Genomic DNA, 54,784 nt, shown 5'->3' with positions numbered 1-54,784 from the left:
CCAGTTCGCCGTCGCTCCCGGCGCGGGCCGGTTCGGCCCTGCCGTCCGCGAGCACCTCCGCGAGGTGGCCGTGGGCCAGCAGGTGGAGCCGGTCGTGCTCGCAGCTCGCCGCGACGGTCCCCGTCTCGGTGCTGCCGTAGGACACGTTCAATGCCCTGGCCCCCCACTGCTCGGCGAGGCGGGCGCGCAGCGGGGGCGTACTCACCTCTCCGAGCAGCAGCAGCGATTCGACCCCGGCGCTGACCTCGGCGAACCGTCCGCGCTGCTTGAGCAGCCGGGTCCACTGGAGCAGGACGCCGGGGGCGGCGAACACGTGCTGCGGCCGGTAGGCGGTGAACAGCGCCTCCATCCGGTCCCAGTCGGTGATGCCCTGGCTGAACGGGTAGCCGCGCAGCAGGGTGCAGCCCAGGTACTCGGAGACGCTCGCCACCAGGTCGCCGACCGGTGCGACGTCGGACGGCAGGAGCGACACCACGCGGTCCCCGGGCCGCAGCAGCCGGGACCACAGGGAGGCGACCGAGACGGTGTTCCACACCATGTCCTCGATCAGGCGCGGGGTCGGTGTCGGGACACCGGTCGACCCCGAGGTCTCGTAGTACTTGTGATACGGGCCGACGCCGGACTGGAGGAAGCCGGCGGGGTCCGCCTTCAGCTCGTCCTTCGCGGTGAGCGCCGCGTCGGTGAGGCTGCGCTCGGCGACTCCGGGCCGCCCCCGGTACCTCGGCACCCGCTCCAGCCGGTCCCACAGGCGGTCCAGCTTCTCGGCCCGGCTCCGCTCCAGCACGTCCGGGGCGAAGCCGCTCGCCTGCAGTTCGGTCCGTTCACGGTGGGCCTCATCGAAGGCCTTCACCGCGTGGTCGTTCACCAGCCACATGCCCTCATCGCTTTCGCTAGCTCGGTGTTCCCTGGGCGGCGCCCGGGGCGGGGAATCAACGTCCGCGCTCGGAACCGCCGTTGATCTGGATGATCTGCGCCGTGATGTGCCCGGCGGCCGGTGAGGCCAGCCAGCGGGCGGTCCGCGCCACGTCCTCGGGCCGGCCGGCCCTGCGGTTGTCGGTCTGGTCGATCAGCGTCCGCTCGCGCTCGGCGGACAGCGCCCCGCGGAAGAACTCGGTCTCCGCGATGTAGCCGGGGGCGATCACGTTGACGGTGATGCCCCGCGGGCCGAGTTCGGCCGACAGGTCGTAGGCGTAGGGGTGGAGCGCGGCCTTCGACGCGCCGTACGAACCGGTGCCGGAGCCCCGGTAGGCGGCGATCGAGCTGATCAGCAGGACCCGGCCGCCGGGTGCGGCCAGCCGGTCCTTCAGCGCTTCGGTGAGCAGGACGGCGGTCAGGGTGTTCGCCTTGAAGTTCTCCTGCCAGTGCCAGGCGGCTTCGGCCGTTCCCTCGGTACGCCCGGCGGGGGCGCCGAGGGCGGCGTTCCCGCCGGCGCTGTTCACCAGGACGTCCACCTGCTCGAAGCGCCCGCCGATCTCGCGGGCGACCCGGTCGGCCTCGCCGGGGTCGGACAGGTCGGCGGTCAGCGTGACCGGGGCGGGCGCCCGGTCGTGCTCGGCGGCCAGCCGGGCCGCCGCCTTCTCCAGCACCTCGGCGCGGCGCCCGATCAGCACCACCTGCTCGCCGTCGGCCGCGAAGGCCCCGGCCGCTCCGAAACCGATGCCGGTGCCGCCGCCGCTGATCACCACTACGCGTGCCATGTCGTTGTCTCTCGCTCTCTCGGTTCCTCGGCCGGCCGTCGGACCGGCCGGTTCCGCGCTCATTCTTCTGGGTCCCTGACCACCAGGGGCGTCTTGCCGGTCCGCGAGTTGGACCACAGCCGCGGGACGGCACGGACGGTGAACGCCCCTGGTACGGAACCGAGTTCGAACCCGATCCGGTACAGCCGGCCGATGACCTGCCGCCGCACGCGCTCCTCGGCGGCCGCGGCGTCCGCGCCCGGGGTGAGCAGGACTCGCAGCTCCAACCGCTCGCCCGGGGTGCCGGGTTCGAACAGCGCGAGCTGGACGTCCCGGACCTCGGGGTCCGAACCGGCCGCCTCGGCGACCTCCTCGGGGGTGAAGAGGATGCTGCGGAACTTGAGCTGCTGGTCGTCGCGGCCGAGCACGCGCAGCGCGGGGCCCGTCCTGCCGCACGGGCACGCGGTCAGCTCGCCGCGGTCGCCGAGCCGGTAGCGCAGGATCGGGTTGACGCAGTCCGGGTGGGTGTTGGTGACCAGGACCGCGCCGTCCTCGATCTCGATGTGCTGGTAGGGCAGCAGGTGAAAGGTGTCGAGGGGGCAGGAGGGGCCGTTGTGCCCGATCACCCAGGTCTCGGTGGAGCCGTACACGCCGTGGATCTCGGCTTCGGGGAGGACCCGCCGGGCGGCCTCGGCGGCGCGCCGGCTGTACGCCTCACCGGTCCAGATCAGCTTGCGGAAGCCGGGGCGGCGGCCGGTCGCCTCGTAGTGCTCCAGGACCTGGGCGAGGTGGCTGGGGGTGCCGCCGAGCGCGGTCGCGCCGCGTTCCTCCAGGAAGTCCAGCCAGCCGTCGAGCTGTTCGGGGTCGAGGGCGCCGAGCGGGATGACGACGGCTCCGGTCGCATGGCCCAGCTGGTTGTAGAAGGGGTACATCGAGCCGAGTTCGGCGCCGTTGTTGCAGTTGACGAGGACGTCGTCGGAGGTGAGCGGCCGCCAGTGCGCGGCGATCTCGGTGATGAAGAGGCTGCTGGGCATCAGGCTGAGCTTGGGCGCCGCGGTGGTGCCGCCGCTGCCGAAGACCACGGCCCCGCCGGGCACCGAACGGGCCCGGGCGAAGAGGTCGGGCAGCAGCGCGCGGAAGTCGTCCTTGGTGAGGACCGGCACGTCGGTCAGGGCGGGGGCGCCGTCCGCGAGGACCGCGCGGTAGCGGTCGGCGAGTCCGGGCAGTTCGGCGGCGCGCCGGACGAGGTCCCGCACCTCTTCGCCGGTCAGGGCCGGCTGGTGGGGGGCGGAGTCCGCCGGGACGGACTCGCGCAGGTCGATCGTGGTCATCGGATCTCCAGAGTCAGTGCCGGGCGGCGAGGCGGCGGGCGGTGTCGGTGTCCAGGCGGGGGTCCCAGCCGGCGAGTTCGCCGTGCAGCGCCCGCTCCCCGGCCCGGATGTCCGCGCGGGCCCGCTCGTCCCAGCGGGCGTCGAGCACGAGCCCCCAGAGCGGTTCGAGCCGGGCGCCGCGGCGGGCCTTGGTCTCGTACGAGTCGCAGCCGAGGTCCAGCCACCGGTGGCCCCGGGCCGCGGCGTGCTCGATCGCCCGGTAGTACGTCAGGTTGTAGTAGAGCGAGGCGGCGCGGCCCAGTTCGTCGTCGACTCCGTGGACCCGGCCGTACATCACGCCGTCCCAGACGAAGAACTGGGTGAATCCGACGATCCGGTCGCCCTGGCGGGCCACCAGCACCTGGCAGAGGTCGTCCAGCCGCTCGGCCTGGGCGGCGAACCGGTCCGTCTCGTCCTCGGCGCTGATCTGGTGCCCGTAGCGCCGGAGCACCTGGGAGGAGAGCTCGCCCAGCTGGTCGTGGCACTCGGACAGCCGCAGGACCTCGGTCCGGCAGCCCGCCGCCTCGTACTGGCGCATCTCCTTGCGCATCCGGGCGAACCGGTGCGAGCTGAACAGCTTCCGGTAGCCGTCCATGCCGGTCGGTTCCACCGGGATGCGGGCTCTCGCGTCGAGCAGCACCACGTGGTCGTCCGGCCCGAGCAGCGGCAGCAGCCGTTCCACGGACCGGTCGGTCAGGTAGAGCAGCGCTCCCAGGCCGGTTTCCTCGTCGCGCAGTCGCCGGAACCGGTCGAGCAGCAGTCGGACCGCGGCCGCGGCCACCTCGTCCGGGAGGCCGTCGGCGAGCAGAATCTCGCTGGTGTAGCCCTGGCGGGTGCCGCCGAGCAGCAACGGCCGGCGCGGCCCGTCGCCGTAGCCGGCGGCCGGGAAGAGGAACGCGGGGTCGTAGTAGCGCGGCACGTCACCGGTGAAGCGGAAGGTGGGCAGCGCGGCCACCGGGCGGCCCGCCCGGCGGACCACCAGGTGGCGGGGCTCGCAGTCGCCGTACCGCTCGGTGAAGCCGAGCCACGCGTGGCTGGAGTAGAACGAGGCGCCGGTGGTGAGCGCGTCCCAGTCGGCTCCGTCGACCTCGGTGACGCCGCGCGCCTCGTCCAGGGTCAGGGCGTACGTGTCCGTCGCGAGGGCCGTCATGACCGGCCGTCCCGTTCGGTCGCGGCCGCCTCGGCCTCCGTGAGACGCCGCTCCATGCCGTTGAGCACGGAGTACAGGTCAAAGAGCAGTTGGGTGTTGTCCGGCGCGGTGAGGAAGAGCATGCCCGCGCAGTTGGTGATGCCGCGGGCGGCGTCGTACGCCGGGATGCGGGTGCCGTCGGACACGGTGAGCCCGCGCACGGACTCGACGGTGCTGCGGGGGCCGACCAGCCGGCCGAGGTCCGCGGTCCGCGAGTCCCAGACCGGGGAGCCGCTCCACGGGTTGCCGCTCGCGTCGGTGCCTATCAGCGACGCCTCGGCCGCGGCGGTCGGCGCCGTCACCGGCATCCGCTCGGGGTAGTCGACCGGTTCGCCGAGCAGTTCCCGGGCGAGCATGGTCACCATGTCGATGCCGTGGACGGTCTCCACCACCGCGGTGATCGCCGAGCCGCCGAACCGTGCCGCGGACTCGATGACGGTGAGCCGGCCGTCGGGGCCGAGCTTGATCTCGGTGTGGGTGCCGCAGGTCTCCAGCCGGAGCGCGTCCACCGCCTGCCGCGCGACGTCCTCCACCCTGCGCTGGAGGTCCTCCCGCAGGGCGCACGGGGCATGGCTGCTGAGCTCGGTGTACGGCGGGATGGTGGGGATGCGCCCGGTGATCGCCAGCGGGTGGAACTCGCCCCGGGCGACGATGCCCTCGACGCTCAGGTAGTCGCCGTAGCCGTCCTCCTCGTACCAGCCCTCGGTGCCGCCCTCTATGATCTCCTCCACCAGCAGGTGGCGCGGCGCTTCGGTCTCGTAGTACTCCCCGAGCCCGTGGCTCGCCAGGGTCTCCAGCGCCCCGGTGATCGACTCCCAGGCGGGGCCGAGGTCCGCCTCGTCGCGCAGCACGGCCTGGCCCACCGAGCCGGCTCCCCAGGCGGGCTTGAGCAGCATCGGCGCGGTCAGCTCGGCGAAGGCGGCGCGCAGCCCGGCCTCCGAACCGACCCGCCGGAAGGCCGGGACGGGCACCTGGGCCTCGGCCCACTTCTCCCGCATCAGGCGCTTGTCGCGGGACCAGCGGGTGTTCGGCCCGGGGCCGGGCAGACCCAGCCGCTCGGCCGCCGTGGCCACGGCGAGCAGGACGTACTCGGAGAAGCCGATGACGGCGTCCGCGCCGAGTTGCTTGGCTTCGTCGACGATGAGGTCGACCAGCGGCTCGCCGACCGGGTGGCCGTCCCCGTACTCGCGGACGGTGGCGCAGCCGGGGCGCCACACCTCGGCGCCGACGGTGGGCAGCGGCGAGATCGCCAGCACGTGCAGTTCACCGACGGCGGCCAGGCGCGGGATCGCGTGCTCGACCGGCACACCGCCGCGGGCATGGACGAAGAGGATCTTCTTCTGAGCGGTCATCAGGACGGTGAACCCTTCTCGGCGAGGTGCGCATTCTGTGTCGTCCGGTGCCGGAGCCAGGCGGCACCGAGCAGGACGAGGACGGACAGGACGATCAGGCGGACGAACGGCCGCGACCCGATGGCCGCGCCGCCGAGCCCCATCAGGGCGGTGCCGAACGGAATGCTGGAGTAGACGGTGAGCCGGCGCAGGCTGAAGACCCTGGCCCGGACGGGGGCGGGCGTCCTCCTGAGCCAGACCGCACCGCCCACGGCGACCAGCACCGAGAACAGCGCTCCGGTCACCGCCATCGCACCGACCACCGCCCAGGGCCGGGTGGTCAGCGTGGCCGCGAGCAGGATGAGGCAGATCAGGCCCAGGCAGGAGGCCGCAAGGCCCAGCGCGCGGTCGCCGCCGACGTCCTTGCGGCCGCGGACCAGCAGGGCCGACCCGGCGAGCATGCCCAGTCCGTACGCGGTCGCCGCCCGGCCGTACCAGAGGGCGACGTCGGCGGGGCCGCCGGCGTAGTCCCCGAGGAAGGCCGGCAGCACCGCGTAGAAGGGGAAGACCACGAGGTTGCCGAGGACACCGAGCTGGATCAGGAACACCAGGTCGCGGTGGTCCCGGACCAGCCCGAGCGCCGCCCGGGCGCTCTGCCAGATGCCGTCACCGGCGGCGGCCGGACCGGCCGCGGCGGCCTCCGCACGGGCCCGGGCCGTCGCGGTGTCCAGGGGACGCCGGGCGCAGAACGCCACGGCCAGCATCGCCAGCACCAGCACCAGCGCCGCCAGCGGCACGGCGCGGATCTCGCCACCCGCCAGCAGGGCGCCCGCCGCGCTCGGCGCGACCACCCGTTCCACCTGGGAGTGGATCTGGGTGAGCAGGGCGGTCCGGCTCGGGGCCCACGATCCGGGGGCGAGGTCGATCGCGGTGGTCTCGGTGGTGGCCAGGTACAGGCTCTCGCCGGTGCTGACCGCCACGTAGCACAGCGCCGCGAGCAGCACCGTGGTCAGGTCGTGCGCGGGCCCGAGCACCACCAGCAGCAGAGCGATCGGGGCCGCGAGCAGCAGCAGGAGGCCGATGGTCGCCGTCCGGCGGTCGGCGCGGTCCAGCCGCCCGGACACCAGCGCGACCGTGGTCAGCGAGATCACGCTGGAGCCCCCGACGACCAGGCCGAGATCCGCGCCGCCGCGCGCCGACTGGCTGAGCCACCAGCTGAGGGAGAACAGGCACGCCCCGGACCCGATGATGACGACGACGCTCGGCAGCCAGACCGCGACGAAGGGCCATGCCCCGCGCCCGTCGGCTTCCGGGCCGCCGGGCCGGGAGGCCCGCTCCACGGCGGCCCCCGTCATCGCAACCGCCCCAAAACTCCCTCGGGGAGCGGCGGATCGGCCGGCGTGAACCGCACCCCGCCGGTGAGTTCGGTGACCCGGCGGGCGAGGTCGATCAGAGCGGCCTCGCTGTGTGCGGGGCCGATCGCCTGCAGGCAGATCGGCGCGTCGTGCTCGGCACTATGCCCGATCGGGAAGGTGATCGCGGGCAGCCCCGCGAAGCTGGCGACGGCCGCGTAGTTGACGTGCGGGGACTTGGCGGTCTCGGCCGGGTCGGGGATGGTCGAGGCCGGAGCCGGTTCGGTGTGGATGTTGCGCGGCAGGAGCGTGCCGGCCGGCATCAGCCACACGTCGGCCCCGTCCCGCGCGAAGCGCAGGGCGGCGAGTCCACGCTGCTCCCGGTGCAGGTCCAGGAGCTCCCGGTACCGGCCCTCACCGACCCGCGCGCCGGACTCCAGCGCCGCCAGCGTCGTCCCGGACAGTCGCTCCCCGACCGCCTCCCGGACCGGCAGGAAGTTGTCCCACGCCTCCCTCGCGCACAACTCGTAGGCAAGACCGCGCCGGTGGAACAACTCGTCCAGCCGGACGTCCACCAGGGTGTGGCCGGCCCGGGCGGCGCCCCGCAGCGCCTCGTCGAACGCGGCCGCCACCACCGGCTCGGTGTCGGGGTCGAGCCCTTCCCGGACCACCCCGATCCGGTAGCGGCTCCGCGGGCCGGGTGCGCCGCCGTCCTGTGCGCGGAGCCCGCCGTCGAGGGGCAGCCGCTCCCACAGGTGGGCGAGGTCGTCGACGGTGCGGGTGATCCACCCCGGCGCGTCGAGGTGGTCCGAGAGACCGAAGAGCCCGGACAGCAGCCGGCGGTCATGGGTGAGCCGCAGGCCCACCACCCCGCAGGCGCCCGCGGGCAGCCGCACCGAGGCGACCGTGTCCGTACCCATCGCGAGATCGCAGATCCCCGCGGCGACGGCCACCGCGCAGCCGGTGCTCGACCCGCCCGGATCCAGATGCGGGAAGTACGGGTTGAGGCAGCCGTGCTCCAGCCCGATGCTCAGCTCCGTGGTGACCAGCTTCGCGTTGACGGAGCCGTGCGGGAGGCCGGCGAGGACGGCGGCGGTGCGCTCCGGGTAGTGGCGGTAGCCGGGCAGGCCGAGCCGGGTGGCGAAGCCGGCCACGTCGACGGTGTCCTTGACACCGACACGCAGCCCGTCGCCGAAGGACGGGCGGAGTTCGGCGCAGGCGCGGTAGCGGGCGTCCGCCCGCTGCTCCCAGTCCGCGATCTCCGCGGCACCGCCCGCGGGCCCGTCCCTTCCGTCGGAGGGCGCCGCGGTCCTGGCGAGCCGTTCCGCGAGGGGGACGGCGAGGGTGGCCGGTAAGCCTGGAGCGAGGCCGCCGAGGGTGTGAGACACGATCTGGCATTCCCTTCGACACGAGTTGCCAGAAACCTAGGGATCACTTGCCTAGATTGTCAACGTGTTGCCAAACGGCTCGGGTGAAGCTACCTTCTTCTGGCAAGCCACTAGCGCGCCGCTTACTTGGGGGCATGATCACGTCATGAAGAAGATGCTCGTTGCCGTCACCGTCGCTCTGGCCGCCTGCGCGGCGATCGGTGGGTCGGCCGTTGCCGTGTCGAACCAGAACAGCGCCACACCGCAGCAGGTCGACACCGCCATGAACGCCGGAGCGACCCACGAGATCGACTGGCCCCAGCCCGACCGGTGACAGGCATTCTTCGGGGCAGCCGAATCTGACCGGCTGCCCCGGAACTTGCCAAGTCGCCCCCTGATCTGGGTCAATGCCAGCGCGTGATCCACATGTTCCAGATAGAAGAAGCGACGAACGGCCTATGCTTGAACAGCCGATGTTCGGCCGGCGCCTGCGGGCGCTCCGGCTCCAGCGTGGCCTCTCCCAGGCCGACCTGGCCGGCGATGCCCTCTCCACGGCCTACCTCTCCCGCCTGGAGTCCGGCGCTCGCCCACCCACCGCCAAGTCGGTGAAACACCTCGCCGCGCGACTCGGCGTCGCCGTCACGGAGCTGGAGGACGCGGGCTGCGACCCGCAGTCGGAACTCGTGGCGCGCGCCGTCTCCGCCGGCACCGCCGCCGAGACCGCCGAGCTCATCAGCGAGATCGGCGGCACCGACGCCGTCAAGGACCTCGCCCTGCGGTGGATCGCGCTCTGGACCCGGGCCGGGGTGAGCGGCGAACTCGGCCGCCCCCAGGAGCAGATCGAGGCGCTGGAGGCCCTCGAACCGCTCAGCCGGCGGATCGGCAGCCCGCAACTGGAGGTCCGCACCCTCACAGCCCTCGCCCGATGTCGCCGGAGGTCGGGTGACATCAGCGGAGCCGGTGTCGCCGCGAGCGCCGCGTACACCGTGGCCACCGAACACGGACTGGGCATCCAGGACACCGTGCGGGCCCTACTCGCCCTCATCTCCATCGAGACCGAGGCGGGCAGCCTCACAAGCGCTCGCGCGCACACCGAAGAGCTCGACCACCTCGCGTCCGACGCGCCCGGCACGCTGTCCGTCGAGGCCCTGTGGACCTCCGCGAACGTCCACGTACGCCAGGGCGATCACGCCACCGCCCGTACGCTCCTGGAACAAGCCCTCCAGCGGCTGGACAGCCACCAGGACGTCCACCTCTGGATGAGGCTCCGGCTCGCCGCCGCTTCCCTCTATCTCCAGATGACCCCCCGCCACCCCGACCTGGCCGCCACCTGTCTGGCCGAGGCCGAGCGGGCGCTCCAGCTGCTGGGCGCCGAGCAGCAGCACCAGGAATTCCTGCTGCTGAAAGGCAAGCTGGCCATCCATCGTCGCCACATCGACGAGGCGCGGGAACTCTACCGGCGGCTCGACGGCTCCGTCTCCCGCCTCAACTTCCGCGAGCAGATCCGTCTCGACGTGCTGCACTGCCAGATCCGCATCCTCACCGGCGACCGGGACGGCGGCATCGCCGAGATGGAGGATCTCGCGAAGCAGGCCCAGGACGCGGCCAACCTCGACCTCGCGACGGAGATCTGGCGCGCGCTCGCCGAAGCCCTGGCACACCCGTAGCCCCGCCGCGGAGCGCTTCTCCCCCCGGGGAGCGCTCCGCGGCGGGGCCGGCGGGTGCGTCAGGGCTTCGCCCCGGCCGCCGGTCAGCCATCGGTCAGTCCCGGCGGGCGCCGGTCATGCGCCGATCGGCCCCCTCAGCCGCCGGCCCCCGGCTCACCCACCGGCCGGCCGGTGGGGCGCCGGTCGGCCGCCTCGGGCGCAGGTCACGCGCCGGTCACCCGCCTCAGGCACTGGTCAAACGCCGGCCAACCGCTCAACGGCCTCCACCGTCCTGCCCGCACCGTCCTCCCCCGCCATGCGCTCGGCGCCCTGCGCGGCGGCCTTCGCGCAGTTCCCCTGCCGTACCACCCGGTCCAGAGCCTCGGCGAGCCGTTCGGCGGTGAGGGTACGGAAGGGGATCGGCTCGTCGGCGGCGCCGATGGCGGCGAGCCGGCCGGCCCAGAACGGCTGGTCGGCCGTCACCGGGACGGTCACCGCCGGGACACCGGCGCGCAGTGCGGCGGCCGAGGTGCCGGCCCCTGCGTGGTGGACCACGGCGGCCAGCCTCGGGAACAGCAGGGCGTGGGGTACGTCGCCGACGGTGAGCACGTCGTCGCCGTCGGCGGCGAGCCCGGCGCTGCCGGCCTGGAGGACGCCGCGCAGCCCGGCGCGGCGCAGTGCGCGCACGGCGAGCTCGCTCAGCCGTTCCCCCTCACCGGCCGCCATGCTGCCGAAGCCGATGAGGACGGGCGCGGGTCCGGCGCCCAGGAAGTCCTCCACTTCCCGGGGCAGTTGTTCCTCCGCGCCGTGGTGGGGCCACCAGTTGCCGACCACGTGCAGACCGGGGCGCCAGTCGGCGGGGCGGGGCACCAGGGCGGTGCTGAAGCCGTGCAGGACGGGCCAGTCGGCGCGCTCCTGCCGCCGGCGCGTGTCGGAGGGCGAGGCCGGGGGCAGCCCGAGCCGGTCGCGCAGCGCGGTCACCGCGGGGGCGTAGAGGCGGTCGGTCATCCGCAGGGCGAAGCGCCCGGCGAGACGATTGCCCGGGCGGCCCAGGGAGCGGGAGCCCGTGACGACGGGCGGGAAGTCGCCGGTGGGTGCGGTGGGCTGGAGGTACACGCCGAGGCTCGGGGTGCCCGTGGCTTCGGCGAGGTGCCAGCCCAGCGGGGCCGTCGTCGTCGAGAGCAGCAGCAGGTCCGCGCCGTCGGCCATCGCGTCGGCGAACCCCCGGCCCAGGTCGCCGATGAACGCGGCGGCGGCCCGCATGAGTTCCCGCTTGTCCCCGCCCCCGCCGCCGCCCTTGCGCGGGTCGGCGGGGAGCGCGCGGAACTCCAGCCCGGCCTCGCGGGCCAGGGGCGCGAAGGCGTCCGTGGTGGCGAGGGCGACGTCGTGTCCGGCGGCGCGGAGCGCGGCGCCCAGGCCCGTGTAGGGCGCGACGTCACCGCGCGACCCTGCTGCGGCGATCAGTATTCTCATCGGTCGTCCTCCTCGGCGTCGGTGCGGCGGGCGGCGTTGGCGTGGACGGCCTTGCACAGATAGGCGGCCAGGCCCGGGCGCTGCTGGGACGGCGGTACGACCAGGGCGAAGGCGCGCGGGTCTGCGGCGAAGTCGTCCGCGACGCGCCGGTGCATGCCGGGCGGACAGGCGGTGAACCAGCGCGAGATGTGCAGGCGGTGCTCCTCGGCGAGGTCCATCGCCCGCTCGCCGTCGCTCGCCTCCCCCTCGTCGAAGGCCGACAGCAGCTCGGCGCGCCAGGCCGTGGCCTCGCCCATGAGCTGCCGCCAGTCCTCCTTGGTGTGGGCGGCGGCACGGGCCATCGCCTCGCGCTGTCCCGGTGAGTCCGCCCACTTGAGCGCCGCCTCGGTGGCGTAACTCAGATCGGCGGTGATCTCCCCGAACACCTCGAAGCGCTCCCGCGGAGTCAGCTGGACCCCGGTCCGCTGCACCTCGATCGCCCGCTGGGCCACCTCGGACAGCCGTCGCAGCCTGTCGATCTCCGCCGTCAGCTGCTCCTGCCGGGCCCGCAGATGGTCCAGGGCGTTCGCCTGCGGGTCCTTGAAGATCTCGGCGATCTCGTCGAGCGGAAAACCCAGCTCCCGGTAGAAGAGGATCTGCTGGAGACGGACCAGGTCGGCTTCGCCGTACAGCCGGTACCCGGCCTGGCTGCGGCCGCTGGGCGAGAGCAGTCCCGCCTTGTCGTAGTGGTGCAGCGTGCGCACCGTCACTCCGGCGAAGGCCGCCACCTGCCCCACGGAATAACTCATCCACCTGCCCTTTCGTCGCGACCGATCATCAAGCCTGACGTAAGGGGAGGGTCAAGCCGGGCCGGCCGGTCCGGGCGTCCACCCGTTGAGCCCGGGGGTCCCGGATCGACGGCGAGCCGGCCTACGCCATCGCCGGCGGCTTGCCCGGCGCGAGTCCCCGACGGCGCGCCGGCGCGGGGAGGCCCCGCACTCGCCCCGGCGCCACCGGACGGTCCTTCCCGCGGCGGCCCGTGGCAAGGAGCGCCCGACCGGACCGCTCCGCATGCTGCCGGGGGCGCGGCACCGGACACTCGTACGAAGAGGCCTGCGTATGGCGCGCGGACCGCGGCTGAGGATGTCCGGTCATGCTTGAGGTGCCGCTCTGGTTGTGGGGGGCGTTCGGCGCGACGGTGATCGTGTCGCTGACGGTGGACCTGCTGGCGCACCGTACCGCGCATGTCATCCGGTTCAAGGAGGCCGCCGCTTGGAGCTGTCTCTGGGTGGGCCTCGCCCTGATCTTCGGCGCGGTGGTCTTCCTCGTTCTCGGTACCACCGCCGGCACCGAGTACACGACGGCCTGGCTGCTGGAGAAGAGCCTGTCGGTCGACAACCTCTTCGTCTTCGCGGTGATCTTCACCTACTTCAAGGTGCCTCGCGAATACCAGCACCGCGTGCTGTTCTTCGGCGTCATCGGCGCGCTCCTCTTCCGCGGGATATTCCTCTCCCTCGGCGTGGCCGTGGTCAGCCGCTTCACCGCCGTGCTCTTCGTGTTCGCGGCGGTCCTTTTCTACAGCAGCTACAAATTGCTCAGGGACCAGGAGGAGACCCCCGACCCGGGCAAGAGCTTCGCCGTACGACTGCTTCGCAGGATCATCCCGGTGCGGGAGGAGTACGCCGGGGCGAAGTTCTTCGTCAAGGAGGCCGGCAAAAGGGTGGCGACCCCGCTGCTCGCCGTGGTGGCCGCCATCGAGGCCGCCGACCTGATCTTCGCCGTGGACAGCGTCCCGGCGGTCCTCGCGGTCAGCGATGACGCCTTCATCGTCTACACCAGCAACGCGTTCGCCATTCTCGGCCTGCGGGCCCTGTATTTCATGCTCGCCGGGCTGCTGGACCGCTTCCAGTACCTGAACAAGGGGCTCGCGATCATTCTCGCCTTCATCGGCGTCAAGCTCGTTCTCCAGGCGGGCCACAAGATGATCAGCCCGAGCATTCCGGAAATACACTCGCCCATCAGTCTCGGCGTCATCGTCCTCGTCCTGGCAGGGGCCGTGCTGGCCAGCCTCAGAAAACCCGCCCCGGCGGGGCCCGGAATGCCGAGCGGCGAACAGGGGCACCCGTCCGAGCCCGCCGAGCGTCCCGGCACGGCGGATGAGGCGGATGAGGCGGATGAGGCGGATGAGGCGGATGAGGCGGATGAGGCGGATGAGGCGGATGAGGCGGATGACCGGTAACGAGGCAGTGCACTTCCCGGCACGCCAATATGGGCATACAGTAAAAATATGGTCAAAGTTAAAGGCGAACGAGAAACGTACACGTGTCCGACCTGCAAGCGGCCCGTCCCGACCGCGGTCCACCGCCACAAGAACCTCGGTGTGTTCGTCCCCGTCCGGGGCCCCGGCGCCTGCCAGAACCGCGAATGTCCCGACTTCCGCCTGGACCCCCACCACGAACACCCCGGTCCCCGGTAGCGGTCCGGGCCGGGCGCTGATCGGTGCGTAGGCGCCGGCCGGCGCGCAGCGGCCATGGCGCCGCAGGGGGCCGACGGCGCCGAGCCCATCGATCCGGACCGGCTCAGCGCCGGGGCAACTCTTCCGCCTCAGGGACTTCTCAGGGAGTTCCAGCGCCGCCGGAGGGACTTCGGAGGAACTCTGCGCTGCCTGATGTGGTGAGCCCCTGAAGCCCGGAAAGAACCTCCGCCGCAGGCAGGAGGCCTTTTCGCAGGCGAAGCCGCTGGTGGCGGCAGACGAGTCGGGCTGTACGCCGGGTTCTGTCGCCCGGGCGCCTCGCGGCGGCCGGGGAGACGGCCATCCATCTAGGACCGGCATTGCTGCCGGCCTCGTGCGGTCTACCCGCGAACTCGGGCGGGCAGCCCTCGAGCGTTCGCGCAGGGCCGTCTTGCGGCGGCCCCTCTTGACCTTGCTCCGGGTGGGGTTTACCTAGCCGCCTGGGTCGCCCCAGGCGCTGGTGGTCTCTTACACCACCGTTTCACCCTTACCGGGGACCGAGGTCCCCGGCGGTCTGTTTTCTGTGGCACTGTCCCGCGGGTCACCCCGGGTGGCCGTTAGCCATCACCCTGCCCTGTGGAGCCCGGACGTTCCTCGGGAGGATCCGAGGATCCCCACGCGGCCGTCCGCCCGGCTCGTCTGCCGTGCCGCCCATGCTACCCGGCCGGGCGGAACGCCCGGACAGGACGGGAGGGGCGAACCTGCCGTCGGGGAGGGCGGGGTTCTTCGGGCAGCCTCCGCCGCCTCCCGGCTTCAGACCGTTGTCCCGGAGAACCGCGTCTTTGGGCGGGAGCAAGTGATCACCTGCTCAAGGAGCAGGCGATGCGGTCCTCGTGATCCCCGTCCGGTGGCGGTGTCACGACGGTCTCCCCTCGACCGGCTCCTCCCGGAAGTCTTCCGGCGGTCACAGGCGGCCCGACGCCAGGGCGGTGATGCCCGCCGTCCAGGCTGTGGTGACGGCGTCGGGGGTGGGGAAGCGGCCGTTCAGTTCCATCATGACCATGCCGTGGGCGAAGGCCCAGGCCGCCCGGGCGGTGGCGTCGTCCGGGGCCAGCGCGCGGAAGAGCGGTGCGGTGGCGCGTTCCTCCAGATGCCGGGGGTGGGGGCGGGCGGTGGTGAGGCGGTAGAGGTGGGGGTGGGCCAGGGCGTGGGCGCGGTAGGCGGCGGCCAGGGCCGGGAAGGAGCCCGGGGCGACGGTCTCCGCTGCTTCCAGGGCCTCGGCGGTCTCCGTCAGCATCGCGTCGGCCAGGGCGTTCACCACGGACGACTTGTCCGGGAAGTGCTTGTAGAGGGAGGGGGCCGTGATGCCCAGCCGGCCCGCGAGCCGGCGCATGGTCAGCGCGTCGGGGCCGTCCTGCTCCAGGAGCATGCGGGCGGCGGCCAGGATCTGGTGCTGGCGGGCGCGGTCGGTCACGCCGGTCCTTCCGTCGTACGGGCGCGGGGGCCGAACTCGCGATCGTACGAGATGCCGTCAGGCCGGGACGAACAGGGCCTTCGCCGTGCCCGGGGCTGCCCGGGCGAGGCGGACCCGCAGGCGCTCGCCCAGGGGAAGGGGGGCGGTGCCCTCGAGGCGGGCGACGACCGCCGGATCGTCGATGTGGACGGTGCCGGTGGCCGGTTCGTCGTCCTTCACGTCCACCACGTACCCGTCGAAGACCGCGCCCACCTTGTCCTTGAGCAGCGCCGCCTCGACCAGGTCCACGGACTCCCGCTCCACGGTGTTGGCGCGCCGCGTGCCCTCCGCCATCTCCTTGGGCAGCGCGGGCAGGGCTGCCAGGACCCATTCGGGCGGGTCGCGGTCCTCGCACGCGGCGACGCACAGCTCGGAGGCGTACCGGTCCACGAGGCGGCGCAGGGGCGCCGTGCAGTGCGTGTAGAGGTCGGCCACCGCCGCGTGCACGGCCGGTGCGGGCAGGTCGCCGTGGTCGAAGACCGTGTAGCCCGCGCCGCGCAGCAGGGTGGTGCACTCCTGGAGGAACGCCGCGTGGTCGGCGCGCCCCGGGTCGAGCGAGCGGACGACCCGGGCGTACGGGACGTGGTGCGGCCAGTCGATGCGCAGGGCCTCGGCACAGCGGCGGAGCCGGGCCACCGCGCCGTCGGGCGCGACCGGCAGCGTGCGCAGGACGCCGGTGCCGCTCTCCGTCATCAGGCGGGCCGCCGCCATGCCGGTGAGCAGGGAGATCTGGGCGTTCCAGCCGTCGGCGGGAAGCGGAGCGCGGTATTCCAGGCCGTACGCGCCGTCGCGCTCGGTGATCTCCTGCTCGGGCACGCCGAGCGAGATGCCGCCCCTGGCCACCTCCTGCTCCTCGCGGAGTGTGCCGATGACCCTGAGGAGTGCGAGCGGTTCCTCGGCGGTGCCCGCGTCGATCCGCCGCTGCACACCCGCGTAGTCCAGCTTGGCGCGGCTGCGTACGAGTGCCCTGCGCACGCGGGTCGTCTCCGCCCGGCCCTCCGGGTCCAGGTCGATCTCCCACAGGACGGCGGGGCGGACCCGGCCGGGCAGCAGGCTGGCGGCGTCCTCGGAGAGGACCTCGGGGTGCAGCGGCACCTTGCCGTCGGGGAAGTACAGGGTCGTCGCCCTGCGGTGGGCTTCGGCGTCGAGCGCGCCGCCGGGGCGCACGAACGCGGCGACGTCCGCGATGGCGTAGTGCACGCGGTAGCCGTGGGCGCGGCGTTCCAGGTGCATCGCCTGGTCGAGGTCCGTGGACGTGGGCGGGTCGATCGTGAGGAACGGCATGTCCGTCGCGTCCGCGTGCCCGGCGAGTTCCGGGGTCCGCGCCGCGTCCGCCGCTTCGGCGAGCACGTCGGACGGGAAGTCGTCGGGCAGCGACAGCTCGCTGCGCAGTCCGCGCAGGGCCGCCCGCAGCGGGGTCTCGGCTGCGCCGGTCATGTGCAGATGGCGGCGGGGCATGGACCCGAGCGTAGGGCGGGGCGCGGGTCCCGGCATTCCGAGCGGGGCGGTCCGTGGCGCTCCGCGTGGCCCTGTACGCCTGGGGGCCGCCCCCTCTCTCCCGTTACGCCCGCGTCTTCCCGCCGGCCGGTTCCCGAGGCCCCCGTACGCTGGCCGCGGGGTGTCCGTACGGTCCGCGCGCCGTGCCGGGCCCCCTTTTCCCGTACGTATGAAGGAGATCCGCCGTGCTCGTGCTGTTGCCGCCCTCCGAAGGAAAGGCCGCCTCGGGGCGCGGGGCACCCCTGAAGCCCGAGTCGCTGTCGCTGCCCGGGCTCTCCGGGGCGCGGGCCGCCGTGCTGGACGCCCTGGTGGAGCTGTGCCTGGCCGACGAGGAGAAGGCACGGGAGGTGCTGGGGCTCAGCGAGGGGCTGCGGGGCGAGGTCGCGAAGAACGCGGAGTTGCGGACGGCGGGCACGCGGCCGGCCGGGGAGCTGTACACCGGTGTCCTGTACGACGCGCTCGGCCTCGGCTCCCTCGACGCGGCCGCCCGCCGCCTCGCCGGGAAGTCGCTGCTGGTGTTCTCCGGGTTGTGGGGCGCGGTGCGGGTGGGCGACCGGATTCCTCCCTACCGTTGCTCGATGGGCGTGAAGCTGCCCGGTACCGGTGCCCTCGGCGCGTTCTGGCGTACGCCGATGGCCGAGGTGATGCCCGAGGCGGCGGGGGACGGGCTCGTGCTGGACCTGCGCTCGTCCGCGTACGCGGCGGCGTGGAAGCCGAAGGGGGCGGTCGCGGAGCGCACGGCGAGTGTGCGGGTGCTGCAGTCGCAGATCGTGGACGGGGTGGAGAAGCGGTCGGTGGTCAGCCACTTCAACAAGGCCACCAAGGGCCGGATGGTGCGGGAGCTGCTGCTCGCGGGGGCCCGGCCGGCCGGTCCCGCCGAGCTGGTGGCGGTCCTGCGGGACCTCGGGTACGTCGTCGAGGCCGAGGCGCCCGCCCGTCCGGGGCGGCCGTGGCAGCTCGATGTGGTGGTCACGGAGATCCACTGAGGGCGCGTGGCCCTGTGCGCCGCCGAGGGGGTGCGGCTCACCCCACTCGCGCGGGCGTTGCAGCATATGCAACGCCCGTTGCGCAGTGCGCCTTGGGCGGGGCAGGATGAGCGCATGACCTCCTCCGTGCTGGATCTCGCCCCCGTCGTGCCCGTGGTCGTCCTGGAGGACGCGGCCGACGCGGTGCCGCTCGCCCGGGCCCTGGTCGGGGGCGGGCTTCCGGCGATCGAGGTGACCCTGCGCACCGCCGCCGCCCTGGACGCGATCCGGGCCGTCGCGGCGGAGGTCCCGGACGCGGTGGTCGGGGCCGGCACGGTGATCTCGGCACGCGATGTCGCGGACACCGTGGCGGCGGGGGCCCGGTTCCTGGTGAGTCCCGGGTGGACGGACGCGCTGCTGGACGCGATGAAGGGGTCCGGGCTGCCGTTCCTGCCGGGTGTCTCGACGGCGTCCGAGGTGGTCGCGCTGCTGGAGCGCGGGGTCACCGAGATGAAGTTCTTCCCGGCCGAGGCGGCGGGCGGCACGGCCTGTCTGAAGGCCCTCTCCGCCCCGCTCCCCCAGGCCCGGTTCTGCCCGACGGGCGGGATCTCGGCCGCCTCCGCGCCTTCGTACCTGGCGCTGCCCAACGTCGGCTGCGTGGGCGGGAGCTGGATGGTCCCCCCGGACGCGGTGGCCGGCCGGGACTGGGCGCGGGTGGAGCGTCTCGCCGCCGAGGCGGCGGCGCTGAGGGGCTGAGCGGGGCGGCGGGAGAACCCGTCGTACATCGCCGTGCATGCTCCCCGGCATTCGGGGCACGCCTCTTGTAGGGACGTGACCCGCATGCCGGGCGACCCGGGTTCCGGCCGGTATCCCCCGACCCGCCGGAACCGCCTCGGCCCCATCGGTCTTCCCCCCGACCGGTGGGGCCGAGTGCTGTCCCGGCGCCGTTACCGCAGGTGGGACGTGTCGTTCAGCAGGCGTACGGAGGCGTTGCCGTCCGCGTAGTACGCGACGGCCGAGACGGACGCCGCCGACAGTTCCATCCGGAACAGCGCCTCCCGCGGGGCGCCCAGGGCCAGCCGGACCAGTGTCTTGATCGGCGTGACGTGCGTGACGACGAGGACGGTGCGGCCGGCGTAGCGGGTGACGAGGCGGTCGCGGGCTACCGCCACCCGGCGGGCGACCTCCTCGAAGCTCTCGCCGCCGCCGGTGGGGGCCGCGTCCGGGGAGGCGAGCCAGGCGTCCAGGTCGGCTCCGTACCGCTCCCTGACCTCGGCGAACGTGAGCCCTTCCCAGACTCCGAAGTCCGTCTCGCGCAGCCCGTCCTCGATCCGCACCTCCAGGCCGAGCCGCTCCGCGACCGCGCCGGCCGTCTCGCGGCAGCGGCGCAGCGGTGAGCTGACGATCTCCTGCACCGTGCCCCGGGCGGCGAAGGCGGCCGCCGCCCGGTCGGCCTGTTCGCGGCCGGCGGCGGAGAGCTCGGGATCGGTGCCGCCGCTGCCGGAGAACCGCTTCTGCGGGGTGAGGGCCGTCTCGCCGTGCCGCAGCAGTACGAGTGTGGCGGGCGCGCCCAGGTCGGGGGCCGAACCCCAGCCCACCTGCGGGGTGACGGGGTCGGAGGGCGGCGGGGCGGGGGCGGAGACGGCGGCGGTCGGGGCCGGCGCGGACGGGCCGTGGGGCGCGCCCGGCGTACGGTTCAGCGCCGCCCTGGCCCGGGCCGCGCCGGCCGCCGCGTCGCCGGGCGGGCCCTCCGCCGGGGGCAGCGCGGCGGCCACCGAGGAGCGCGGGGTGTCCAGGGCGGCCGTGGAGGCGGACGGCTCCCACTGGGCCCCGCGCCCGCCGGCGTCCATCGCCTCGTTGGCCAGCCGGTCCGCGTGCTTGTTTTGCGCGCGCGGAATCCACTCGTACGTGACGGACGCCCCCGGCAGCACGCTCGCCGCCTCGGCCGCGAGCGGCTTCATGCCGGGGTGCTTGATCTTCCAGCGGCCCGACATCTGTTCCACGACCAGCTTGGAGTCCATCCGGACGTGCACCCGGACGCCGGCCTCGCCCGTACCGTCCGGGAGCAGCGCCTTCACCGCGCGGAGGCCGGCGACGAGGCCCTTGTACTCGGCGACGTTGTTGGTCGCGACCCCGATGTACTCGGCGGCCTCGGCCAGCGTCTCGCCGGTCTCCGGGTCGATGACGACCGCGCCGTAGCCGGCGGGGCCCGGGTTGCCCCGGGAGCCGCCGTCGGCCTCGACGACGAACCGGCGCGGCCGCTCCACTACAGGCCCGAGTCGGCCGTGCGGACCAGGATGCGGCGGCAGTTCTCGCAGCGCAGCACCGTGTCGGCGGACGCGGCCTTCACGTCGTTGATCTCGGTGATGTTGAGTTCGAGGCGGCAGCCCTCGCAGCGGCGCTGGTAGAGGCGGGCGGCGCCCACCCCGCCCTGCTGGGCGCGGAGCTTGTCGTACAGCTTCAGCAGGTCGGCGGGGACCGAACCGGCCACGACCTCGCGCTCCTTGGCGACCGTGGCGGCCTCCGCGTCGAGCTCCCGGGTCGCGGTGTCGCGGCGGGCGGTGGCGTCGTCGACCTTGGCCTGCACGGCGGTGACCCGGTCGGTCAGCTCGGCGACCCGCTCCTGCGCGGCCTCACGGCGCTCCATGACCTCCAGGACGATGTCCTCCAGGTCGCCCTGGCGCTTGGCGAGCGAGACGATCTCGCGCTGGAGGCTCTCCAGGTCCTTCGGCGAGGTGATCGCGCCGGAGTCCAGGCGCTGCTGGTCGCGGGCGGCACGCTGGCGGACCTGGTCGACGTCCTGCTCCGCCTTGGTCTGCTCGCGGGCGGTGTCGCTCTCCTCCGTCGTGGAGGCGACGAGCAGGTCGCGGAGCTGGGCGAGGTCGGCCGTCAGCGACTCGATCTCGGCGTGCTCGGGCAGGGACTTGCGGCGGTGCGCGAGCTGGGAGAGGCGCTGGTCGAGCGCCTGGACGTCGAGAAGTCGGATCTGGTCGGCGGGCGCGGCGTTCAGTTGGGGGCTCCAGAAGAGTGGTGGGCGGTCCAGGGGTCGGTGACCTGCTTCGAGACGTGGACCCGCAGGCCCCATCCGAGGCGGTCGGAAATCGCGTCGAGCTGTGCCGCGGCCTGCTCGCACCACGGCCACTCGGTGGCCCAGTGTGCGGCATCGACCAGGCCGAGCGGCGAGTGCTGGGTGGCCTCGGAGGCCGGGTGGTGGCGCAGGTCGGCGGTGAGGAAGGCGTCCACGCCGGCGGCGCGCACCGCGTCGAAGAGGCCGTCGCCCGATCCGCCGCTCACCGCGACGGTGCGCACGAGCGCGTCCGGGTCGCCCGCGAGGCGGATGCCCTGCGCGGTGACGGGCAGCCGGCCGGCGGCGCGGGCGGCGAACGCGTCGAGGGTCTCGGGGTGGTCGAGCACGCAGATCCGGCCGAGTCCGCGGCGCCCCGCCGGGTCCGTCGGGTCCGGCACGAGGGGGCGCTCGACGCGCAGGTCGAGGGCGGCGGCCAGGGCGTCGGAGACACCGGGGTCGGCGGTGTCGGCGTTGGTGTGGGCGACGTGCAGCGCGATGCCGTGCCGGATGAGCGTGTGCACGACGCGGCCCTTGAAGGTGTTCGCCGCGACCGTGGTCGTACCGCGCAGATAGAGCGGGTGGTGGGTCACGACCAGGTGCGCGCCCAGTTCCTTCGCCTCGTCGGCGATCTCCTGTACGGGGTCGACGGCGAAGAGCACCCGGTGGACCTCGGCGTCCGGATCACCGCAGACGGTGCCGACCGCGTCCCATCCTTCGGCCCGCTCGGGCGGCCAGAGGGCGTCGAGCTCGGAGATGACATCAGACAGACGGGGCACGGAGGAAAGGCTACCTGCCCGCCGCGCCCCCGGAAGCCCCGGGAACGGGCCGCCCGGCGGCGGTCCCTCGCGAAGCACACCCGCTCCCGGCACCACAGCGGAATCCGGCCATCACCATCCTTATGTGTGAAGTGCGGGGGGTCGTGTTGTCCGGCTGGAAGTGCGAAAACTAGCTTCGGTCGCCGGAGGTGATGAGTCGATGACTGCCTGTGCCATCGAGGACGGGGCCGCACTCGCGGACGGCTCCGCCCAGGGGGACGGCTCCGCCGGGGCGAGCGGAACCGGGGAATCGGCGGAACCGGAGCCCGAGCCGGAGTCAGGGCCGGGGCGTACGGAGCCGGGCGATCCCGTGCCGGCCGCGGCTGCCGCCGCCGCCCCGGAGACCACCCGCACGGAAGCGGCCCTCGCGGAGACCGTGCTCATGGAGCCCCTCGGAACGCAGACCGCCCGCACGGAAGCGGCCCTCGCGGAGACCGTGCTCATGGAGCCCGTAGGAGCGGAGACCCTCCGTACGGAGAGCGTCTCCGCTCCTGCCGAAACGGTCCTGCAGCCCTTCGCGCTCACCGCCGACGGCGCGTACGGCGCCCGGCTCACGGCCGCCCCGGTGACCGGCGGGACGGGCGGCGCCGGCACCGCCTGGTACGCCGAGCGCTGGACGCTCGACGGCCCCGAGCCGTACGCCGTGCCGCTGCCCACCGATCAGCCGGAGGAGGCGGAGGCGCAGGTGTCGCCGCTGGCCGACGGGCGGGTGCTGATCCGGCGCCGGGTCGCGGAGCTGCACACCTTCTCGCTGCTCTATCCGACCGGCCCCGGGACCGGCGAGCTGCTGCTCGGGGCCGTCGAGCGCGAGGCCCTGACCCTGCTGCCGCCCTCGCCGGACGGCGTGAGCGCGTACGCCCTGTCGCTCGGTGAGTACTCCACGGAGCTGTGGCGGGTGACGGGCGGGGCGGCCGGGCCCGAGCACATCGCGGACCTGCCGGGCCGCTGCTCCGGCGGAGTCTGGCTGGACCGGGCCGGCCGGCTGCTCGCCCTGGACCGGGAGCCGGCCGGGGGCGGGCCGGTGAAGACGGTCGTGGTGGACCTGGGGCGGGGCGCCGAGATGACGCCGCTGCTCCAGATCGCCCCGGACAGCGCCGACCGGCTGCTGCTCGCCGACCCGGACAGCGGGCTGCTGCTGATCCGCTCGGACGCGCCCGGGCACGACCGGCTCGGCTGGGGCGTGCTCGGCAGCTGCCTGCCGGTGCGCTTTCCGGAATGCCTGCGCCTGCCGGACCGCACGGTGGCACCGTTCGCCGTGCAGCCGGGGCAGACGCTGATGCCGGAGAGCTGCGCGGTGGCCCTGCGGATCGACGGAGCCGCGGGCAGCTGGGTCGGCCTCTGGCGCCCGTCGGGCCGCCGGCTGCATCAGCTCGCGGCGCCCGGGGGCTGGCTCGCGGGCAGCGGGGTCTGGTCCCGGGACGGGGTACTGAAACTTCCGTACGCGGACGGGGACACGGCGTGCGCGGTGGCCCTGCTGGAGATGCCGGAGGAGGTGGAACCGGCGGGCGGGGGAAGCGGTACGCAACCTTCCGCGGCCCCGGGGCCTCCTTCTGTGTGTACCCCGGTCCCTCTGGGGCAGGCGCCCCTCATGGGGCGCCCCGCCCCTGACTAAGCTGGGACGGGGCTCACGCGACCGTGCTTCCCGGTCACCGACCGTGGCCTTTCCCGGAGGGCGGCGGCGTGACGCCCCGGTCGGCACACACGTAAGCGATCACAACGGGGTGACTTCCCACATGTCTGAGGCCCACACCGACACGACCCGCACGTACCCGCCGGGGGCGGACGCGCAGCGGGCCGAAGCCGGCGGCTCCGGAAAGCACCGAGGGGGTGTGGCGACGGAGGACTCGGTGGACCGGCCGGCCGGCCGCCACCGCCGTCCCGTCGGGGAAAACGGCGCGGCGGCGGCCTGACCGCCGTCCGCCGGAAAATCGAGAAGGGGGAAGCGGTGCCCCCGCGGTCCGCGGCATGGTCGCGGACCGCGGGGGCACCGCTCTGTCCGGCGGTCGGCCGTGTCCCGGTCCGGGCGCCCCGTACGACGCGGCGCCCGGAAGCCGGCACGGAAGTCGAGGGAACGTCACTTCACCGGATTCTCCGGGCTGTTGCGGCATCCCGTCCGCGTAGGCGATGACAAATGTCATGGCGGACCGCGTACACATGCCTCTGCCGTGCCGCGCTCACGCTCCGTAACGTCGTAGGCATGACGCAGACAAGGGACGACGAGGCCGCGGTGGTGTTCACCGGGGCTGTGAAGACCTTCGGGCGGGCCGGGCGGAGCGTACGGGCCGTCGACGGGATCGACCTGAGGATCGGCCGCGGCGAGACCGTGGCCCTGCTCGGCCGCAACGGGGCGGGCAAGTCCTCCACCATCTCGCTGCTGCTCGGGCTGAACGAGCCGGACGAGGGCACCGTGCGGGTTCTGGGCCGCTCCCCCGGGCAGGCGGTACGGGCGGGCCTCGTCGGCGCCATGCTCCAGGAGGGGCAGCCGATACCCAGGGTGACCGTGCGGGAGCTGGTCTCCTTCGTCGCCTCCACCTACCCGCGGCCGCTGCCGGTCGCGGAGGCGCTGGTCCTGGCGGGGGTGACGGAGTACGCGGACCGGCGCGTCGACAAGCTCTCGGGCGGCCAGCTCCAGCGCGTACGGTTCGCCGTCGCGCTGGCCGGCAATCCCGAGCTGATCGTGCTGGACGAGCCGACCGCCGCGCTGGACGTGGCGGGGCGGCGCGCGTTCTGGGACTCCATGCGGGCCTACGCCCGGCGCGGCAACACCGTGCTCTTCTCCACGCACTACCTGGAGGAGGCCGACGAGAACGCCGACCGGATCGTCGTCATCGACCGGGGCCGGATCGTCGCGGACGGCAGCGGCGAGGAGGTCAAGGACGCGGCCGGGCACAGCCAGGTCTCCTTCGACCTCGCGGGCCGGTCCACCGAGGGCCTGGACCGGCTGCCCGGGGTCGTCACCGTCGAGGTGACCGGGGACCGCGCCCTGCTGCACACCGACGACTCGGACGCGACCGTCGTGGAGCTGGCCCGGCTCGGCCTGGTCCGCGGCCTCCAGGTCTCCCGGGCCACGCTGGAGACCGCCTTCCTCGCGCTCACCGCCCCCGGGGAGACCACGCTCCGCGACACCGCCCCCGGGGACGCGCCGCCCGGTGGCGGCGCACGCGGAAACGCCACGCCCAGGACCGAGAAGGAGACCGTCTGATGTTCCGTTACATCCTGCTCGAGATGCGCCGCACGCTGCGCGACGGCAGCTTCCTGATCTTCGGCACGGGGATGCCGGTGATGATGTATCTGATCTTCACCAACATCGGTTCCGACGACAGCGCCGACGGCTGGAAGACCGCGTCCATGGTCGGCATGGCCGCGTACGGGGCGCTCGGCTCGGCCATGTCGATCGGCATGGGCGTAGCATCCGACAAGTCCCTCGGCTGGCTCCAGCAGTTGAGGATCACCCCGCTCTCCCCCACGCACGCGGTGGTGGGCCGGGCCATCAGCGGTTCGGTGACCGTGCTGCCGGTGATCCTGACCGTGCTGTCGGCCGGCGCCCTGGTCAACGGGGTGCGGATGGCGGGCTGGCAGTGGGCGGTGCTGGTACTGCTGCTGTGGGCGGGCGCGTCGCCCTTCACCCTGCTCGGCCTGGGCAACGGATACCGGCTCACTCCGCAGGGCACCGGCGTCGTCAACCTCGCCTGCCTGATGGGCTTCGGCGTCCTCGGCGGGCTGTGGTTCCCGCTGGAGACGCTGCCCGAGTGGCTGCGCTCGGTCGGCCGGTTCACCCCCGCCAACCGGTTCGCCGACCTGGGGTGGGCGACGACCGGCGGGCACGCGCCGGGCGGGACGACGCTGGGCGTGCTCGCCGGGTGGCTCCTGCTGTTCGGCGCCTACGCGGTGATCTCGTACCGTCGGTCCGCCAGAACCGTGTGACAGGAGCGAACATGCCGCGGAACGGAGAAACGTCGCGCCGGGAACGCCGGCGGACGCGGAGGGAGCGCCGCAGGCCCGGCCCGCCGTCGCCCTACACCCTGCTGCCCTGGCTGCTGATGGGCCTGGGCTCCTTCTCGAACCTCTTCCAGGGCGAGACACCCAACCCCTGGATCGGTGGCCTCGGCCTGCTGGCCTTCAACTCGCTCTACATCTCGGTGGTGTTCCGCGGCTTCGTCAAGGAGAAGCGCGAGAGCCCGGTGACGTACGTGCTGCTGGGCTCGCTGGCCGTGGTCACCTTCGCCATGACCATCGGTTACGGCGACAGCTGGCTGCTGTTCTTCCCGCTGCTGTCGCTGGCCGCCGGCACGGTCCTGCGCCACCGCCTGCTGGTGGTCGGGCTGCTGGGACTCGCGGTGGCCGCGTGCGCGATCGCGCTCTGGCGCGGGGACAGCGCCTCGCCGCCGTGGACGCTGGGCTACGGGACGTTCATCTCCGGGGCGGTGACGTCGGCGATCCTCAGGCTGGCCGAGACCGTGACCGAACTGCACTCCACCCGGCAGGAGTTGGCCCGGGCCGCCGTCGATCGGGAGCGGCTGCGCTTCTCGCGCGACCTGCACGACCTGCTGGGCCACACGCTGTCGGTCGTGGTGGTGAAGTCGGAGGCCGCGCGCCGGCTCGCCCCGCACGACATGGACGCGGCGCTCTCCCAGGTCGCCGACATCGAGTCCGTCGGGCGCCAGGCGCTCACCGAGATCCGCGAGGCCGTCACCGGCTACCGCGAGGGGAGCCTCGCCACCGAGCTGGACCGGGCCAGGTCCGCGCTGACCGCCGCCGGGATCGAACCGGTCGTCCGGCGCTCCGGGCCGCCGCTCGCCCCGCAGGCCGAGGCGCTGCTGGGCTGGGTGGTGCGGGAGGCCGTCACCAACGTCGTACGCCACTCCACGGCGACGCGCTGCGTGTTCGAGGTCGACGGAACGGGCGAGAAGGTCCGGCTCACGGTGACCGACGACGGCCGGGACGGGCCGGCGGGCCCCGCGCCCACGCCGGGCATCGGCGGCACCGGCCTGAGGGGGCTCACCGAACGGCTTGCCGCGGCGGGCGGTTCCCTGGTGGCGGGCCCCGGCACGGAGAGCGGCTTCGTGGTCACCGCCGAACTCCCGGTGGACGTGGGCGGCGAGGAGGACGGCGACGCGGCGGCCCCGCCCGGCGCCGGGGCAGGCCCGGTCTGCTCGCCTACCCTGGGCCGGTGAACGAGATGCCACAGGAGCACCCTCCGGCCACGTCCGTACGCGTTCTGCTCGCCGAGGACCAGGGGATGATGCGCGGCGCGCTCGCCCTGCTGCTCGGACTCGAGCCGGACATCGAGGTGGTGGCCCAGGTCGGCGCGGGCGACGAGATCGTGGCGGCGGCGCTGAGGTCCCGGCCGGATGTGGCGCTGCTGGACATCGAACTGCCGGGGCGCAGCGGCCTGGACGCGGCCGCCGACCTGCGCGAGGAGGTCCCGGACTGCCGGGTGCTGATCCTGACCACCTTCGGGCGGCCCGGCTATCTGCGCCGGGCGATGGAGGCCGGGGCGGCGGGCTTCCTGGTGAAGGACGGCCCGGTCGAGGAACTGGCGGAGGCGATCCGCCGGGTGCTGGCCGGGGAGACGGTCGTCGATCCGGCGCTGGCCGCCGCCGCGCTGAGTGCCGGGCCGAGCCCGCTGACCGCGCGCGAGCGGGACGCGCTGGTGGCCTCGGCGGACGGGGCGACGGTCGCCGACATCGCGGCCAAGCTGCATCTGTCGGAATCGACGGTCCGCAACTACCTTTCGTCGGCGATCGGCAAGACGGGCACGCGCAACCGCATGGAGGCGGTCCGCGCGGCCCGGCAGCAGGGCTGGCTCTGACCGCACACCGCTTCGTCCGCACCGTCACCGGGAGCCGGCCCGGCCGGCTCCGCCGCGCCCCCGCCTCGACCCAACAGCGCAGGAAGGGCGCCAGGGTGACGCGTCGTCAGCCGGACGTCGTACGCGGGTGTCGCGCGCCCGCGCACGGCTGTGCGGGCGTCGACGAGGGCGGCCAGTGTGCCGGCGGGGTGTCGCGCGCCCGCGCACGGCCGTGCGCGGTTCGCACCCCGTGCACCGGAATACGCCGTAGCCGAAGAAGGTTCACCCTGCACAGACTTGGCGGTCGGCGCTGCCCGCGGCGCGGGCCGCGCGACCGCTCGCCCCACCCCTCACCGCTGCCCGGAGGCCGCACGCATGCCACAGACGACGCACGAAAAGCCCGCCGCGGAGCTTCCTGATCCGCGCGCGAGGGCGGGCCGGGGGATCGTCCCCGTGCTCGCCTTCGCGGGTATCACCGTCGCCGTGATGCAGACCCTGCTCGTCCCCGTCATCAAGGATCTGCCCACCCTTCTGCACACCTCCCCCTCCGACGCGACCTGGGTGATGACCGCCACCCTGCTCGCCGGAGCCGTCGCCACCCCGATCATGGGGCGGCTCGGAGACCTGTACGGCAAGCGCGGGATGCTGCTGGCCAGCCTCGCCGTCATGGTCGTCGGCTCCCTGGTATGCGCCTTCACCGACGACCTCGTGGTCATGATCGCGGGACGCGCCCTCCAGGGTTTCGCGATGGGGGCGATCCCGCTGGGCATCGGCATCATGCGGGACGAGCTGCCGCGCGAGAAGCTCGGTTCGGCGATGGCGCTGATGAGTTCGTCGATCGGGGTGGGCGGCGGACTCGCACTGCCGGCCGCCGCGCTCGTCGCCCAGCACACCGACTGGCACGCCCTCTTCCTCGGCTCGGCCGGGCTGGGCGTGCTGGCCATGGCGCTGACCGTGCTCGCGGTGCCCGAGACCACGCTGCGCGCCCCCGGCCGGTTCGACCTCGTCGGCGCGCTCGGCCTCTCGCTCGGTCTGGTGCTCCTGCTGCTGCCGATCACGAAGGGCTCCGACTGGGGCTGGACCTCGCCCACCACGCTCGGCCTGATCGCCGCCTCCCTCGTGGTGCTGGTGCTGTGGGGGCTGTTCGAGCTGCGCAGCGACGCCCCGCTGGTCGATCTGCGGACCTCGGCCCGCCGCGAGGTGCTGCTGACCAACCTGACCTCGATCATGGTCGGCGTCGCCTTCTACGCCGTCTCCCTCGTCCTGCCCCAGCTGCTCCAGCTGCCGGCCTCCACCGGGTACGGCCTCGGCCGGTCGATGGTGGTCGCCGGGCTCTGCGTGGCCCCGCTCGGCCTGACGATGATGTTCGTCGCCCCGCTGTACGCCCGGATCTCCGCCCGCAAGGGCCCGAAGGTCTCGCTGATGATCGGCATGCTGGTCATCGCGATCGGTTACGGGGCCGGGCTCGGCCTGATGAGTGCCGCCTGGCAGACCGTGGTGATCGCGGTCCTCCTCGGCGCCGGCATCGGGCTCGCCTACTCCTCCCTGCCCGCCCTGATCATCGGCGCCGTCGACGCCTCCGAGACCGGCGCCGCCAACGGGCTCAACACCCTGATGCGCTCCATCGGCACCTCGGTGTCGAGCGCGGTGATCGGCATGGTCCTGGCCCACACCTCGACCCGGATGGGCCCGGTCGCGGTGCCCACCATGAAGGGCTTCCGCATCTCGTTCCTCATCGCGACGGGCGCCGTGGTCGCCGGTCTCGTCCTGGCCTCGTTCCTGCCGTCCCGGCGCACGGCCACCGCGCCGGTACTGCTGGCGAGCAGCGCGGGCGACGAGGCGGCCCGGCGCGCCGCCGCCGAGGACGTCGAACCGCTCCCCCTGCCGGGCCGGGACGGCTTCCGCGGCCGGGTGCTGGACGCGGCCGGGGCGCCGGTCGCCGGGGCCAATGTGACCCTGATCGACCGGCAGGGCCGGCAGGCGGGGCTCACCACCACGGACGCGTGGGGCCGCTGGGCGCTCGCCGCCCCGGGGGCCGGCACCTTCGTGCTGGCGGCGTCGGCCGCGGGGCACGCGCCGCGCGCCTGCCCGGCGACCGGCGGGCCCCGGGTCACCGACCTCGTGCTGGGGAGTGTCAGCGCGCCGGAGCGTCGAACCGCGGTTCCGTCGTGAGCAGGTAGGACACGTCCGTCCCCGCCGCCAGCTCCCGGGGCTCCGCGCCCCGGGCGAACAGCCGCGCGGGGCGGGCGCCCTCGACCCGGGCCGCCTCGCCCTCGACCCGCAGCCAGGACCCCTCGCGCAGGCCGAGGACCGGGACGTCGTTCTCCTCCAGGAATTCGGTGAGCCGCTCCTCGCGGGTCTCGCCCTTGTGGGTGCTGGCCGGGTCCGGGTCCAGGTAGTGCGGGTTGATCTGGAACGGCACGAGGCCCAGCGTGCCGAAGGACGGCGGCTGCACGATGGGCATGTCGTTGGTGGTCCGCAGGGTGGGTGCCGCCATGTTGGTCCCGGCGCTGGCCCCCATGTACGGCAGGCCGGCGCGCACGGCCTCCGCCACGGCCTCCCGCAGCCCGGTCCGGTAGAGCGCGCTCAGCAGCCGGAAGGAGTTGCCGCCGCCGATGAACACGGCGTCGGCGGCGGCCAGCGCGGCGACCGGGTCGGCGTGCTCGTGGACGCCGTGCACGGCGATCCCGGCCGGTTCCAGGGCGCCGCGGACGCGCGCGGTGTACGTGTCGTGGTCGGCGAGCGCGTAGGGCACGAAGGCGAGCCGGGCACCGGCGGGCAGGAACGCGGTGACGGTGTCCAGGGCGTGTTCCAGGTAGCCGCGGCCGTACTGGGTGGAGTTGGAGAGCAGGAGCAGGTTCACGGGTACTTCCTCCAGGGGTTTCTCGGTCAGGCCGTGGGGGCGCGGCGGGTCCGGGGCTTCGGGCGCTGCGGCGGGTGGGTGAGGCGCTTCTCCAGGAGCCCGGCGGCGTGCCGCAGCGCTTCGAGGCGGTTCTCCGGTGCCCCCGCGAACCGCTCCTCCGCGCCGCCGAGGCTGAGGCTCCCGTACGGTTCGCGCCCCAGGAAGACGGGTACGGCGAGGGTCGCGATGCCGGTGTCGTACTCGCCGACCGTCCAGGCGTAGCCCTGGGCGCGGACCTTCAGGAACTCCTGCTCCAGCGCGTCCGGGTCGGTGACGGTCCGGTCGGTGAAGCGGGCCATCGGGCGGCCCCGGAAGAGCCGGTGGCGCTGCTCGTCGGGCAGGTGGGCGTAGAACGACTTACTGGTCGCTCCGGCGTGCGCCGGGTAGAGCTCGCCGACCAGCGGGTAGTAGCGCAGCGGTCCGGCCTCGCCCTCCTCGGCGGCCACGCACCGCATGTGGAAGCTGTCGGGCAGGCAGAACAGCACGGTGTCGCCGGTGACGCGGCGCAGCTCCTCCAGGACCGGCCCCGCCAGCAGTTCCAGGGAGCCCGAGCGTTCCCAGAGGCGGCCCAGGCGCAGCACGGCGGGGCCGATGCGGTAGCGGCGGGTGGCGGGGTCGGAGACCAGGAAGCCGCGCCCCGCGAGGGTGGCGAGCAGCCGCTGGGCCACCGACGTGTCCCAGCCGAACTCCGCCGCGACCTCGGTCACGCCCCAGTCGGGCCGGGTCCGCTCGAACGCGAGCAGCACGAGGAGTGCCCGGTCCACGGTCTGCAGGGCTCCGGCGGGGGTGCGCCGGTCCATTTCGAACTCCGCCATAGCCATCTCACCATTCAGACGCGAATTGCAGATAACGGGAAACCGTTGCGCTCAACGCTATCCGATCCCGACTCTGCTCTCAGCACCCCCGTTCGGCGCCCGGACTCCCTGCCGGGCTCCGGGCGGGTGCGACGGATGCGCGAGAAAGGCCCCCCATGTTGAAGTACGTACTGGACCTCGTCGAGCTGCTCGACGACCCCCAGGTCAATGGCAAGACGGTCGTCGAGTACCTGGACGCCGTGGCGGGGGCCGAGGGCTCGTCCGCACAGGTGACCACGGTCGCCGGCGAGCGGGGCTCGACGGACTTCGTGTCGGTCCGCATCCCCGGCTCCCGGGGGCGTACCGCCGGGGGCGACGCCCGCACCCTGGGCGTCGTCGGCCGGCTCGGCGGCATCGGCGCCCGGCCCGAGGTGACCGGCCTGGTCTCCGACGCCGACGGGGCGGTCTCGGCGCTGGCCGCCGCCGCCAAGCTGCTCGACATGCGCCGCCGGGGCGACGTGCTGCCCGGCGATGTGATCATCGCCACGCACATCTGCCCGAACGCGCCGACCGAGCCGCACGACCCGGTGCCGTTCATGGGCTCGCCGGTGGACATCGCCACGATGAACCGGCACGAGGTGACTGACGAGATGGAGGCCGTGCTCTCCATCGACACCACCAAGGGCAACCGCATCATCAACCACAAGGGGCTCGCCCTGTCGCCCACCGTCAAGGAGGGCTGGGTGCTCCGCGTCAGCGAGCAGCTGGGCGAGCTGCTGGCGGTGGTGACCGGTGAGCCGTTGGTCACATACCCCGTGACCACCCAGGACATCACCCCGTACGGTAACGGGGCACACCACATCAATTCGATCCTCCAGCCCTCCACCGCGACGGCCGCCCCCGTGATCGGCCTGGCCATCACCTCGGCCGCGGCGGTGCCGGGCTGTGGGACGGGCGCGAGTCACGAGAGCGACATCGCGTCCGCCGCCCGCTACGCCGTCGAGGTCGCCAAGGCCTACGGCGACGACCGGCTGGACTTCCACGACGCGGTGGAGTTCGACAACCTCGTCAGCCGCTACGGCTCGCTGACTCATCTGCAGACCTTCGGCCGTACCCCCCAGGAGTCCTGATGACAGCCGCCCCGCAGTCCGGTGCCGTGGCCCAAGAGCCCAAGAGCATCGGCAGCGACGACTACTCGCTCTCCCGCGTCCCGCGGGACAAGCGGTTCGGCTTCTGGTCGATGCTCCTCCAGTGGCTGGCCCAGTCCGGCTCGATCTCGCAGTTCACGCTCGGCGCCACCATCGGCGTCGGGATGACCTTCGGCGACGCGTTCCTGGCGTTCACGCTGGGCGCGGTGATCCTGGAGGTGGTGATCTTCGCGATCGGCCTGGCCGGGATGCGCGAGGGTCTGGCCACCCCGATGCTGACCCGCTGGGTGGGCTTCGGCCGCAACGGCTCGGCGCTGGTCAGCTTCGTGATCGCGGTCAGCCTGGTCGGCTGGTTCGGCGTCCAGAACAAGATCTTCGGCGACAGCGTCTCTGAGCTGGTCGGCGGCCCGTCCTGGATGTGGTGCGTGCTCGCGGGCATCGCCATCACCGTCCTGGTGCTCTTCGGCTTCAAGTACATGGCGAACTTCGCGAAGGTCGTCACGCCGCTGTTCTTCGCCATGGTCGCCTTCTCCGTGATCCGGACCCTGAACGACCACTCCTTCAGCGACCTGGTCAACTCGCCGCCGCCGGGCGAAACGATTCCGCTGGCCGTCGCCGCCACCGCCATCGCGGGCGGCTACATGACGGGGGCGATCGTCTCCCCGGAGATGACCCGCTACAACCGCAAGGGCTCGCACGTCTTCCTGCAGAGCGCCTCGTCGATGATCCTCTCCGAGTACATCGTCGGCCTGACCGGTGTGCTCCTCGGCCACCTGGTCAAGAGCAACGAGGTCTCGCACATCGTGCTCTCCACCTCCGGCGCCTTCGGTGTGCTCGTCGTCCTGATGTCCACGGCGAAGATCAACGACTGGAACCTGTACGGCTCCTCGCTCGGCGTCGTCAACTTCTTCCAGGTCGTGTTCGGCAAGCGCGTCCACCGCGGCGCGGTCGCCATCGTCCTCGGCATCGCGGGCACCCTCCTGTCCGCCGTCGGGATCATGAACCACTTCACCGAGTTCCTCACGATCCTCGGCGTCGCCATCCCGCCCATCGGCGGCATCATCGTGGCCGAGTACTGGGTTGTGAAGCGGATGCGCAAGCCGCTGGACGAGACCCGGGAGGCCCAGACCCTGCCGACGCACTCCCCGACCTGGGTGCCGATGTCGATCGTGATCTGGATCGCGGCGTTCTGCGTCGGCAAGTTCTACGACGGCGGCATCCCCGCCCTGAACTCGCTGGCCACCGCCTTCGTCCTGTACAGCGTCCTGGGCCTGCTGGGCTGGATCAAGCCCTACGGCACCTCCGTCCTCTCCGACGAGCAGGAGGGCACGGCCCCGGCCGCCCGCACCGCCACCCCTGTGGGAGCAGCATGAGCACCGCACCCGGAACCGCACTGGTCCCGGCCTCCGACGAGGCCCAGGACGAGGTCGTCGAACTCTGCGCCGAGCTGATCAGGTTCGACACCTCCAACCCCACCAGCGACGAGCGCGCGAGCGCCGAGTGGGTGGTGGGCCGCCTCGCCGAGGTGGGCATCGCCTCGGAGCTGGTCGAGTCGGCGCCCGGCCGCGCCAGCGTCATCGCCCGGATCGCCGGCCGCGACCCGGAGCGCGGCGCCCTGCTGGTCCACGGCCACCTGGACGTGGTCCCGGCGGACGCCTCCGAGTGGCAGGTGCCGCCCTTCTCCGGCGAGATCCGCGACGGCTACCTCTGGGGCCGGGGCGCGATCGACATGAAGGACACCGTCGCGGTGATGCTGGCCACCGCCCGGCACTTCGCCCGCACCGGTACGAAGCCCTCGCGCGACCTGGTCCTCGCCTTCCTCGCCGACGAGGAGGCGGGCGGCAAGTTCGGCGCGCACTGGCTCGTCGAGCACCGCCCGGAGCTGTTCGCCGGGGTCACCGAGGCGATCGGCGAGGGCGGCGGGTTCTCCTTCGCCATCGACGACACCCGCCGGCTGTACCCCATCGAGAACGCCCAGCGCGGCATGGCCTGGATGGAGCTGACCGCCACCGGCCGGGCCGGCCACGGCTCCTCCCCCAACGACGAGAACGCGGTCACCGACCTAGCCGAGTCGCTGACCCGGATCGGCCGCGAGACCTTCCCGATCCGGCTGATCGAGCCGGTCCGCGCGCTGCTCGAAGAGGCCGCCCGGCTCTACGGCGTCGAGTTCGACGAGGACGACATCGAGGGCAGCCTCGCGAAGCTGGGCCCGGTCGCCGACTTCATGCAGGTGGTGCTCCGCAACTCGGCGAACCCGACGATGTTCGACGCCGGCTACCAGACCAACGTGATCCCGGGGAAGGCGACCGCCCGCGTCGACGGCCGCTTCCTGCCCGGCCACGAGCAGGAGCTGATCGACACCATCGACCGGCTGCTGCTGCCCTCGGTCAGCCGGGAGTGGGTCAACCACGACATCGCGATGGAGACCACGTTCGACGGCCCGCTCGTCGACGCCATGTGCGAGGCGGTCCGCGCCGAGGACCCGGACGGCCACCCGGTGCCGTACTGCAACCCCGGCGGCACGGACGCCAAGGCCTTCACCCACCTGGGCATCCGCTGCTTCGGCTTCAAGGGCCTCAAGCTCCCGCACGACCTGGACTACGGCCGCCTCTTCCACGGCGTGGACGAGCGGGTCCCGCTGGAGGGCCTGCGGTTCGGGGTCCGCGTCATGACCCGCCTCTGGCAGAGCTGCTGACCTCCCGCAGACACGCCGTACGCCCCCGCCGGTACCTTCGGCGGGGGCGTACGGCACGATGGCGCCGTACCCGTCCCACCAGGAGGAACACCGTGGCCGCCGAGCCCAAGCCGGAGATTCTCGCCGCGTTCCAGGCCGCCAAGGGCTTCATGCCGGTGGTCGAGGGGCTCTCCCTGTACGGGGCCGCCGCCGAGGCCGCGGCACTCGGCCTGCCGCTGCTGGAGGTCGGCACCTACTGCGGGCGCTCCACGATCCTGATCGCCGACGCGGCCCGGGCCGCCGGTGTGACCGCGCTCACGGTCGACCACCACCGGGGCAGCGAGGAGCAGCAGCCCGGCTGGGAGTACCACGATCCGGCCGTGGTGGACCCGGAGATCGGCCGGATGGACACCCTGCCCACCTTCCGCAGGACGCTGCACGCGGCAGGCCTGGAGGACCACGTGGTGGCGCTCGTGGGGCGTTCGCCGCAGGTGGCGGCCGTGTGGGGCAGCCCGCTCGGCCTCGTCTTCATCGACGGCGGCCACACCGACGAGCACGCCAACGGCGACTACGAGGGCTGGGCCCCGCACGTCGCGGAGGGCGGGCTGCTGGTGATCCACGACGTCTTCCCGGACCCGGCGCACGGCGGCCAGGCCCCGTACCGGGTGTATCTGCGGGCGCTGGAGTCGGGGGCCTTCACGGAGATCTCCGTCACGGACTCGCTGCGGGTGCTGCGCCGCACCGGGCCGGGCATCTGAGGGCGGGGAGCCGCCCGGGGCGCCCCGGCCGGTCCGCGGACACCCCGGACACCGCCGGGCCCTGCCGATAGCATCGCCCGGTGCGTCACGACGAGAGCCTTCCCCCCACCCCGCGCCGCCCGCTCCGGCTCGCCTCCGCCGCTGCCCTGATGTGCCTGGGCCTGGCCGGCTGCGGCGCGGAGGGCGGCACCGCGGCCGCCCCACCGCCGGCCGCACCGGCACCGACCGCGCCGTCACCGGCGCCCACGAAGGCCGCCTCCTCCGCGTCCCCGTCGAAGTCCCCGTCGAAGCCCCCCTCGAAGCCCTCGAAGGCCCCCACCGGGCCGCTGGCCGGCAAGACGGTGGTCATCGACCCGGGGCACAACCCGGCCAACCACCTGCACACCGCCGAGATCAGCCGGCAGGTCGACATCGGCACCGGGCACAAGGAGTGCGACACCACCGGGACCGCCACCAACGGGGGTTACGCCGAGGCGGAGTTCACCCTCGACGTGGCGCACCGGCTGCGGGCGCTGCTGCGGGCCCAGGGCGCGACGGTGATCCTGACGTACGACGGCGACCGGGCGTTCGGGCCCTGCGTGGACGAGCGGGCGCGGATCGGCAACAAGGCGCACGCGGACGCGGTGGTCTCGGTCCACGCGGACGGATCGGCCGTCGGCAACCGGGGCTTCCATGTGATCCTCCCCGCCGCCGTGCGCGGCGGGGGCGCGGACACCTCGGAGATCGTCGCCCCCTCACGCGACCTCGGCATCCGTATCGCCGGTCTGTTCGTACGCAGTACCGGAAGTTCCCCTTCCAATTACGTGGGCGGCAAAACAGGTTTGGACGTCCGCAAGGATCTCGGCGGACTTAATTTGTCGACCGTGCCCAAAGTCTTCATCGAATGCGGCAATATGCGTGATCCCAAGGACGCCGCCCTGCTCACCAGCCCGGGCTGGCGCCAGAAGGCCGCCCAGGGCATCGCGGACGGCATCAGCAGCTACCTCAAGGGGTAGGCAAGGGGTGATTCTGCGATGAATTCGGGAGGATGTCCGCGCACCAACCGGGCAGGAACACAACCCGCCCGGGCAGACGATAGATTCATCCGTACGATGGGGAGCCGTTCCCGAGCTTCAAGCCGTGCCCGCCGTGTGTCCGGCGGCGACGACGACCGCCCCGACGAGACGACCGACTAAGGACCTTCACGTGAATATCCGCTCCCTCACTCGAGGCGATGGCGTGGTGATCGGAGCAGCGGTCGTGCTGTTCATCGCCTCGTTCCTCGACTACTTCGACTACGGAAGCACCAGCGTCGACGCCCCCAACTCCTGGGATTCCCTGGGCAATGGCATCGGTGTCTACATGGTCGGAGTGCTCGGCGCAGCGCTGATCGTGCTCTCCCGTTCGCAGCCCCAGCCGCGCAAGGTCGTGGGCCTCGACCTCGCCCAGTTCGGCATCGCCGCCACGGTGTTCACCGCGTGGAACATGTTCTGGACGATCATCGACCTCGGTCAGATCGACGCGGGCGCCGGCCTGATCCTCGGCTTCATCGCCTCTCTGGCACTGGCCGCCGGCGCGGTCGCCTCGCCGCTGGTCCCGGCCCTCAAGGCGCCGCTCGCGGGCGCACCGAACCCGCAGGCCGTGCAGCCGCCGTACGGTGGCCGGCCCGGCCAGGGCTACGGCTACCCGGGCGGTCCGCAGCCGGCGTTCGGCGGTCAGCAGCCGGGCCAGCCGCAGCCGTACGGCGCGCAGCAGCCGGGTCAGCCCGAGCCGCAGCAGGCCCAGGCCCCGCAGGCGTCGGCGGCCGGTGGCGGGCAGTCCGGTGACTTCACGCCGTTCTGGTTCGCGGTGCCGGTGGCCCGCCAGCTGTACAACGAGGACGGTTCGCAGGCCCCGATCGCCGAACTGGCGCCGGGCACCTGGTACCTCGCGGTCGAGCAGCGCGGTTCGACGCTGATCGCCCAGACGCAGGACGGCCGTCGCGGCGTCCTCCAGGACACCACGGGCATCCAGCACGGCTGACGCCCGCGCCCTGTCCGTACGACGGCCCTCCACCCCTTCCGGGTGGAGGGCCGTCGGCGTACCCGCCAGGCTCAACCGGCCCCGCGGCACAGGGACTTGCCCTGCCGGGCCCCTCGGCACCTCCGGGCGGGGCGGGACGGTCGCGGCCGCCCGCGCGGCCCGGCCGGCCGGTTCTCAGCCGAAGGTGGTGCGCGCCAGCCAGAAGTCCAGGAGCCCCGCGTCGCCCAGCACTTCCACCCGGTCGCCGTCCGGGGCGAGCCGCCGGTTGAAAACCAGCATCAGATCGGTGAGCGGCCCGCGCAGCACCACGGTCGCCTTCCCGTGCGCCCGGTGCCAGGTGAAGCCGTCCTCACCGAACTCGATCAGCCACTCGGCACCGGGCACATCGGTGGCGTGCAGGTGCAGGGAGCGTCCTCCCCCGCGCAGCTCGGCCGCCTCGCGGTCGCCCTCGGCCTGCGCGAAGCTCACGATCTCCAGCCACTCGTCGATCGTGTCCGCCGCAAGGTCGGGCGTCATCGTGTAGGGCACCTTCGCGGTGAGGGCCGCGTCGGCGAGGTGGACAACGGTCTCGATGGCCATGCGGCGCGCCCAGAACCCCGTTCTGTGGTCCCGGGCCCAGGTCCACACCTCGGTGTCCGGTCCCGCCTCCCGCAGCGCCTCGGCGGTGCCGGCCGCCCCGTCCGCCAGCCAGGCGTCGAGCGCGGCGGGGTCGTCGCCGTCGGGGCTGTTCACCGGCACCTTCTCGGACGGGACCGCCTCGGTGGACCGGGTGCGGACGATCTCGCCGACCCAGCGGTGGGCGCGGCCGACGTGCTCGGCGAGTTCGCGCAGGGTCCAGTCGGGGCAGGTCGGAACGGTCGCGTCGAGGTCGGTGCCCCGCAGCGTGAGCCTCAACTCCTCGGTCAGCCGGATGATTTCATCGCAGTAGCGCTCATGCGTCAGAAGTCCCATGCCCGGACCCTAGTGCGACCGCGAGCCCGTTCCCACCCGGTTACCCCCCGAGCTGCGAGGTGGAGGGGACCTTGTCCTTCACCTCGACGCCCGCGCTCTTCCCGGCCTCCTTGATGCCGTTGATGACGCTCTCGAACACGCCGATGTCCCCGGCTCCCGCCTCGCCGTCGCGCAGCTTGGTGCCGAGGCCCTTGAGCGACGCGATGCCCGCGGTGAGCGGGGCGACGGCCTTCGACAGCAGCGGGTCGCCCTTGGCGCTCGTAGTGGCGGCCTTGAGCCGGTTGTAGGCGAAGCCGCCCGCGAGCCCGGCCTTGACGAGGGCGAAGGTACGGCCGTCGGCGCCCTTCTTGAACTTCCCGGCCCGGTACGGCTTCACGATCCACTGGTACGTCGCGCCCGCGGCGAGCCCCGCGTTGGCGACGAACCTGGTCTTGGCCCACTTCTGCGCCTCCGCCGACGAAGTGCCGCTGGGCGAGGCCGAACTGCTCGCACCGCTGCCCTCGTCGTCGCTCCCGCACGCGGTGCTGCCCGCCAGCACGGCGCAGGCCAGCAGCAGCGCGACGAGCAGGCGGCGGAGCGGTACGGGTCGGGGCACGGCGGGCCTCCCTGTCCGGGCGGAGCGGGTGCCGGGTCCCGGCACTCCCCCGCCAGGCTGGCCGCGCTCCGGCCAACCCGCCACCGTTGCGCGGCCGTACGGGTTTCGGCCGGGCGAAAACGGCAACGCGGAGTGCATGTCCTACAGCAGAGGCAACAGCATCACCGCCGCACGTGTCATCGCCCTCGTGGCGGACGTCATGGCCTTCGTCATCGGCCTGTGGATCCTGATGTACCTGCTCGACGCGAACCGGGGCAACGAGCTGGTCGAGTTCGTGCGGGACACCGCCCGGTGGCTCGCGGGCTGGTCGTACGACCTGTTCACGTTCGACAGGGCGTGGGCCAACGTCGTCGCCGGCTACGGTCTGGCCGCCCTGGTGTACCTGTTCATCGGGCACGCCGTGGCGGGCCGGGTCCGGCGCTGACGAACCCCTTGCGAACCGCTCAGCCGCAGCAGTCCGGTTCCAGCCCCTTCGGCAGCCGCTCCCCGCTGAAGACGGCGGTGGTCGCCTCGTCCCCCCCGAGCGCGGCCACCGCCAGCAGCAGCGAACCGGCCGTCCAGGAGGTGCGCTCCTCGGGCCAGAACGCCCGGTTCCCCTCGAAGACGTAACCCGTCCAGTACAGGCCGCCCTCGGCCCGCAGGTGCTGGATGGACTGGAGGATCTCCAGCGCCCGGTCCGACTCGCCCATCACCCACAGGGCCAGGGCCAGCTCACAGCTCTCGCCGCCGGTCACCCACGGGTTGGGCAGCACGCAGCGCACCCCGAGGCCGGGGACGACGAAGCGGTCCCAGCCCTCCTCGATGCGCTCCTTGGCGGCGGCCCCCTCGACGGCGCCGCCGAGGACCGGGTAGTACCAGTCCATCGAGTACCGGCTCTTGTCGAGGAAGCGCTCCGGGTGGCTGCGGATCGCGTGTCCCAGGGCCCCGGTCGCCAGCTCCCAGTCCGGCTGGGCCTCCTCGCGGCGTTCGGCGATGGCGAGCGCGCAGCGCAGGGCCTGGTGGATGGAGGAGGACCCGGTCAGCAGCGCGTCCGTCACCGCCGTTCCGTCGGCCTCCCGCTTCCAGCCGATCTGGCCGCCGGGCTGCTGGAGGCGCAGGACGAACTCGACGGCCGCGTAGACCGTGGGCCACATCCGGTCGACGAAGGCGTCGTCGCCGGTGGCGAGGTAGTGGTGCCAGACGCCGACGGCCACGTAGGCGCAGAAGTTGGACTCCCGGGCGCGGTCGGTCGGCCGCTGGGGATCGCCGTCGTGGTAGGCGGCGTACCAGGAGCCGTCCCCGTTCTGGTGGCGGGCCAGCCACTCGTACGCCCGTTCCGCGGCGGTGTGCTCGCCGGCGGCGTCCAGGGCCATGGCGGCCTCGATGTGGTCCCACGGGTCGAGGTGGTGGCCGCGGAACCACGGGATGGCGCCGTCCTCGCACTGCACGGCGAGCAGCGCGGCGACGGTCTCGGTGGCCTGCGTGGCGGTGAGGACCCCCGGCAGGACGAGGTGTTCGGTCCGCTCGGGAAGGCTCACGCCTCGGCCTCGGCGGCTGCGGTGGCGACGGGCAGGTGCGGCTTGGTCGCGTACGCCACGAAGCTCTTGCCGACGACCGGGTTGAGCAGCTGCTCGGCGACCCGGGTCAGGGCGGGCTTCTTCATGATGTCCCAGACCAGGAGCTTGTGGTACGCCTTCACCGGCAGCGCCTTGTCATTGTCGACGCCGAACGCGCACTTCAGCCACCAGTACGGGGAGTGCAGGGCGTGGGCGTGGTGGGTGCCGTACGGCTTGAGGCCGGCGCCGCGCATCCTGTCGAGCAGTTCGTCGGCCTTGTAGATGCGGATGTGGCCGCCCTCGACCTCGTGGTAGGCGTCGGAGAGGGCCCAGCAGATCTTCTCGGGGCCGTAGCGCGGGACGGTGACGGCGATCCTGCCGCCGGGCCTGAGGACCCGGACCATCTCGGCGAGCACGCCCTTGTCGTCGGGGATGTGCTCCATGACCTCGGAGATGATCACGACGTCGAAGGACTCGTCGGGGAAGGGCAGGTTGAGCGCGTCGCCCTCCATCGCGGTGGCGGTGGCGCCCTCGGGGGCCTCCCCGGCCTCCTTCATCGCGGCGAACCACTTCGCGACCTCGCGGATCTCCTCGCCGTTGCGGTCGAGGGCCACCACCTGGGCGCCGCGCCGGTAGCACTCGAAGGCGTGGCGTCCGGCGCCGCACCCCAGGTCGAGCACGCGGTCGCCTGCGGCGAGCGGGAAGCGGGTGAAGTCCACGGTCAGCACGAATGCCTGCTTTCGCGGTCGGGGTTCGGGCAGGGGTCAGGTTCGGGGGTTCGGCGGGCGGGGCGGGGTCACCGCCGGCCGCCGGGGCCGGTGGCGGCACGGGCGGCGATCGCCTGCCGGTAGAGGGCGGCGGTGCCGATCGCGGCCTGCTTCCAGGTGAACCGGGCGAGCACCCGTTCGCGGCCCGCGGCGCCGAGCCGGGCGCGCAGCTCCGCGTCGCCCAGCAGCCGGCCGAGCGCGTCGGCGAGGGCCCCGGCGTCGCCGGGCGGGACCGCTAGGCAGGTCTCGCCGTCGGGGCCCGCGACCTCCGGGATCGCACCGCCGGTGGTCGCGACGAGCGGGGTGCCGGTGGCCATGGCCTCGGCGGCGGGCAGCGAGAAGCCCTCGTACAGCGAGGGGACGCAGGCGACCTGCGCGCCGCGCACCAGGTCGACCAGCTCGGTGTCGCTGATGCCCTTGACGAACTCGACGGCGTCCGCGAGCCCGTACCGCTCGATGGCGCGGGCGACCGGCCCGTCCTCGGCGCGCCTGCCGACGACGACGAGATGCGCGGCGGGGTTGCCGGTACGGAGCTTCGCGAGCGCCTCCACGAGGTGGACGAGGCCCTTGAGCGGGACGTCGGCGCTCGATGTGGTGACGATGCGGCCGGGGATCTCGGCGACCGAGGGGTCGGGCGACCACAGGTCGGTGTCGGCGCCGATATGGACGACCTGGATGCGGCGCGGGTCGACGCCGAGGTGGTCGACGATCTCCTGCTTGGAGGAGCCGGAGACGGTGAGCACGGACGGCAGCCGGCGCGCGACCCGCTTCTGCATCCGGGTGAACGCGTACCAGCGGCGCACGGAGGCGCGGCGGCGCCGGTTGGGCGCGGCGTCCAGCTCGAGCTGCCGGTCGACGGTGATGGGGTGGTGGATCGTGGTGACGAGGGGGGCGCCGAGATCGGCGAGGAGCCCGTAGCCGAGGGTCTGGTTGTCGTGGACGACGTCGAACTCGCCGCGCCGGGCGGCGAGATGGCGCCGGGCCCGCAGGCTGAAGGTGAGCGGTTCGGGGAAGCCGCCGGTCCACATGGTGGCGACCTCGGCGGCGTCGATCCAGTCCCGGTACTCACCGCGCCCCGGGGTGCGGAACGGGTCGGGCTGCCGGTAGAGGTCCAGGCTGGGCAGCTCGGTGAGCGGGACGCCCTCGTCGAGCACCGGGTAGGGCTGGGCGCCGATGACCTCGACGCTGTGTCCGAGGCGGGCGAGTTCCCGGGCGAGGTGCCGTACGTAGACGCCCTGGCCGCCGCAGAAGGGGTTGCCCTTGTACGTGAGGAGCGCGATGCGCAGGGGCCCGTCACCGGGGCCCGTGCCCGACGTGGCGACGCCCGTGCGGGGGCCCGACTCCACGGCCTCAGCGGTCACACTCGGCCCCCTTCTCACTGCGTGTTCGCCGGAGCGTAACCGCCGTCGTTAATCTGGAACAAGTTTCAGACCGGGTAGTTCAATGAGCTACGAATCTACCGGTCGGTAGCGTCGGTGCAACGGCCGGATCAGGTGATTCCCGCCACGGCACACACCCTGGCCACGGGATGGGACACATGACAGCGGAAGCCGGACCGGCATCGCCGCCCCTGACGGAGCGCCAGGAGGCCCGCCGCCGCCGCATCCTGCGGGCCGCCGCCCGGCTGGCCGGCCAGGGCGGCTTCGAGGCCGTCCAGATGCGCGAGGTGGCGGAGACCGCCGGGGTCGCCCTCGGCACCCTGTACCGGTACTTCCCTTCCAAGGTCCACCTCCTCGTCGCCACCCTGCGGGAGCGGCTCCAGCACCTGCACACGGCCCTGCGCGAACGCCCCCCGGCCGGGGACGACGCGGCGGCCCGGGTCACCGCCACCCTGATGCGGGCCTTCCACGCGATGCAGCGCGAACCGCATCTGGCGGACGCGATGGTGCGCGCGCTCACGTTCGCGGACCGCGGCGTGAGCCCCGAGGTCGACGCCGTCTCACGGCTCACGACGGCGATCATCCTGGACGCGATGGGGACCGGCCACCCGACGCCCGGCCAGCTCTCCGCCGTACGGGTGATCGAGCACACCTGGCACTCCGCGCTGATCACCTGGCTCTCCGGCCGGGCGTCGATCGCGCAGGTGCGCGCGGACATCGAGACGGCGTGCCGGCTGATCGGCCCGCCGGCGCCGGACCGGGCCCCCTGACGCGCACGGGCGCCTGCCCTGTGCGGCGCCCCCACGCCTCGGGGGCGAGGCGGGGCGCCCTGCACCATAGCGACGACGGCACGGCGTCCACACGCTCCGGCGACCTCACGGGAACCCGCCGAGCACGCCGCCGTCGAGACCGGCCCGGGGTACTCCGGGACCGGTCTCCTCGCGGGCCACGGCAAGCAGTACCGCGACGACTTCACACCGGTCCGGACTACGCCACCCGGGGCACCCGCAGGGCGCGGGCCCCCGCATCGCCCTCCGGCCGGCCCCGCCCGCCGCCCGCCGCCCGCCGCCCGGAACAAGGGGCTCCACGCCGGCGGGCCGGCCGACACCGCTTCAGGGGCCGGCCCCGGCGGTGATGCCGCGGGGCCGGCCCCTGAAGGGGGTGGGTGTCTGCGCGATCAGATCCTGCCGTGTGCCAGCCGTGTCAGCGGGCCGGTACGCGGCTTGGCGGTCGCGCGGCCGGTCGCGAAGGCCGCGCCGGCGATGCTCACCACACCCACCGCGGCGCCGGTGGCGATCGCCTTCCTGAGCCTGATGACGGTCCACGCCGTGGTGGCCGCGCTCCCGACCCTGGCCGCATGGGCCGTCACGGCCTGCCGGCCGCTCCGGAGGCCGGAGACGGCGGCCTGTCCGGCGCGCCGGGTGAGGCCGCCGGCCTCGCCCACGCCCTCCGCGGCCGAGTCCTTGGCGTTCCGGGCCGCGGTCTTCGCCCCGTCGGCCGCACCCTTGGCCTTGTCTGCCGCGCTCCCGGCCTGCTCGCCGGCGGCGCCGGCCTTCCTTCTCGCCGCACCGGTGGTCCTCCGGGCGGTGGCGGTCCTCCCCTTGCTCCGGGCGGAATTCCTGGTGTCCTTGTTCTCGGCGGTCATGGCGTCCTCCTTGCCTCGGGTCGTCCGGTAAAACCTGGGAGCGCTCACGCGCCGCTGTGCGGCAGCAGGGAGCCGAGCGGCCCCAGGTCGAGATTGAGGTCCTCCATCGTCAGGTCGTAGCGGTCGCACAGTTCGGTCATGCGCTCGTGCAGGATCATCAGCGTCATGCCGACGCGCTCCTCCTGATGCTCCGTCAGGTCTCCTTGGTCGACCCGGTGGAGGGCTGTGCGTTCCATGAGCTGGCGGAGCAGTTCGACGATGGTGAGCACCAGCTTCATGAGGTCCCGCTCCACGGTGTCCGGGTCGGTCTCCAGCCTCCGGGCACCGGCCGGAGCGGGGTGGTCGTCCGGTTGCGCGGGGCCGAGCCCCAACGACCGGGCCGCCGCGCTCGCCCAGGCCTCGCCCGCCGCGGCGGGGGTAGCGGGCACGCCGCGTTCGCCGTCGCACTCGGTCATGCCGTCTGCCTCCTCGTCCAGGTGGTGGGATGGAATGCCCGAAGGGCCCGTCGGCTCACCACGGCGCCGGCTCCTCGCCGGTGATCGACCGGATCACCGCTCGCAGGTTGATGTGGACGAGGTCGACGTCGGCGATGGACAGGACGAGGTCACCGGTGAGCACCGCGCCGCCGTTCAGGAGGCGGTCCAGGAGGTCGATCAGCGCGACGGGCGGGCCCTCCCGGGCCTCGGACGGGCCGAGGACGCCCCCGACGAGGTCCGTGCTCACCGCGTCCCCCCGCCGTCCGCGTCCTCCGCGGGCGGCGCGGTGGCGAACGAATAGGGCGCCCAGGGCCCCGTCACCTCGACCGACACTCCGGGTACGCCGTCGGCCAGGCCGGTGAGCGCCCGGCGCAGCTCCTCGGTGCGGGCCCGGGGGACGAGGTAGGCCTCATTGGCCACGTTCACTCCGGGACGGGAGGCGAGCTGCCCCTGCTGCGGGCGGTGGACCACGCGCGAGGTGACCACGTCCTGCGCCAGCCGTGCGGCCCGGCCGACCAGGTCGGACGCCGCCCGGTAGGTGTCCTCGCCCCTGCGCCGGTACGCCTGGCGCTGCCGCAGATAGGCCCGTCCCGCGCCGGCGCCGGCGGGGGCCGCGGTGGCCGGGGCCGGCGCGTCGGCCGTCCGGGGATCGGCGTAGACCTTCATCCCCAGTTCGACGTGGCCCTCCAGCCGGCCCAGCAGGTCCTCGAACTCACCGCGCCGCCGGACCAGCATGCCGGCGACCCTGGTTTCGTCCAGATAGACCGTGGCCAGCCGCATCGGCAGCACCGGTGTCTCGGCGAACGCGGCGTCCACCACGGCGTGGTGGGACCGGGCGAGGGTTTCGAGCCGGGCCAGGTCCTCCAGCTGTGCGGCCAGGCCGTGCCGGCCGAAGGTGTCCGCCGGTACGAGGGAGACGAGCGCGCACAGCCCGCCCGCGGTCACCGGGTGCAGCGGGTGGCCGTCCACGCCGGGCAGGCGGGAGGCGAGGGCGTGGAGCGCGGGGCCCTCCCACCCGACGGCGTAGACGTAGGTCAACTGCTCGCCGCCCGGGGCCGGGAGGCCGCCGGGCGTGTCCGTCCGGGTGCTCATCGCTCCTCCTCCGCTTCGGTCCGCGCCGGCTGCCCCTGGGCGTCCGCCGCCCCGGGGATCCCGGCCGCGGACCGCAGCCGGGCCAGCTCGGCCCGCAACCGCTCGTTCTCCTCGGCCAGGGCGCCGCCCTCGGGGCGCACCCCGCTCTCGCGCGCGGGGCGGGCCCGCGAGGACAGCGAGGGATCGTGCTCCCACCAGTCGATGCCCATCTCCTTGGCCTTGTCGACCGAGGCGACGAGCAGCCGGAGTTTGATGGTGAGCAGTTCGATGTCGAGCAGGTTGATCTGAATGTCACCGGCGATGACGACGCCCTTGTCCAGCACCCTTTCCAGGATGTCGGCGAGGTTGGCCGACGAGCCCTGCCCGTACGCCGGGGTGGTCCCCCTGGGCGGGGCCGGCAGCCGGCCGGCGAGTGAATCGGACACGGTCTCTCACGCCTTCCATAGGGTGTCGGTACGTGGCCGGGCACGGCCCGGGTCAGCGGCGGCCGGCGGCCGTCCGGCGGCGGGAGCGACGGGCCGGCCGGGGTTCCTCGGCCTCCGACCCCTCGTCGGCCTGCTCGTCGGAGCCGTCCTCGTCGACGGGCTCGTCCTCGTAGCCGGGCTCTTCTTCCGGTTCCGTCCCGTCCTCCGGGTCCTCGAACTCGTCCGCCGGCTCCTCGTCCTCCTGCTCCTCGTCCTCCGGTCCGGCCTCGTCCTCCGGCTCCTCGAACTCGTCCTCCGGTCCGGCCCCGTCCGCCGGTTCCTCGGCGGCTTCCTCGTCCTCGTCGGCGAGTTCGTCGTCCAGCGGCTCCTCCTCGCGGTCCTCGGACTCGTCCGCCTCTTCGCCGCCGGCCGGGTCGTCGTCGGCCGTGTCCTCGGGGGCGCCCCCGTCCTCGGCCTCGGGGTCCTGGTCGCCGCTCCGCGCCTCTTCCTCCTCGAGCGCCTCGTCGTGACTGACGACGACCTCGCCGTCGCGGATCTCGCCACGCCAGCCGTCGGTCGCCTCACCGCGCATCATGAGGAACTTGCGGTAGAGCTTCAGGTCCAGCCGGGCGCGGCGGCCCTGGGCGCGCCAGATGTTGCCGGTCTTCTCGAACAGCCCCTTGGGGAAGTATTCGAGGACCAGCAGGACGCGGGTGAGGTCGTCGGTGATCGCGTGGAAGGTGACCACGCCCTTGACGGTGCCCTTGGCGCCCTCGGTGGTCCAGGTGATGCGTTCGTCCGGCACCTGCTCGGTGACGTTCGCCTTCCAGCTGCGGGTGGACTTGGCGACCTTGACCTTCCAGTTGCTGGTGGTGTCGTCGGCCTTCTCCACGCTCACGACGCCTTTGGCGAACGTGCTGAACTCCTGGAACTGGGTCCACTGGTCGTACGCCTCGCGGACGGGCACGCCGACGTCGATGTCCTCGACGACGGTGACGCTCTTGGACTTCCCGCCGCCGGACTTGCGCCCCTTGCCGAACAATCCCTTGACCTTGTCCTTCACCTTGTCCTTGAGGTGGGAGGCCCCCGCACCGATCGCCGCCTGGGCGGGTGACTTGCCGTCCTTGAGGGCCTGGCCGCCCTTGGCGAGGCTCTTCAGGGCGCCGCTCCCGCCGCCCGGCTCCGCGAGTTTCGAGACCGACTCCCCGAGCCGGTGCCCCAGCTGGGTCACCGTGTGCTCGGCGCGGGCCCGGAGGTAGTTCTGCAGTTCTTCCTTGAGCCGTTCGGCGGCCGGGCTCCTGACGACGTCGTCCTTGATGCCCTTGATCGCGGAGTCAGGCATGGCCGCCTCCCCGGGCCTTGCGCGTCCCGGAGGCCGCGACGCCGGCGGCTCCTCCGGCGCGCTTACGGGCGGGGGCGGCGTCCTTGCCCGCGCTCCCGGAGCGGCTGCCGCCCGACGCGGGCCGGCGCTTCGGGGCGGCCTTCGTCGCGGCCTTCTTGGCGCCCGAGGCGGCGGCGGGCTTGCGGGGAGAGGTACGGCGCTTCGACTTCTCGTCGCGGTCCGTCCCGGCCTCCTCGTCGGACGCCGCCGCCTCCTCGGTCTCCTCGCTGTCCTCGACCGGCTCCTCGTCCTCGGCACCGGGGCCCGCCTCCAGCGACTGGGTGCGCCGTTGCAGCGATTCGGCGAGGCTGCCGGCCCGCTGGGTGACGGCCTTGGTGGCCGCCGTCCTCGTGGCGTCCACCAGCTCCTTGCGCACCTGGTCGTTGAGGGGGCCGAGGACCGGCGAACCGGCCAGCATCGTGCCGAGCCGCCTCGGGTCGAGGTCGAGCTTCTTGCCGAGGAGGAACATGCCGAACCCCACGGCGAGTTTGGCCTTCTTGGTACGCCCGAGCAGGTAACCCCCTACCAGGGCGGCGCCTATCTTGGCGTTCTTCGTCATCCGGAATGCACCTCGGGTCTCCCCCGGTCGTGTGTGGTCTGGTCACGGGTCACGGCGTACGCCGTGCGCCGTTGCGGTACTCCTCGATCTCGTCGAGCCGGTCGAGCAGTTCGTCCTCGCGCCGGTCGAACTCCTCGGCCCCGATGAGTCCGCTGTTCAGCTCCTGTTCCAGCTGCGCGAGCCGGGCGCGCACCGGTTCGGGGTCGTAGTACTCCTCCTCGGCGGCCTGGACGACCTGGCCGAGGACCCACGCCGTCCCCCGGACGGGAGCCAGCGGCAGGGTCAGCAGCTGGGTGATGAGTCCCATACCGGCGGTCACCTCCGCTCGTGCGGTCCGGGACGGGCCGGGCGTCAGACGAAGCTGTACGGCGGAAGCGGCCCGGTGAGGGTGTACGCGTAGGCGTCGCCCCGGGTATCGGCCTCGCGCCGGACCGCCTCCACGAAGGCGTCCGCCTCCGCCCGGGGCACGAGGAAGGACAGGTTCAGGAAGTGCTGGGGGCCCGGCTCCGCGGCGGAGCTGCGGGTGGCGGCGCCCGCCAGACGGCCGGCCACCTCCTCGGCCTCCCTGGCGTGGCGGGCGCTCACCTCGTGGGCCACCAGCTCGCCCAGCGCGAGCTGGTCGTCACGGCTGCCCTGGGTGCGGGCCCGCTCGTTGAGACGCCGTATCTCGTCGGATTCGGCCATGATCTCCCGCAGGAGGTCGTCCTCGTCCCGGCCGGCCTTCAGGTTGTACTCGACCTGACCGTCCAGTTCCGCGAGCCGCTCCCCGTAGGCGTCGGCCTCCCGTTCCAGGGCCGCGGTGACCTCCTCGTCGCCCGGTCCCACCAGACCGAAGCGCATCGGCAGGGTCGCCCCCCTCTCCATCAGGGCCTCCAGGACGCCCTGATGGGCCAGGACGTCCCGCCGCTTCGCGCGCAGCCCCTCAGGGGCGTCGCTGACCACCGCGGCCAGCCGGTCGGTGCGCAGGGTCCGCAGCTCCGCGGGCGGGTCACCGACCCCGTGCAGGCCGTCCAGCGGCAACGGGTGGCCGGCGCCGGTGATGGCGTAGATGTACGTGGGCACTGCTGCTACTCCTCGCGTCGCTGGGTCTGCCGGCTGGACGTGGACTTGCGGGCGGGCCGCTTGCGCGGTTCCTCCTCGGGCTCCTCGCGCTTGCCCTGCAACGATTCGCTGAACGCCTCGACGGCTCCGGAGAGCGCGCCCTTGGACTTCCCCTTGGCGCCGTTCTCCGTCATGTCGCCGACCAGGTCGGTGAGCTGGCTCGGGGCCTTCCGGCCGGCTTCGAGATCGAGCCGGTTGCACGCCTCGGCGAACCGCAGATAGGTGTCGACACTGGCGACCACCACGCGGACGTCGATTTTGAGGATTTCGATGCCCACGAGGGAGACGCGTACGAATGCGTCGATGACCAGGCCGCGGTCGAGTATGAGCTCGAGAACGTCGTAGAGATTTCCCGAGCCGCCGCTCCCGGCGGACGTCGCGTTGCTCTGCTGCACGAGTGTCATGGGAACTCCTTTCGGTGATCCTTTTTCGTGGGACGACGGAGTTCCTCAGCGACGGTCGATCTGGCCCCTGGCATACCGGCGCACACGTTCGTAGGACATGAGCCGTCCCCGGGGGTCGAGTTGCACCCGGTAGGAGGCCAGCACGCTCATCGTGTCCGGAACCCTCTCCAGCTCGACCACTTCGACGTCCGCCGACCAGCCGTCCTCGGTGGCTTTCACCGCGGAGACCGAGTCGGGCTCGCACTGAAGCATTTCCGAGAGCTGCGCGGCGGCTTGCCGCATCGCGGTGAGCGCGTCGACACGCTTTTCGTCCTGCTCGTTTCCGGTGTCCTTTTCGGTACTCATCCTTCCCCTGTCGCCGGGGAGCGCCGCTGCCTGTCCGGCCTCCGTCGTCATGGCTTCCGTTCGCATGCCCGTGCATTCCGGAGGCATGCGTGGCGGGGCGGGAATGACGGCGACGCGGCCTTTCCGCGGCTGCCGGTCCGGGCAGGCCGCGGAAAAGCCGTGTCGCCGTGGCGTTCAGCCGGTGCAGCCGCTGTCCGCGATCACGGAGTACCCGGTGGGCGACTCCTTCGGGGTGTGGCTGACGAAACGCTGGAACGGCAACGCGCGCTGCCGCTGCACCGCTTGTCGGCGGCTTCGCGGGACGCCCGCCCGGCCCGAGGGGCAGAATCCTGACCGTGACGATCACCGCGCGCGCCCTCAACCGGGCGACCCTCAGCCGTCAACTCCTCCTGGCCCGTGAGCCGCTGACCGCGCCCGAGGGGGTGCGGCGGGTGGTCGCGCTCCAGGCCCAGCACCCGGCCTCGCCGTACATCGCCCTGTGGAACCGGCTCTCGGGCTTCGCGCCGGCGGACCTCGACGCGGCCTTCGCGGAGCGGTCGGTGGTCAAGGCGGCCCTCATGCGGATCACCCTGCACGCGGTGCACGCCGAGGACTACCCGGCCTTCCGGGCGGCGGTGCGGCCGGTGCTGTACGCCTCGCGGCTGGGCTCCAGGTTCACCGCGTCCGGGCTCACCCCGGCCGACGGCGAGGAGTTGGTCGCCGAGGTGGTGGAGTTCGCGCGTACGCCGAGGACGTCGGCGGAGATCCAGGCATGGCTGGTGGAGCGGTTCGGCGCGGAGCGGAAGGACGCGGTGTGGTGGGGCATGAAAACGTACGCCCCGCTCCATCACGTCCCGACCGGCCCGCCGTGGTCCTTCGGCGCGCGTGCCGCGTTCGTCTCGGCGGGCGCGGGGCCGGCGCCCCGGGGCCGGACGGTGGACCGGGCGGCGCTGCGCACGCTGATCCTGCGCTACCTGGCCGGGTTCGGCCCGGCGTCGGTCGCGGACGTGGCGCAGTTCTCGATGGTGGGGCGGGCGCCGGTCCGGGCGGAGCTGACGGCCATGGCGGACGAGGTGGAGCGGCTTCAGGGGCCGGGCGGGGAGGCGCTGTTCGACCTGCCGGGCGCCTCCAGGCCGGACGCCGGCACCCCGGCCCCGTCCCGGCTCATGGCGATGTGGGACTCCACGCTGCTGGCGTACGCGGACCGGAGCCGGGTGATACCGCCGGAGTACCGCCCGCTGGTGATCCGGCGTAACGGTGACGTGCTGCCGACCCTGCTGGTGGACGGCCGGGTCGCGGGCGTGTGGCGCCCGACGGACGAGGGGGTCGAGGCCACGGCGTTCCATCCGCTGCCGGCTGCCGTCTGGGACGAACTGGGCGCGGAGGCGGCGGCGTTGACGGCGTTCCTCGGCGACCGTGAGCGGGTGGTCTACAGCCGCTACCACCACTGGTGGGCGAAGCTCCCGGACGCGGATGTGCGGATGCTCTAAGGGCGGGGCAGCCCTTAGAGCGTGTCTCTTTGGAGTAGAAGCAGACCGGCTCAAGATCCATCTGGCCCGCTAACAAGGCAGTCGATCTGGCGGGGTAAGCTGGCATTCCATGGCAATAAGCTCCGCCCTGTGGTCCTTCGCTCTAGTTGCAGGGCTTCTCACTCTGACTCCCGGTCTCGATACGGCGCTGATCTTGCGCACGTCCGCCCTCGGCCGCCGCAGGAGAGCCTGGGGCGTCGTCCTCGGCATCCAGACCGGCACCCTGGCGTGGGGGGTGTTCACCTCCCTCGGAGTAACCGCGCTTCTCACGGCCTCACATCTCGCTTACACCGTGTTGCGCTGGATCGGTGCCGCTTATTTGATCTGGATGGCGTTCCGCATGCTCCGGGACACCTTCCAGGGGCTGCCCACGGCGGACACGGACAATTCTGTTCCGGCCGCCGGCGCGGACTCGGTCAGCGGCGGCTGGCGGCAGGGGACACTCACCAACCTCCTGAACCCGAAGATGGGCGCCTTCTACGTCGCCGTCCTGCCTCAGTTCATCCCTGCGGGCACCGGCCACTTCACCATGGGCCTCCTGCTCACCATGGTGCACATCTTGATCGGTCTGCTCTGGTCTGCCGTCCTCATCGGCTTCGCCCGCGTCCTGCAGGGGTGGCTTCGCAAGCCCCAGGCTCGCCGCGTGCTCGACCGGATCACCGGCACCGTCATCGGCATCTTCGGTATCAGGCTGGCGCTCAGCAGCTGATGATCCGAGGGACGGGGTCCAGTGACCCGCCTCAGCACCGGACCCAGATCAAGATGGACGCGACGTGGAGTGCGGCCTGGTAAGCGATGGCGAGTTTGTCCGTCCGCAGGGCCAGGCCGCGCCACTGCTTGAGTCGGGCGATGCACCGCTCGACGGCATTGCGCTCCTTATATTTCTCGGCGTCGAAGCTGGGCGGGCGGCCTCCGGCGCGGCCTTTCCGTAAACGGTGACCGATCTGGTCGGCGGGCTGCGGGATGACAGCCCGGATGCCTCGACGCCGAAGGTGTCCACGGATCGCGCGGGACGAGTAAGCGCGATCCGCCAGGACAGTTGCCGGGCGGGTTCTTGGTCTCCCGAGTCCGCTGCGCGGGATCCGAATCCTGGCCATGACCGCCTCGAAGGCCGGCGCGTCACCAGCCTGACCGGCGGTGACGTAGATACCCAGAGGACGAGCCCGGCTGTCACTGGCCAAGTGGATCTTTGTACTCAGTCCGCCGCGGGAGCGTCCGAGCGCGTGGTCCTCGGGCTCCGGCCGGCGCACCCCTTTTCTCGCTCCAGCCGAATGCTGGTGAGCCCGGCAGACAGTGGAATCGACCGAGACCGTCCAGCCCACATCGTCTCCCTTATCCACCGCAGTGAGGATGCGTTCCCACGTGCCGTCCACGGCCCACCTGATCAGGCGCTTGTGAGCGGTCTGAAAAGACCCGAGCTCGGGGGGCAGGTCGCGCCAGGGTGAGCAGGTGCGGTACTTCCACGCAATTGCCTCAAGGGTTCGGCGGTGGTCAGGCCACCGTCGCCCCCGGACAGGATCGGCCGGCAGGAACGGCTCGATCCGGCCCCACATCGCATCAGTGATCACTAACCGGACAGACACATCCGATCAACTGACCAACCCATCAAAGAGACACGCTCCAGGGGCGGGTCGGCGGCGGGTGCGGAGCGCGGAAGGTGAAGGCGTCGGGGGTGTCGCCCTTTGCGCGGAGCAGGGCGACGCGGTCCATCGCCTCCCCGACGCCCGGCCGGTGGCCGGCCGGGACCCACCACATCGCCGAGTGGTGGTCGGTCAGGCGCTCGAACCACTCTCGGCGGCGGGCCAGGACCCTGAGGTGGTCGCTGCGGTACACGTACGCCTTCAGCGCGTCGACCGATTCCCAGACCGAGCAGTTGATCAGGAAGAAGTCGTCCTGGTGGTCGGGGCGCAGGCTCGTGGCGTCGGCGCCCTCGTCGTCCACCATCCGCCAGACGAAGCCGGGGGCGTGGTCGGCGAGGGCGTTGATCTCGGGGAGTTGTGCGACGAAGTCGGCGATCCGAGGGCTGTCGAGCGGGGCGAGAAGGCGCCCGACGTTGACCTGGGCAAGGTGGAAGTCGTTCACGCGCCCAAGCATGGCCGGGTGAACCTTCTAAAGTCAACGGATTCCTTTTTAGACTTCGCCGGCCCCTTCCGGGCCCTCGACCGCGACGCAGCACCCTTCCGGCAGCGGGTCCATGGCGGCGCTCCAGCCCTCGGCGAGCAGCCCTTGGACGCCGGCCAGGTTCATCCCGCAGACCAGGGCCGGGAATCGCTCCGCCAGGGCGTGGAACGGGCAGTTGCGCAGCCGGAGTCTGCCGCAGTCCCAGTACGGTTCGTAGCCGCGCTCCCGCAGCGCCTCGACGGGGTCCGCCGCATCCGCCGCCTCACCGGCCGCCCGCGCCGCCGCCTGCAACTCGGCGTCGAGCCCGGCCCGTTCGACCACCTCGGCGAGCAACTGGCTCACGGTGTCGTAGGAACGCGGCGGTACGGAGACGGCGTGCTCGCCGCCCGCCCGCCGGTACAACTTGGCGGGCCGCCCCGCGCCGGGGCCGGTGCGGCCGGAGAGCCGGCGGAAGGCGGTCTCCAGGAGCCCGGCGTCCACGAGCTTGTCCAGGTGGAACGCGGCCACGGCCCGCGTCACCCCGACCGCGTCCGCCGCGGCGTCCCGGGTGACGTCGCCCGGGGCGGCGGCGACGTGTCGGTAGAGGCTGCGGCGCACGGGGTCCCCGAGTGCCGCCAGCGCGTCCAGGGCGGCGTCGTCACTGCTCACGGGCCCGAGTCTAGGCGGCCGCCCGCCGGAGGCCATCGCCCTGTACCTCTCCAGCGGCTACAGCCCGTGCGAGAAGTTCGGCCACTACCGCGCGTACGAGAGCAGCCGCTGCT

Annotated in this window: 57 protein-coding genes, 1 other RNA gene and 1 pseudogene (1 of these 59 cut by a window edge); 23 read left to right on the top strand and 36 right to left on the bottom strand. The window is 73.0% G+C overall.

Translation table 11 applies throughout. From position 1 onward, the window contains the following. The 7 genes in view from ABZ564_RS10490 to ABZ564_RS10460 are tightly spaced (at most 59 nt apart) and all read right to left on the bottom strand, a layout consistent with a single transcriptional unit that may run on beyond the window. On the bottom strand, positions 1-874 hold the 5' portion of the coding sequence (locus ABZ564_RS10490; protein ID WP_360852763.1) for an AMP-binding protein. The gene continues 440 nt to the left of window position 1, outside the view; 874 of the gene's 1,314 nt are visible here — the first part of the coding sequence; its start codon is at positions 872-874; its stop codon lies beyond the left edge, outside the window. Between the two features lie 55 nt (positions 875-929). Further along, positions 930-1,697 (bottom strand): SDR family oxidoreductase, encoded by a 768-nt coding sequence (locus ABZ564_RS10485; protein ID WP_360852760.1) that lies wholly within the window; start codon positions 1,695-1,697, stop codon positions 930-932. A gap of 59 nt (positions 1,698-1,756) precedes the next feature. Further along, complete coding sequence (locus ABZ564_RS10480) at positions 1,757-3,007, bottom strand: AMP-binding protein (protein WP_360852756.1); 1,251 nt, start codon at positions 3,005-3,007, stop codon at positions 1,757-1,759. A gap of 13 nt (positions 3,008-3,020) precedes the next feature. Further along, entirely contained in the window at positions 3,021-4,196 is a 1,176-nt protein-coding gene (locus ABZ564_RS10475; RefSeq protein ID WP_360852753.1) for a GNAT family N-acetyltransferase, read from the bottom strand. Beyond that, positions 4,193-5,587, bottom strand: coding sequence for an ATP-grasp domain-containing protein (locus ABZ564_RS10470; RefSeq protein WP_360852750.1), 1,395 nt, complete (start codon positions 5,585-5,587; stop codon positions 4,193-4,195). Before ABZ564_RS10470 ends, ABZ564_RS10475 begins: the two co-directional genes overlap by 4 nt. Then, complete coding sequence (locus tag ABZ564_RS10465; RefSeq protein WP_360852747.1) at positions 5,587-6,921, bottom strand: hypothetical protein; 1,335 nt, start codon at positions 6,919-6,921, stop codon at positions 5,587-5,589. Before ABZ564_RS10465 ends, ABZ564_RS10470 begins: the two co-directional genes overlap by 1 nt. Next, positions 6,918-8,306, bottom strand: a complete 1,389-nt coding sequence (locus ABZ564_RS10460) for an amidase (protein WP_360852744.1) — start codon at positions 8,304-8,306, stop codon at positions 6,918-6,920. Before ABZ564_RS10460 ends, ABZ564_RS10465 begins: the two co-directional genes overlap by 4 nt. A gap of 145 nt (positions 8,307-8,451) precedes the next feature. Between ABZ564_RS10460 and ABZ564_RS10455 the strand changes: the two genes are divergently transcribed. Next, entirely contained in the window at positions 8,452-8,619 is a 168-nt protein-coding gene (locus tag ABZ564_RS10455; protein ID WP_360852741.1) for a hypothetical protein, read from the top strand. Positions 8,620-8,743: 124 nt separating this feature from the next. After that, the gene (locus ABZ564_RS10450; RefSeq protein WP_360852738.1) at positions 8,744-9,952 is read left to right on the top strand and encodes a helix-turn-helix domain-containing protein; all 1,209 of its coding nucleotides are present in this window, start codon (positions 8,744-8,746) and stop codon (positions 9,950-9,952) included. A gap of 234 nt (positions 9,953-10,186) precedes the next feature. On the opposite strand, the gene ABZ564_RS10445 is transcribed toward ABZ564_RS10450, so the two are convergent. Both ABZ564_RS10445 and ABZ564_RS10440 read right to left on the bottom strand, forming a co-directional pair. Then, the gene (locus ABZ564_RS10445) at positions 10,187-11,404 is read right to left on the bottom strand and encodes a glycosyltransferase (protein ID WP_360852735.1); all 1,218 of its coding nucleotides are present in this window, start codon (positions 11,402-11,404) and stop codon (positions 10,187-10,189) included. Further along, positions 11,401-12,192 (bottom strand): MerR family transcriptional regulator, encoded by a 792-nt coding sequence (locus ABZ564_RS10440; protein ID WP_360852732.1) that lies wholly within the window; start codon positions 12,190-12,192, stop codon positions 11,401-11,403. Before ABZ564_RS10440 ends, ABZ564_RS10445 begins: the two co-directional genes overlap by 4 nt. Before the next feature lie 344 nt (positions 12,193-12,536). Between ABZ564_RS10440 and ABZ564_RS10435 the strand changes: the two genes are divergently transcribed. Then, complete coding sequence (locus ABZ564_RS10435; RefSeq protein ID WP_360852729.1) at positions 12,537-13,622, top strand: TerC family protein; 1,086 nt, start codon at positions 12,537-12,539, stop codon at positions 13,620-13,622. 509 nt (positions 13,623-14,131) lie between these two features. On the opposite strand, the gene rnpB is transcribed toward ABZ564_RS10435, so the two are convergent. The 3 genes from rnpB to ABZ564_RS10420 form a co-directional block, all read right to left on the bottom strand. Further along, positions 14,132-14,533, bottom strand: an RNA gene (gene rnpB, locus ABZ564_RS10430) — RNase P RNA component class A. A gap of 266 nt (positions 14,534-14,799) precedes the next feature. Further along, on the bottom strand, positions 14,800-15,309 hold the full coding sequence (locus ABZ564_RS10425; protein ID WP_360852726.1) for a helix-turn-helix domain-containing protein: 510 nt from the start codon (positions 15,307-15,309) through the stop codon (positions 14,800-14,802). A 57-nt stretch (positions 15,310-15,366) separates the two neighbouring features. After that, positions 15,367-16,785: an RNB domain-containing ribonuclease gene (locus tag ABZ564_RS10420; RefSeq protein ID WP_360853017.1), complete on the bottom strand. Its 1,419-nt coding sequence runs from the start codon at positions 16,783-16,785 to the stop codon at positions 15,367-15,369. A gap of 245 nt (positions 16,786-17,030) precedes the next feature. Between ABZ564_RS10420 and yaaA the strand changes: the two genes are divergently transcribed. Next, complete coding sequence (gene yaaA / locus ABZ564_RS10415) at positions 17,031-17,831, top strand: peroxide stress protein YaaA (protein ID WP_360852723.1); 801 nt, start codon at positions 17,031-17,033, stop codon at positions 17,829-17,831. A gap of 114 nt (positions 17,832-17,945) precedes the next feature. Continuing rightward, on the top strand, positions 17,946-18,566 hold the full coding sequence (eda, locus tag ABZ564_RS10410; protein WP_360852720.1) for a bifunctional 4-hydroxy-2-oxoglutarate aldolase/2-dehydro-3-deoxy-phosphogluconate aldolase: 621 nt from the start codon (positions 17,946-17,948) through the stop codon (positions 18,564-18,566). A 191-nt stretch (positions 18,567-18,757) separates the two neighbouring features. Here eda and ABZ564_RS10405 read toward each other — a convergent pair whose 3' ends face one another. The 3 genes from ABZ564_RS10405 to ABZ564_RS10395 are packed head-to-tail and all read right to left on the bottom strand — an operon-like array spanning position 18,758 to position 21,653. Further along, complete coding sequence (locus ABZ564_RS10405; RefSeq protein ID WP_360852717.1) at positions 18,758-20,077, bottom strand: bifunctional RNase H/acid phosphatase; 1,320 nt, start codon at positions 20,075-20,077, stop codon at positions 18,758-18,760. Next, positions 20,077-20,820, bottom strand: a complete 744-nt coding sequence (locus ABZ564_RS10400) for a C4-type zinc ribbon domain-containing protein (RefSeq protein ID WP_360853014.1) — start codon at positions 20,818-20,820, stop codon at positions 20,077-20,079. Before ABZ564_RS10400 ends, ABZ564_RS10405 begins: the two co-directional genes overlap by 1 nt. Next, positions 20,817-21,653 carry a Nif3-like dinuclear metal center hexameric protein gene (locus ABZ564_RS10395; RefSeq protein WP_360852714.1) on the bottom strand — a complete coding sequence of 279 codons (837 nt, stop codon included), beginning with the start codon at positions 21,651-21,653 and terminating at the stop codon, positions 20,817-20,819. The genes ABZ564_RS10400 and ABZ564_RS10395 overlap by 4 nt, the downstream gene beginning before the upstream one ends. Positions 21,654-21,852: 199 nt before the next feature. Here ABZ564_RS10395 and ABZ564_RS10390 point away from each other — a divergent pair, with 199 nt between their 5' ends. The 7 genes from ABZ564_RS10390 to ABZ564_RS10360 all read left to right on the top strand — a co-directional run bounded on the left by ABZ564_RS10390 (position 21,853) and on the right by ABZ564_RS10360 (position 29,655). Continuing rightward, positions 21,853-23,304, top strand: coding sequence for a hypothetical protein (locus ABZ564_RS10390; RefSeq protein ID WP_360852711.1), 1,452 nt, complete (start codon positions 21,853-21,855; stop codon positions 23,302-23,304). 121 nt (positions 23,305-23,425) lie between these two features. Beyond that, positions 23,426-23,602 (top strand): hypothetical protein, encoded by a 177-nt coding sequence (locus ABZ564_RS10385; protein WP_360852708.1) that lies wholly within the window; start codon positions 23,426-23,428, stop codon positions 23,600-23,602. 317 nt (positions 23,603-23,919) lie between these two features. Next, positions 23,920-24,894, top strand: coding sequence for an ABC transporter ATP-binding protein (locus tag ABZ564_RS10380; RefSeq protein WP_360853011.1), 975 nt, complete (start codon positions 23,920-23,922; stop codon positions 24,892-24,894). Beyond that, positions 24,894-25,616, top strand: a complete 723-nt coding sequence (locus ABZ564_RS10375; RefSeq protein WP_360852705.1) for an ABC transporter permease — start codon at positions 24,894-24,896, stop codon at positions 25,614-25,616. Before ABZ564_RS10380 ends, ABZ564_RS10375 begins: the two co-directional genes overlap by 1 nt. Positions 25,617-25,627: 11 nt before the next feature. Beyond that, entirely contained in the window at positions 25,628-26,866 is a 1,239-nt protein-coding gene (locus ABZ564_RS10370; protein ID WP_360852702.1) for a sensor histidine kinase, read from the top strand. 5 nt (positions 26,867-26,871) lie between these two features. Then, positions 26,872-27,504: a response regulator transcription factor gene (locus ABZ564_RS10365; RefSeq protein ID WP_360853008.1), complete on the top strand. Its 633-nt coding sequence runs from the start codon at positions 26,872-26,874 to the stop codon at positions 27,502-27,504. Positions 27,505-27,858: 354 nt separating this feature from the next. After that, on the top strand, positions 27,859-29,655 hold the full coding sequence (locus ABZ564_RS10360; protein ID WP_360852699.1) for an MFS transporter: 1,797 nt from the start codon (positions 27,859-27,861) through the stop codon (positions 29,653-29,655). Here the strand turns inward: ABZ564_RS10360 and pepE are convergent. Together pepE and ABZ564_RS10350 are read right to left on the bottom strand one after the other, a co-directional pair. Further along, complete coding sequence (pepE, locus tag ABZ564_RS10355) at positions 29,618-30,346, bottom strand: dipeptidase PepE (RefSeq protein ID WP_360852696.1); 729 nt, start codon at positions 30,344-30,346, stop codon at positions 29,618-29,620. The two genes, ABZ564_RS10360 and pepE, sit on opposite strands and share 38 nt — an antisense overlap. 26 nt (positions 30,347-30,372) lie before the next feature. Beyond that, positions 30,373-31,206 carry an IclR family transcriptional regulator gene (locus tag ABZ564_RS10350; RefSeq protein ID WP_360852693.1) on the bottom strand — a complete coding sequence of 278 codons (834 nt, stop codon included), beginning with the start codon at positions 31,204-31,206 and terminating at the stop codon, positions 30,373-30,375. A gap of 149 nt (positions 31,207-31,355) precedes the next feature. Here ABZ564_RS10350 and ABZ564_RS10345 point away from each other — a divergent pair, with 149 nt between their 5' ends. The 6 genes from ABZ564_RS10345 to ABZ564_RS10320 all read left to right on the top strand — a co-directional run bounded on the left by ABZ564_RS10345 (position 31,356) and on the right by ABZ564_RS10320 (position 37,760). Continuing rightward, positions 31,356-32,309, top strand: coding sequence for a DUF1177 domain-containing protein (locus ABZ564_RS10345; protein WP_360852690.1), 954 nt, complete (start codon positions 31,356-31,358; stop codon positions 32,307-32,309). Further along, complete coding sequence (locus ABZ564_RS10340) at positions 32,309-33,700, top strand: cytosine permease (protein ID WP_360852687.1); 1,392 nt, start codon at positions 32,309-32,311, stop codon at positions 33,698-33,700. Before ABZ564_RS10345 ends, ABZ564_RS10340 begins: the two co-directional genes overlap by 1 nt. After that, positions 33,697-35,022 (top strand): M20/M25/M40 family metallo-hydrolase, encoded by a 1,326-nt coding sequence (locus tag ABZ564_RS10335; protein ID WP_360852684.1) that lies wholly within the window; start codon positions 33,697-33,699, stop codon positions 35,020-35,022. Before ABZ564_RS10340 ends, ABZ564_RS10335 begins: the two co-directional genes overlap by 4 nt. 92 nt (positions 35,023-35,114) lie before the next feature. Continuing rightward, a complete protein-coding gene (locus tag ABZ564_RS10330; protein WP_360852680.1) occupies positions 35,115-35,759 on the top strand; it encodes a class I SAM-dependent methyltransferase in 645 nt (214 codons plus the stop codon). Positions 35,760-35,839: 80 nt separating this feature from the next. Continuing rightward, positions 35,840-36,754: an N-acetylmuramoyl-L-alanine amidase gene (locus ABZ564_RS10325; protein ID WP_360852678.1), complete on the top strand. Its 915-nt coding sequence runs from the start codon at positions 35,840-35,842 to the stop codon at positions 36,752-36,754. A gap of 223 nt (positions 36,755-36,977) precedes the next feature. Next, positions 36,978-37,760, top strand: coding sequence for a hypothetical protein (locus ABZ564_RS10320; protein WP_360852675.1), 783 nt, complete (start codon positions 36,978-36,980; stop codon positions 37,758-37,760). Positions 37,761-37,934: 174 nt separating this feature from the next. Here ABZ564_RS10320 and ABZ564_RS10315 read toward each other — a convergent pair whose 3' ends face one another. Both ABZ564_RS10315 and ABZ564_RS10310 read right to left on the bottom strand, forming a co-directional pair. Next, a complete protein-coding gene (locus ABZ564_RS10315; RefSeq protein ID WP_360852672.1) occupies positions 37,935-38,711 on the bottom strand; it encodes a maleylpyruvate isomerase family mycothiol-dependent enzyme in 777 nt (258 codons plus the stop codon). A gap of 40 nt (positions 38,712-38,751) precedes the next feature. After that, positions 38,752-39,306, bottom strand: coding sequence for a hypothetical protein (locus ABZ564_RS10310; RefSeq protein WP_360852669.1), 555 nt, complete (start codon positions 39,304-39,306; stop codon positions 38,752-38,754). A 136-nt stretch (positions 39,307-39,442) separates the two neighbouring features. Here ABZ564_RS10310 and ABZ564_RS10305 point away from each other — a divergent pair, with 136 nt between their 5' ends. Beyond that, complete coding sequence (locus tag ABZ564_RS10305; RefSeq protein ID WP_360852666.1) at positions 39,443-39,730, top strand: hypothetical protein; 288 nt, start codon at positions 39,443-39,445, stop codon at positions 39,728-39,730. Positions 39,731-39,749: 19 nt separating this feature from the next. Here ABZ564_RS10305 and ABZ564_RS10300 read toward each other — a convergent pair whose 3' ends face one another. The 3 genes from ABZ564_RS10300 to ABZ564_RS10290 form a co-directional block, all read right to left on the bottom strand. Then, the gene (locus ABZ564_RS10300) at positions 39,750-40,823 is read right to left on the bottom strand and encodes a prenyltransferase (protein ID WP_360852663.1); all 1,074 of its coding nucleotides are present in this window, start codon (positions 40,821-40,823) and stop codon (positions 39,750-39,752) included. Then, a complete protein-coding gene (locus tag ABZ564_RS10295) occupies positions 40,820-41,569 on the bottom strand; it encodes a class I SAM-dependent methyltransferase (RefSeq protein ID WP_360852660.1) in 750 nt (249 codons plus the stop codon). The genes ABZ564_RS10300 and ABZ564_RS10295 overlap by 4 nt, the downstream gene beginning before the upstream one ends. 68 nt (positions 41,570-41,637) lie before the next feature. Further along, the gene (locus ABZ564_RS10290) at positions 41,638-42,969 is read right to left on the bottom strand and encodes a glycosyltransferase family 4 protein (protein WP_360852656.1); all 1,332 of its coding nucleotides are present in this window, start codon (positions 42,967-42,969) and stop codon (positions 41,638-41,640) included. A 176-nt stretch (positions 42,970-43,145) separates the two neighbouring features. On the opposite strand from ABZ564_RS10290, the gene ABZ564_RS10285 reads away from it, so the two are divergent. Further along, positions 43,146-43,757 (top strand): TetR family transcriptional regulator, encoded by a 612-nt coding sequence (locus ABZ564_RS10285; RefSeq protein ID WP_360852652.1) that lies wholly within the window; start codon positions 43,146-43,148, stop codon positions 43,755-43,757. Positions 43,758-44,164: 407 nt separating this feature from the next. On the opposite strand, the gene ABZ564_RS10280 is transcribed toward ABZ564_RS10285, so the two are convergent. Genes ABZ564_RS10280 through ABZ564_RS10230 form a run of 11 tightly spaced genes read right to left on the bottom strand, consistent with a single transcriptional unit; the run spans position 44,165 to position 50,394 of the window. Further along, positions 44,165-44,632, bottom strand: coding sequence for a hypothetical protein (locus tag ABZ564_RS10280; RefSeq protein WP_360852649.1), 468 nt, complete (start codon positions 44,630-44,632; stop codon positions 44,165-44,167). 44 nt (positions 44,633-44,676) lie between these two features. Beyond that, positions 44,677-45,087: a gas vesicle protein K gene (locus ABZ564_RS10275; protein WP_360852646.1), complete on the bottom strand. Its 411-nt coding sequence runs from the start codon at positions 45,085-45,087 to the stop codon at positions 44,677-44,679. 55 nt (positions 45,088-45,142) lie between these two features. Continuing rightward, positions 45,143-45,355: a gas vesicle protein gene (locus tag ABZ564_RS10270; protein ID WP_360852643.1), complete on the bottom strand. Its 213-nt coding sequence runs from the start codon at positions 45,353-45,355 to the stop codon at positions 45,143-45,145. Continuing rightward, the gene (locus ABZ564_RS10265) at positions 45,352-46,200 is read right to left on the bottom strand and encodes a GvpL/GvpF family gas vesicle protein (protein WP_360852640.1); all 849 of its coding nucleotides are present in this window, start codon (positions 46,198-46,200) and stop codon (positions 45,352-45,354) included. The genes ABZ564_RS10270 and ABZ564_RS10265 overlap by 4 nt, the downstream gene beginning before the upstream one ends. Beyond that, positions 46,197-46,625 carry a gas vesicle protein gene (locus tag ABZ564_RS10260; RefSeq protein ID WP_360852637.1) on the bottom strand — a complete coding sequence of 143 codons (429 nt, stop codon included), beginning with the start codon at positions 46,623-46,625 and terminating at the stop codon, positions 46,197-46,199. Before ABZ564_RS10260 ends, ABZ564_RS10265 begins: the two co-directional genes overlap by 4 nt. Positions 46,626-46,677: 52 nt before the next feature. Beyond that, complete coding sequence (locus ABZ564_RS10255) at positions 46,678-47,946, bottom strand: SRPBCC family protein (protein WP_360852634.1); 1,269 nt, start codon at positions 47,944-47,946, stop codon at positions 46,678-46,680. Next, a complete protein-coding gene (locus tag ABZ564_RS10250; protein ID WP_360852631.1) occupies positions 47,939-48,544 on the bottom strand; it encodes a hypothetical protein in 606 nt (201 codons plus the stop codon). The genes ABZ564_RS10255 and ABZ564_RS10250 overlap by 8 nt, the downstream gene beginning before the upstream one ends. 49 nt (positions 48,545-48,593) lie before the next feature. After that, positions 48,594-48,851, bottom strand: a complete 258-nt coding sequence (locus ABZ564_RS10245) for a gas vesicle protein GvpG (RefSeq protein ID WP_360852628.1) — start codon at positions 48,849-48,851, stop codon at positions 48,594-48,596. A gap of 44 nt (positions 48,852-48,895) precedes the next feature. Continuing rightward, a complete protein-coding gene (locus ABZ564_RS10240) occupies positions 48,896-49,606 on the bottom strand; it encodes a GvpL/GvpF family gas vesicle protein (RefSeq protein WP_360852625.1) in 711 nt (236 codons plus the stop codon). 5 nt (positions 49,607-49,611) lie between these two features. After that, positions 49,612-50,049, bottom strand: a complete 438-nt coding sequence (locus ABZ564_RS10235) for a gas vesicle structural protein GvpA (protein ID WP_360852622.1) — start codon at positions 50,047-50,049, stop codon at positions 49,612-49,614. Between the two features lie 45 nt (positions 50,050-50,094). Next, on the bottom strand, positions 50,095-50,394 hold the full coding sequence (locus ABZ564_RS10230) for a gas vesicle protein (RefSeq protein WP_360852619.1): 300 nt from the start codon (positions 50,392-50,394) through the stop codon (positions 50,095-50,097). 335 nt (positions 50,395-50,729) lie between these two features. On the opposite strand from ABZ564_RS10230, the gene ABZ564_RS10225 reads away from it, so the two are divergent. After that, positions 50,730-51,863: a winged helix DNA-binding domain-containing protein gene (locus ABZ564_RS10225; protein ID WP_360852616.1), complete on the top strand. Its 1,134-nt coding sequence runs from the start codon at positions 50,730-50,732 to the stop codon at positions 51,861-51,863. A 109-nt stretch (positions 51,864-51,972) separates the two neighbouring features. Then, positions 51,973-52,611, top strand: coding sequence for a LysE family translocator (locus tag ABZ564_RS10220; protein WP_360852613.1), 639 nt, complete (start codon positions 51,973-51,975; stop codon positions 52,609-52,611). A gap of 31 nt (positions 52,612-52,642) precedes the next feature. Here the strand turns inward: ABZ564_RS10220 and ABZ564_RS10215 are convergent, their stop codons facing one another. Genes ABZ564_RS10215 through ABZ564_RS10205 form a run of 3 tightly spaced genes read right to left on the bottom strand, consistent with a single transcriptional unit; the run spans position 52,643 to position 54,671 of the window. Continuing rightward, entirely contained in the window at positions 52,643-53,455 is an 813-nt protein-coding gene (locus ABZ564_RS10215; protein ID WP_360853006.1) for an IS5 family transposase, read from the bottom strand. Between the two features lie 52 nt (positions 53,456-53,507). Then, positions 53,508-53,984 carry a DUF3291 domain-containing protein gene (locus tag ABZ564_RS10210; RefSeq protein WP_360852610.1) on the bottom strand — a complete coding sequence of 159 codons (477 nt, stop codon included), beginning with the start codon at positions 53,982-53,984 and terminating at the stop codon, positions 53,508-53,510. 48 nt (positions 53,985-54,032) lie between these two features. Continuing rightward, positions 54,033-54,671, bottom strand: coding sequence for a helix-turn-helix domain-containing protein (locus ABZ564_RS10205; protein WP_360852607.1), 639 nt, complete (start codon positions 54,669-54,671; stop codon positions 54,033-54,035). Between the two features lie 13 nt (positions 54,672-54,684). Here ABZ564_RS10205 and ABZ564_RS10200 point away from each other — a divergent pair. Beyond that, positions 54,685-54,784, top strand: a pseudogene (locus tag ABZ564_RS10200) (GNAT family N-acetyltransferase); the annotation flags it as partial.

This window comes from Streptomyces sp. NPDC019224, from assembly GCF_040632605.1.
Classification (GTDB): Bacteria; Actinomycetota; Actinomycetes; order Streptomycetales; family Streptomycetaceae; genus Streptomyces.
This window is presented reverse-complemented; position numbering and strand designations above follow the sequence as displayed.

Coding starts and splice junctions, on each gene's coding strand:
- ABZ564_RS10440 (WP_360852732.1), bottom strand. CDS start 12,192: ATGAGTTATTCCGTGGGGCAGGTGGCGGCCTTCGCCGGAGTGACGGTG.
- ABZ564_RS10305 (WP_360852666.1), top strand. CDS start 39,443: ATGTCCTACAGCAGAGGCAACAGCATCACCGCCGCACGTGTCATCGCC.
- ABZ564_RS10390 (WP_360852711.1), top strand. CDS start 21,853: ATGACTGCCTGTGCCATCGAGGACGGGGCCGCACTCGCGGACGGCTCC.
- ABZ564_RS10365 (WP_360853008.1), top strand. CDS start 26,872: ATGCCACAGGAGCACCCTCCGGCCACGTCCGTACGCGTTCTGCTCGCC.
- ABZ564_RS10450 (WP_360852738.1), top strand. CDS start 8,744: ATGCTTGAACAGCCGATGTTCGGCCGGCGCCTGCGGGCGCTCCGGCTC.
- ABZ564_RS10245 (WP_360852628.1), bottom strand. CDS start 48,851: ATGGGACTCATCACCCAGCTGCTGACCCTGCCGCTGGCTCCCGTCCGG.
- ABZ564_RS10230 (WP_360852619.1), bottom strand. CDS start 50,394: ATGAGTACCGAAAAGGACACCGGAAACGAGCAGGACGAAAAGCGTGTC.
- eda (WP_360852720.1), top strand. CDS start 17,946: ATGACCTCCTCCGTGCTGGATCTCGCCCCCGTCGTGCCCGTGGTCGTC.
- ABZ564_RS10235 (WP_360852622.1), bottom strand. CDS start 50,049: ATGACACTCGTGCAGCAGAGCAACGCGACGTCCGCCGGGAGCGGCGGC.
- ABZ564_RS10285 (WP_360852652.1), top strand. CDS start 43,146: ATGACAGCGGAAGCCGGACCGGCATCGCCGCCCCTGACGGAGCGCCAG.
- ABZ564_RS10220 (WP_360852613.1), top strand. CDS start 51,973: ATGGCAATAAGCTCCGCCCTGTGGTCCTTCGCTCTAGTTGCAGGGCTT.
- ABZ564_RS10475 (WP_360852753.1), bottom strand. CDS start 4,196: ATGACGGCCCTCGCGACGGACACGTACGCCCTGACCCTGGACGAGGCG.
- ABZ564_RS10345 (WP_360852690.1), top strand. CDS start 31,356: ATGTTGAAGTACGTACTGGACCTCGTCGAGCTGCTCGACGACCCCCAG.
- ABZ564_RS10275 (WP_360852646.1), bottom strand. CDS start 45,087: ATGACCGAGTGCGACGGCGAACGCGGCGTGCCCGCTACCCCCGCCGCG.
- ABZ564_RS10445 (WP_360852735.1), bottom strand. CDS start 11,404: ATGAGAATACTGATCGCCGCAGCAGGGTCGCGCGGTGACGTCGCGCCC.
- ABZ564_RS10350 (WP_360852693.1), bottom strand. CDS start 31,206: ATGGCTATGGCGGAGTTCGAAATGGACCGGCGCACCCCCGCCGGAGCC.
- ABZ564_RS10340 (WP_360852687.1), top strand. CDS start 32,309: ATGACAGCCGCCCCGCAGTCCGGTGCCGTGGCCCAAGAGCCCAAGAGC.
- ABZ564_RS10265 (WP_360852640.1), bottom strand. CDS start 46,200: ATGAGCACCCGGACGGACACGCCCGGCGGCCTCCCGGCCCCGGGCGGC.
- ABZ564_RS10485 (WP_360852760.1), bottom strand. CDS start 1,697: ATGGCACGCGTAGTGGTGATCAGCGGCGGCGGCACCGGCATCGGTTTC.
- ABZ564_RS10250 (WP_360852631.1), bottom strand. CDS start 48,544: ATGACGAAGAACGCCAAGATAGGCGCCGCCCTGGTAGGGGGTTACCTG.
- ABZ564_RS10255 (WP_360852634.1), bottom strand. CDS start 47,946: ATGCCTGACTCCGCGATCAAGGGCATCAAGGACGACGTCGTCAGGAGC.
- ABZ564_RS10385 (WP_360852708.1), top strand. CDS start 23,426: ATGTCTGAGGCCCACACCGACACGACCCGCACGTACCCGCCGGGGGCG.
- ABZ564_RS10360 (WP_360852699.1), top strand. CDS start 27,859: ATGCCACAGACGACGCACGAAAAGCCCGCCGCGGAGCTTCCTGATCCG.
- ABZ564_RS10420 (WP_360853017.1), bottom strand. CDS start 16,785: ATGACCGGCGCAGCCGAGACCCCGCTGCGGGCGGCCCTGCGCGGACTG.
- ABZ564_RS10470 (WP_360852750.1), bottom strand. CDS start 5,587: ATGACCGCTCAGAAGAAGATCCTCTTCGTCCATGCCCGCGGCGGTGTG.
- ABZ564_RS10375 (WP_360852705.1), top strand. CDS start 24,894: ATGTTCCGTTACATCCTGCTCGAGATGCGCCGCACGCTGCGCGACGGC.
- ABZ564_RS10435 (WP_360852729.1), top strand. CDS start 12,537: ATGCTTGAGGTGCCGCTCTGGTTGTGGGGGGCGTTCGGCGCGACGGTG.
- ABZ564_RS10335 (WP_360852684.1), top strand. CDS start 33,697: ATGAGCACCGCACCCGGAACCGCACTGGTCCCGGCCTCCGACGAGGCC.
- ABZ564_RS10280 (WP_360852649.1), bottom strand. CDS start 44,632: ATGACCGCCGAGAACAAGGACACCAGGAATTCCGCCCGGAGCAAGGGG.
- ABZ564_RS10465 (WP_360852747.1), bottom strand. CDS start 6,921: ATGACGGGGGCCGCCGTGGAGCGGGCCTCCCGGCCCGGCGGCCCGGAA.
- ABZ564_RS10215 (WP_360853006.1), bottom strand. CDS start 53,455: ATGTGGGGCCGGATCGAGCCGTTCCTGCCGGCCGATCCTGTCCGGGGG.
- ABZ564_RS10455 (WP_360852741.1), top strand. CDS start 8,452: ATGAAGAAGATGCTCGTTGCCGTCACCGTCGCTCTGGCCGCCTGCGCG.
- ABZ564_RS10370 (WP_360852702.1), top strand. CDS start 25,628: ATGCCGCGGAACGGAGAAACGTCGCGCCGGGAACGCCGGCGGACGCGG.
- ABZ564_RS10315 (WP_360852672.1), bottom strand. CDS start 38,711: ATGGGACTTCTGACGCATGAGCGCTACTGCGATGAAATCATCCGGCTG.
- ABZ564_RS10480 (WP_360852756.1), bottom strand. CDS start 3,007: ATGACCACGATCGACCTGCGCGAGTCCGTCCCGGCGGACTCCGCCCCC.